The organism is Mycobacterium sp. URHD0025 (genome assembly GCF_000426065.1).
In the GTDB taxonomy this organism is placed as follows: Bacteria; Actinomycetota; Actinomycetes; order Mycobacteriales; family Mycobacteriaceae; genus Mycobacterium.
The window spans coordinates 1-55420 of record NZ_KE384491.1 but is presented as its reverse complement, the minus strand read 5'-3'; the positions used below and the strand labels follow the sequence as shown (position 1 = coordinate 55420).

The window sequence follows — 55420 nt, the reverse complement described above, 5'->3', positions numbered from 1 at the left end:
CTCGGCGAGGATGGGTCCGCCCGCCGCGATCCGTCCGAGCACCGGGACGAAGGTCGGCTCCGGTAGCGCGTCCGAGCCGGCCACATCGGTGGACACCACCGCGGCCGCGTGATCGTCGGCACCCCGCACGTCGACCGCGCGCGGCCGGTTGGGGTCGCGCCGCAGATAGCCCTTGCGTTCCAGGGTGCGCAGCTGATGGGCGACCGATGAAGTGGACGTCAAGCCGACCGCATCGCCGATCTCGCGGATGCTGGGCGGGTAGCCGCGGCTGGTCACCGACGCGCGGATCACGTCGAGAATGGTCCGTTGCCGGTCGGTGAGGCCGCCCTCGGCCCGGCGGGGGCCTGCGCCGTCCGATCCGGCCGGGCTTTCGGTGCTGCCGTCCCTGCTGCGGTCGTCGCTCATGGGGCCGAATGTAGTCGCTGGTCGAACATTAATCAAACATGTGTTCGACGCGTGTTGCGGCGTGTTCCCAGGTGGAGTGCGCGAGCGGGCCGCCGGGCCGCCGAGCGGGCGGCCGACCCTGTGGCCGATGTGCTTCGCCGCCGGAACTTGTCGGTGCCCTGTTCTATCGTTTGGCAACAGTTCGATCACATGTTCTATCCATCGAACACTTGAGCGACTATGTTCGAACACAAGAGCGAATCAGTCTCACCGAAAGGCAGTCAGATGGCGATCATCGATATCCCCGCCGATAGCCGTTCCCGCGCTGTTCGGGCCATGCCGCAGTCGCCCCGCGCCCAATTCGGCACCGGGGCGCCGCGGCCGGTGCGCCGGGTGCGGCGTCCGGCGCCCTCCCGGCCCGCCGGTGGCGCGGTCCGCTACCACGGGACCGGAGTGCTGATGTCGCGGGCATCTCATCGCAGCCGTCCCATCACGCCGATGACGACGGTCTTGCTGGCGCTGGTGGCGGCCGGCATCACCGTGTGGCTGGGTTTGGTGGCACAGCTCGGCGGCGTGATGGGCAACGAGCCGGCGGCGCCGGCGGAACTCGCCGTGGTTCAGGTGAAGTCGGGGGAGACGCTGCAGCAGGTGGCCCGCCGCGTCGCCCCGGATGCGCCGGTCGCGCGTGTCGTCGAGCAGATCCGCGATCTCAACCAGCTCGAGTCCGCGGCCGTCGACCCAGGGCAGACGCTGCTCGCCCCGGTTGGCTGAGCAGTGCGATGTCCGCTGAATCGTCCTGGCTGCCAGCCACACTGGCCGGCGTCCGCCTGAGCGCGTATGCGCGACTGGACCCGGCGGTGAGTCTGCCGCGGGCAGCACGGGTACGCTCAAGGGCGCTCGAGCTAGTTGTCCGGCGGCATGACGAAGGAGCGGTGATGCACTGTCCGTTCTGCCGTCATCCCGATTCGCGTGTCGTCGATTCGCGCGAGACCGATGAAGGGCAGGCCATCCGACGCCGGCGGTCATGCCCTGAGTGCGGGCGGCGATTCACCACCGTGGAGACAGCTGTGCTGGCCGTGGTGAAGCGCAGCGGGGTGACCGAGCCGTTCAGTCGTGAGAAGGTGATCCGCGGCGTGCGCCGGTCCTGTCAGGGCAGGCAGGTCGATGACGATGCCCTCAACGTGTTGGCGCAAAAGGTCGAGGATGCCGTCCGCGGACTCGGCACTCCGGAGATTCCCAGTCACGAAGTCGGCTTGGCGATTCTCGGACCGCTCCGTGAACTGGACGAGGTCGCCTATCTGCGGTTCGCTTCGGTATACCGGTCGTTTTCGTCGGCCGAGGACTTCGAGCGTGAGATCGAGGCGCTCCGGGCCCACCGCGCCGAGGCGTAGACCGGTCCGGACTCAGTCCAGCCGGGTGGGGCCGTCGTTGACCACGCGACCGGCCACGCGAACCCAGCCCTCCGGGCTCCAGCGGGTCTCGATCACCGAACCCTTGCCCTGCACGATCGTGAGATCCTGGCTGAGATAGTCCGTCATCCGCACCGCTGCCGAGCCGGTCGCCTCGTCTTCGGGGATCCCCAGTTGTGGGGCGAAGGACCTGGCGCGCACCGTGCCGTTCGCCTTGTCGATCCAGGCCCACAGGTAGTTCTGGTCGGCGTCGTCGAAATCGTTGGGATCGGCGGCGAGCAACTCCTCAGCCGAAGTCAGGTCATAGATGGCGAACTCCGGTGCCCATTCGGACCGCGCGTTGACGACGGCAAGATCTCCGTCGTACTCGACCTGGAGTATCCCGGCGGGCACCCGCAGGGTACGGACCGGCATCCCGATCTCGCGCAGCCACCACGACGCTCCGACGGTCGGGTGCCCCGCGAACGGCAATTCGGTTGCCGGCGTGAAGATGTGCGCGCCGGCCGAGTTGCCGCCCGGCTGCGGTAGATCGATGAATACCGTTTCGCTATAGCCCAATTCGGCGGCGATCCGTTGCCGGTCGGCAGGCGCGACGGTGCTGTTGTCGACCACTCCGAGCGGATTGCCGTACTTGCCCTCGGAGTCGGTGAACACGCGTAACACGGTGACATCGATGGCCATAGACCGATGCTACGTCGCAGTGGACTCTCGTCGTGGTGACCCGGCTACCCCGCGCGGGTCAGGTGGCGCTGCGCTCGTCGGCGTCCATCGCGTCGAGCACGGCGGTCTGGGTGTCGAACGATCCGCTGATCGCCTCTTCGCTCCGCCCGCTGCGCAGCAGGCTGCGGAGCCGATCCTGGTCGTAGACCGAAGGTTCGGTCGTGTCGATGAAGCGCTCGACCACCTCGACGAAGCGGTCGGGATCGTCGTGGAACGGAAAATGCCCGGACCCGGAGAAAACCTCCAGTCGGGAACCGGGCATCGCAGAGTGCGCCATCCGGGCGTGGCTGACGGGGATCACCGAGTCGGAGTCGCCCCAGATCAGTTGCACGGGAACGGATTCAGTCAAATAACAGCGGTCCAGCATGGTGACGACCTGGCCGCGCCAGTCCACGACGGCGCGCAGGGTCCGGGCAAATGCCGACGATGCCGTCGGCTCCGGCAGATCGGCCAGGATGCGCAGCATGTCCGGGATGTCATGCCCGAGTCCGGCGGAGCCCAACACGGCGCCGGCGGCCCGGCCGGCCAGCTGCAATGCCGGCAGTACCAGTGGTAGCCGCAGCAGCGCCAGCGCCTCGCTGCCCATCGGCAGTGAGGCGACCCGCAGCGCCATGTTGACGTCCTTGGTGACCCCACCGGCGCCGACCAGGATGAGCCGGTCCACCAACTGCGGGAACTGGTAGGCGAATTGCATGGCCACGCCGCCGCCCAGGGAATGGCCGACGACGGTCACCCGGTCGATGTCGAGCACGCTGAGCAGGTCACGCATGCCGTTGGCGTAGGCCGCCACCGAATAGTCCGCACGCGGCTTGTCGGAGCTGCCATGGCCGAGCAGGTCCGGGGCGATCACCGTGAACCGCTGCGCCAGAGCCGATTGCACGGTGTGCCAGGTGGTGGAGTTGTCGCCGATACCGTGAATCAGCAGGATCGTCGGCCCGGATCCGGCCACCCGGAAGGCACGCCGGTATCCGTGGATGGTGCGGTATTCGAGCGTCGGAGTGAGCTCGCGTACGGTCCGCAGGTGGGATTTGCGCTCGGTCATGCTGGTCAACCTCGCTCTCGGCCCGGCATCGGGCTGCTATGAGTGGTTGTCGCCGTTCGGGAATCCGTCGCCGAAGCCATCCCGTCCGTCTCGGTACTTGTCGTCTTTGTACTTGTCACCGGCCTGCTGGGCGAGGAACCGTTCGAACTCGGCGCCCAACTCGTCGCCGCTGGGCAGTTCCTCGTCGCGCGCCAGCAGAGACCGATTTTCCTGTGCGGCAACGAACGCATCGTACTGGCGCTCCAACCCTGTCACCACTTGGGCGACCTCGGTGCTGGCCTCTACCTGCTCGTTGATCTTGCTGTACACCTCGGCGCCGGCCTCGGACAGTTTCTCCAACGGCAGTTTTAGCGAACCGGTGCGGGCCACCTCTGCCAGGAGCGCCTCGGCAGCCGGCGGATAGGCCGTCTGGGCCAGGTAGTGGGGGACGTGCACGGTGTAACCCACCACCTCGTGGCCGTGCTGGGCCATCCGGAACTCGAGCAGGTTGGAGACGCTCGCCGGCACCTGGACCTCGCCGACCCAGGGTGTGTGGTCGGCGATCAGCTCCTTGTCATTGGAGTGTGCGGTGAGCATGACGGGCCGGGTGTGCGGCACGGCCATCGGAATGGTGCCCAGGCCGATCACCCGCCGCACCCCGAGTTGCTCGGAGAGCAGCCGCACCGCGGTGATGAAACGTTCCCACCTCAGGTCCGGCTCAAGTCCGGCCAGCAGCAGAAACGGCGTGCCCACGTCGTCATGCAGCGCGTACAGGTTCAGCTCGGGTTCTTCGTAGCTGGTGAAGTGGTCGGTCTTGAACGTCATCAGCGGCCGCCGCGACCGATAGTCCAGCAGTTCGTCGATGGCGAAGGAAGCCACCAGCTCGGTGTCGAGCGTGTCCTTGAGGTGCTCCGCGGCGAGCCGGATCGCGTGACCGGCGTCGGAGTAGCCCTCCAGGGCGTGGATCAGCACCGGGCCGCGGCCGTCCGAGGACGACAACTGCGGCGCCGGGAACTCAAGCTCGTACATGCCGCTCTGATCGGGCTGGTAGTGCTGATCGGGGGTGTCGCTGCTGTCGGTCATATCGCTTCGTCTCCTCGCTGCGGTAGGACGCTGTGACGGCCTACCACCGTGCCATCCAGTGTCCCGCATACCCGCGCCGCGGGTTCGTTCCGCCCCGCTTGTGGGTGCCAACGCACCGGCCCCGGGCCGGCATTCCGGCGGCGATGCCCGCGATCAGGCAAAATCGTCATGATGCAGGTGACCCGGATGGTGAAGCTCACAATCGCGGCGGCGGTGATGACCGCGCTGGCCGCGGCGTGCAGCGGGCCGGGCACCCGGACCGCGGCGGGCGGGTCTGCCGACCCTGCGACGGCCGCGCCGAGTGAACCACCGGTGGTGGCCAGCCCGTTGTCCCAGGCAGGGGCCGAGTCGGTGATGCCGGACCGGCGGGTGGGAGCGTTGTTCCTCGGCGACACCACGACGCATACGTGTAGTGGATCGGTGCTGTCCAGCACGTCCGGTGATCTCATCCTGACGGCCGCGCACTGCCTTCTCGACGGCGTCGACACGGCCTTCGTCCCCGGCTTCGGCGAAGGCGGCGGCGCCACCTGGCACGTCGGCGCGGTGTATTTGGACCCGCGCTGGATCGCCGAGCAGGATCCGCAGGCCGACTACGCCATCGTGCGGGTCACCGGCGGTTCCGGCGCCGGCCTGCTCGCGGCTGCCGACGGCGGCTTGAGCCTGGGTGCGGCGCCCGCGCCGGGAAGTCCGGTGACGGTGACCGGCTACCCGATGGGCGAAGGCGGCAGCCCGCTGGCCTGCCGGGGCGCGACCGAACGTTCACCAGAGGGGTTTCCGTCGCTGACCTGCGCGGGCCTCACAGACGGTTTCAGCGGCGCCCCGTGGGTTTCGGGGTCCACGGTGACCGGCTTGGTGGGTGGCCTCGACGGCGGCGGATGCGACGACGACGTGTCCTACTCGCCGCACTTCGATGACCGCATCGTCCGGTTGCTGGCCCGAGCCGAGGCAGGCGGCCCGGGCGACGCGGCGCCCGCCGCGCTCGAATCCGACTGCGAGTGATCGCTAATAGCGGAACTGGTTCAGCGCGCGCAGTTTGTTCATCACGTCCAGCGCCGCCACCTTGTACGCCTCGGAGAACGTCGGATAGTTGAACACCGCGTCGACGAGGTATTCGACTGTGCCGCCGCACCCCATCACGGCCTGCCCGATGTGGACCATCTCGGTGGCGTTCGTTCCGAAGATGTGCACGCCGAGCACCCGGAGATCTTCGGTGGACACCAGTAGCTTGAGCATCCCGTAGGAGTCACCGGCGATCTGGCCGCGAGCCAACTCGCGGTACCGGGATACCCCGACCTCATAGGGGATGGAGTCCTTGGTCAGATCGACCTCGGTGGCGCCGACGAAGGAAACCTCCGGGATCGAGTAGATGCCGATCGGCTGCAGGCTCATCATGCCTTTGGTGGGCTCGCCGAACGCGTGGTAGGCGGCCAGCCGGCCCTGCTCCATCGACGTGGCGGCCAGCGCCGGGAATCCGATCACATCGCCCACCGCATAGATGTGGTCCACCTTGGTGGTGAAGTTGTCATCGACGTAGATGCGGCCGCGCGCATCGGATTCCAGGCCTGCGTTGGACAGGTCGAGATGATCGGTCTGGCCCTGGCGCCCAGCCGAATACATCACCGTCTCGGCGGGGATCTGCTTGCCGCTGGCCAGTGTGGTCACGGTGCCGGACGGGCCGACGTCGACGCCGGTCACCTCTTCACCGAACCGGAAGGTCACCGCGAGGTCGCGCAGGTGGAAGCGCAGTGACTCGATGATCTCGGGGTCGCAGAACTCGAGCATGTCGTCGCGCTTCTCCACCACGGTGACCTTGGTGCCGAGCGCGGCGAACATCGAGGCGTACTCGATGCCGATCACGCCCGCTCCGACCACCACCATCGACGTGGGCAGAGCCTTGAGGTCGAGGATGCCGTCGGAATCGAGCACGCGCGCATCGTCGAACGTGACTCCGGCGGGTCGGGCCGGTTTGGTCCCGGTCGCGATCACGATGAAACGGCCACGGACGGTGACCAATTCGGCGCGGTTGGGGTCCTCGACGATGATCGTGTGTTCGTCGGAGAAACGGCCGTGCCCGGTGTAGAGCTCGATGCGGTTGCGCATCAGCTGGGACCGCACGACGTCGATCTCCCTGCCGATGACGTGCTGGGTACGCGACAGCAGATCGGCAGGGGTGATCTTCTCCTTGACGCGGTAGCTCGCGCCGTAGAGTTCGCGCTGACTCATGCCGGTCAGGTAGACGACGGCCTCGCGCAGTGTCTTGGACGGGATGGTCCCGGTGTTGACGCACACGCCGCCGAGCATCATGCCCCGTTCGATCACCGCAACGGACTTGCCGAGCTTCGCTGCGGCGATGGCGGCGCGCTGGCCACCGGGGCCGGAACCGATGACGACGAGGTCATACTCCTGCATCGAACCCATGGAAGAACTGTTTACGCCGGTTGCCGTTGTCTCGCATGTCGGCGAGACCGAATACCGGATGAACAAATGCCTCGGGGGTTATCCCCAACGCGGAGTCCATCCCCAGCCACCCGCTACCGACGGGTTCTGGCGAGGTCCGTGACGGCGCCGGTTGGCACGGTCTGGGCATGACAACACCATCGCCGTCCTCGTCGGAATTCGACTTCCACCTCAACCGTCCCGGTGCGCTGATCGCCGCACTGCCCGCGGTGCTCGGATTCGTCCCACACAGGAGCCTCGTGCTGGTCACGGTCGACCGCGGCGCGTTGGGCTGCGTCATGCGCGCCGATCTGGCCGATGACATGACCGAGCGCATCGATCACCTGGTCGGACTCGCGGCCAGTGCAGGCGCGGACGCGGTGATCGCCGTGGTGGTGGACGACCAGAGCACCGACTGCCGGGCGTGTGACGACCGGTACCGCGACCTGGCGGCGGTTCTGGACCAGGCGCTTGCCGCCGACGGTATCGAGCTCTACGCCGCGCACGTGGTGGACAGAGTCGCCGCGGGCGGACTCTGGCACTGCGCCGACGGTTGCGGCGAAGAGGGGTTCGTGGACGATCCGGGTGCGTCGCCGCTGGCGGCGGCTGCGGTGCTGGACGGTCGGCGGCTCTACGCCAGCCGCGAGGAACTGCTGCAGGTGATCCGGCCGGATCCGGTCGCAGGCGACTCGATGAAAAAGCCGTTGGCGCTCGTGGCCCAACGGCCCGGGTGTCCGGAGGCCCGGCCCGACGCCGAGGTGCGCACCGATGTCGAGGGCGCGATGACGGTGGCCCTGCAGCTGGCCGAGGGGGACGCGCCCGGGGCCGCCGAGCTGGCGCGGCTCGCCGTGGGGTTGGCCGACCCGCGGGTCCGCGACACGCTGTATGCGCTGGCGGTGGGGGAGTGCGCGGAGCAGGCGGAAGCCCTGTGGGCTCTGTTGGCCCGTAATCTGCCCGACCCATGGCGGGTGGAAGCGCTTGTACTGCTGGCTTTTTCGGCGTACGCGCGCGGCGACGGCCCGCTGGCGGGGGTGTCGCTGGATGCCGCGTTGCAGGCGCGGCCGACGCACCGGATGGCCGGCATGCTCGACACCGCGCTGCAATCAGGAATGCACCCGGAACGGGTCAGGGAGCTGGCGGCCACCGGCTATCGGCTGGCCGAACAGCTCGGCGTGCGGTTACCGCGGCGCAGGCAGTGGGGACGCAGAGCCGGGTGACCGGTCAGACCTTCTCGACGCGTACGGCATGTGCCATGTGATGGGGCAGCTCGACCTGCTCGTGCCCGGGGATCACGATCATCACGCCGCCATGGTCGGTGGCCTCGACGGTGACCCTGGCGTTCGGCACCACGCCGGCATCCTTGAGCCGGCCGATGAGCTCGGTGTCGCCCTGAACGTGCTCGGTGAGCTGGCGCACCACCACGGCCACCGGCAATCCGACCGGCAGCTCGGTGAGCCGGACCAGGCTGACGTCGTCGAAGCCGGTCGAGCCGACGCCGAGGTCCGACAGCCCCGGGATCGGATTACCGAACGGGGAGGTGGTGGGGTTGTCGAGCACCTGGACCAGACGGCGCTCCACATCCTCGCTCATCACGTGTTCCCAGCGGCACGCCTCGGCGTGGACGTCCTCCCACGGCAGCCCGATCACGTCGACGAGCAGCCGTTCGGCCAGCCGGTGCTTGCGCATCACGGCCACCGCCAGAGCGCGGCCCTTGTCGGTGAGCTCCAGGTGGCGGTCACCGGCGACATGCAGCAGGCCGTCGCGTTCCATGCGTGACACCGTCTGGCTGACCGTCGGACCGCTCTGGTCGAGGCGTTCGGCGATGCGGGCACGCAGCGGCACCACGCCCTCTTCCTCGAGGTCGTAGATCGTCCGCAGGTACATCTCGGTGGTATCGACCAGATCGTTCATGCGCGCCTTCCCAGCCCAAACGTCACGGCACAGTCTACCGTTTCCGGCGTTTGAACTGCGTCGCAACATCGGGTCGTCGAGCAGGTCACATCGTGGCCGAAAAGCCCAGGACAGGCCGGGTGAAACGCCGTGAAACACCCAGGATGGCCATGTGCCCCGCCGGCGGAACCGGCGGGGCACATGGGCTGGACGGACTAGCTGGCGTAGGAGCGGAGCCGATCGGCACGCTCGCCGTTGCGGAGCTTGGCCATCACCTCGCGCTCGATCTGGCGCACCCGCTCGCGGGACAGACCGAACAGCTTGCCGATCTGGTCCAGGGTGCGCGGCTGGCCGTCGTCGAGGCCGAACCGCAACCGGATCACCTGCTGCTCGCGCTCGTCGAGCGTGGCCAGCACGTGGCGGATGTCGGTGTGCAGGAGCTCGGAGATGACGGCGTTCTCGGCCGACATCGCCTCGGAGTCCTCGATGAAGTCGCCCAGCGGGGCTTCCTCGTCGGTGCCCACCGGCATGTCCAGGCTCACCGGATCCCGGCTGTGCTCCAGCAGATCGTTGATCTTCTCGACCGGGATGCCCGACTCTTCGGCCAGTTCCTCGTCGGTGGCCTCGCGGCCCAGGTTCTGGTGCATCTCGCGCTTGATGCGGGCCAGCTTGTTGACCTGCTCGACCAGGTGGACGGGCAGGCGGATGGTGCGGCTCTGGTCCGCCATGCCGCGGGTGATGGCCTGGCGGATCCACCACGTGGCGTACGTGGAGAACTTGAAGCCCTTGGTGTAGTCGAACTTCTCCATCGCGCGGATCAGACCGAGGTTGCCCTCCTGGATCAGATCCAGCAGCGGCATGCCGCGACCGGTGTAGCGCTTGGCCAGCGACACCACCAGACGCAGGTTGGCCTCCAGCAGATGGCGGCGGGCCGCCTCGCCGTCGCGGACGACGGTCGCCAGGTCGCGCTTCCGGTTCTCGCCCAGACGCTTCTTGGTGTCCAGCACGTGCTGGGCGTACAAGCCTGCCTCGATGCGCTTTGCGAGTTCTACCTCATCGGCGGCGTTGAGCAACGCCGTTTTGCCGATGCCGTTCAGATACACGCGCACGAGGTCGGCGGCAGGGCTCTGGGCGTCCAGATCACTGTCGACGCGGCTTGTGGTGGCATTTGCCATGACGGCCTCCTGATCGGCTCGAACTGTCATGATCTACAACGTCGTAGACGCCATCAGAGTTCCCGCCGATCTCCGGATTCATGCCCGTTGAGCTGCAGTTTTTCCGGACCGACCTGAGAATGTCCTAAGAATGGCTAAAGAAGCCGCTCAGCTGGGGGCATCGTCGCCGGTGCGCGCCGCGTCGGGTTGCGGTGGCATAAAAGGGTCCTTCTGTAACGCCGGCCGCTCCGCGGTGGGGAACAGTGGAATCCGCTCGCTACGGCCGGCGTAACGCCGCGGCTCCTCCGCGCTGCGAGGCGGACGATCGTTGGCGATCAGGACCGCCATCCAGGGCAGTGGAATGGACACCACGATGATCGCGAGGGAGATGAGTCCGTTCTGCCAGATGTTGTAGGCGACGGCAGCCAGGATGAGCGCAGGGATGCGGAAGGCCATCAACATCAGGTACTTCCGGACGCGCTGGCGGTGCTGCACTTCGTAGGCAGGTGCGGCTTTGGTGATGAGAACCGGGCGGGCTTCCTTGCCGAAATCGTCGCCGAAATCGCCGTCGAAACTCAGCTCGTGGCTTTGTTTCATGCCTCTACTGTTCCACATCTGCCGCGGGCCGTGACATACGGATTTCCGTGCGGCCCGCACCCAGGCACAATGGATGCCGCGTGCACGTGAGGAGCAGAATAAGACCATGCAGACCCAGACCATCGAGCGCCCGGACACCGACGAACGCGTCGACGACGGGACCGACGACGACACCCCCAAGTTCTTCCATTACGTCAAGAAGGACAAGATCGCCGAAAGTGCTGTCATGGGCACGCATGTGGTCGCGCTGTGCGGCGAGGTGTTCCCCGTGACCAAATCGGCCAAGCCAGGCTCTCCGGTGTGCCCGGACTGCAAGAAGATCTACGAGTCACTCAAGAAGTAGGCGGCGGGTCGACGGGCTCGGGCATACGGGTTTCGCCCGGTGCCTGGGCCCCACCGTTGAGGGCTCGGTCGCCCAGCCACTCCCGCAGTCTCCTGGCGTGGGTGTCCGATGCCGGCCATTCTTCTTGGACAGCCGCGTTGAGTTCGGCGCCGAGCATGATGGCGAACCCCAGGAAGAACGCGAACAGCAGGAACGCGATCGGAGTGGCCAGCGCGCCATAGGTGTACCCGGTGCTCGTGATCCAGGTGAGGTAGATCCTCAGCCCGAACGTGGCGACCAGGAACACCACTGTGGCCAGGACGGCTCCGAGCACCAGCCGATGCGTCGGGATCGGTGCGGGCAGCGAGACGCGGTACAGCACGGTCACCCCCACCAGCACCGCCAGGAACAACGCGGGGTAGTAGCCGTAGCGCAGCACGTTGTCCCAGCTGTCCGGGATATGTTCGGACACCGCCCGCGGCCCCAGCGCCAGCAGCGGTGCCACCCCGATCGCGGACACCAGCATGATCACGTAGAGGCCCAGCGCGTAGAACCGCTGCCGCACCGGATGACGTAACGGTGTTTGATCGTGGGCTTCCACGATGGAGTCGACGAACGCCGACACCGCCGACGAGCCGGCCCACAGCGAGATCACGAATCCCACCGACACCACCTCGCCGCGGGCGCCCTTCACGATGTCGCGGATCGTCGGTTCGATGATCTCGTTGACCACGTTGGGGGAGAAGAAGCTGTTCGCCGCGTTGATCAATTGATCCTGGATCGTCGGCAGGGTGTCCGGCCCGAACCACGGTGCGATGTAGGCCAGGCTGCCGAGCATCCCCAGCAGGAGGGGAGGCAATGACAACGCACACCAGAACGCCGCCTGGGCCGACTCCGAGAAGATGGAGTTGTCCCAACTCTTCGACAGTGTGCGTCGAGTGATGTGCCAGATGTGGCGGCGTGATGGTGGTACTGGAAGCGGCTGGCCAGTCATGACCAGTCAAGCATTACTGACGAAACGTGCTCCTGCCCAGGCGGGTGGTGTCGGCGGTGCCGTCCTGAGGGGATCAGGCGTCTGCCGTGCTGATCTCCAGCACCGCAGCCAGCTCGACCAGCTTGGCTTCGTGCTCGTTGGCATGGTGCTGGCAGAAGAGGAGCTCAGCTCCTGAAGGCAGCTTCGCGCGCACGCGTGCGGCCGCGCCGCAACGATCGCAACGGTCCGCTCTGGTTAGCTCCGGGCTTGTCAGAGTTGCGTTCATGGCTCCTCCGTCTTCTGCTCTGCGCATCTCGGCAAAGGCGCCGCGATTGCGTATGTCCACTCTGTCAGACGTTTTGGATTCCGGCCTTGTTCCCCAGGGGTTCACCGGTGTGTCGTGTCTCACTTGGCCGTCGTGTTGCTGCCGGGCAAGCTGTCGGTATGCATCCATCGCCGCGTGTCCTGGTTCACCTGTGCAGCGCCGACGAATGGCAGACGGCCCAGCGTAGTGGTGAACATCGTCCCGACTCGCTGAGCGTCCAGGGCTTCGTCCACCTTTCGGCTCCCGAGCAGGTACACCTGCCGGCCAACCGGCTCTACGCCGGACGTGGTGACCTGGTGCTGCTGCACATCGACCCGGCCAAACTGCCGGATCCGGTGCGGTGGGAACCAGGTGTCCCAACGGATCCCGAGGCGATGTTGTTCCCGCACCTGTACGGTCCGCTTCCGGTGAACGCTGTGATGACCACCACGGACTACCCGCCCGACGCCCAGGGCCGGTTCGCGCCGCTCGCCGACACGCCGTCGGGGTAGAGCGCAGCTCAGCAGCCGGCACAGTGCGTGCCATGCTCGTCAGGTGTCCGGCGCAGCCCAGAATCGGCAGGGCGCGGCCACCCGGCTGCGCCTGGTGAAGGCCGCGGAACGCTTGTTCGCCGCCCACGGGGTGGATGCGGTGTCGGTGCGGGCGGTCAACGCGGCCGCGGGCCTCGGCGCGGCCTCGGTGCATTACCACTTCGGATCCAAGGACGACCTGCTGCGCGCGGTGCTCACCGATGTGGGTGCGGCGGTGCGTGACGAGATCGCGGCCAACGTGGCGCTGCTCGAGGCCGATCCGGTGGCGCCGAGCGCCGATGCTCTCGTCCGTGCGGTCACCGAGCCGTATCTGAAACTGTTGCTGCGCCACCGGGTCCGGGGCATGCGGTGGATCAAGATCATCGCCCAGATCTCCCAGGAGAACAATCCGGTGCTGCTCGACACCGAACAGCATCTGCCCGACGAACTGTTCGCCCAGGTGCGGCGGGCGTTTCCGGATTCCGATCCGGCGCGCCTGGAACTGCGTTGGGCCATCTCGATCATGAACTTCATCCAAGCGCTGAGCCGAGCCGACGAGTGGCGCCGCAACGGCAGCCGGCTGGACGAGGAAGAACTGCGGGACTTCTACGACGACCTGGTGTGTTTCGTCGTCGGCGGGGTCGATCGTCTACTCGGCTCCTGACTGATCCGTCACGTCACCGGCCGGCGTTCGACGGCGAATTTTATGGATCACTTGATCCAATCATATGATCCAGATAGCGTGCCGGGCATGTGGAATTCGAGCTCGATCAAGTTCGGGGCGTTCCTGGCGCCCTATCACCCCCTCGACGCCGACCCGGCACTGCAGCTGCGCCGGGACATCGACCTGATGGAACATCTGGACCATCTGGGTTTCGACGAGGCGTGGATGGGTGAGCACCACTCCACGGGATCCGAAATCGTCCCAGCGCCAGACATGTTCATCGCGGCAGCGGCCGAGCGCACGGAGCGGATCCGATTCGGCACCGGCGTGATGTCGCTGCCGTACCACCATCCGCTGATCACCGCGGACCGCATCACCCAGCTCGATCTGCAGACGCGCGGCCGGCTGATCGTCGGCACCGGGCCGGGCAAGATCCCGCTGGACGCGCACATGATGGGCATCAACCCGATCGACCAGCGCCGCATGCAGGGGGAGGCGCTCGACGCGGTGCTGCGGCTGCTGCGCGGCGAGGTCGTCGACATGGAGACCGATTGGTTCACGCTGCGCGATGCGCGGGCCCAGCTGCCCACCTACGATCCCGCAGGCATCGAGGTGGCCACCGCGTCGACCATCTCTCCGAACGGGTCGGTGCTCGCCGGCACGCACGGGTTGTCCCTGCTGTCGCTGGCCGCCAGCTCGCCGAGCGGATTCGACGTTCTCGACCGCAACTGGGGTGTGTACGAAAAGGTTTCAGCCGAGAACGGCCATCACGCGGACCGTTCCACCTGGCGCCTGGTCAATCCGATGTTCATCGCCGAGACCCGCGCCGATGCCGAGCGGGCGGTCGCCCGACGGATCCATGCCATTGCCGAGTACGTCAACCGGCAGCAGGGCATCAACCCCGACTGGGCGCAGTCACCCGAGGGCATCATCAACCAGTGGCGCACCGACAATCTCGGCGAGTTCGGCCAGGCGATCATCGGTACGCCAGAGGATGCGATCGCCCAGATCGAGCGTCTCGTCGAGAAGACCGGCGGATTCGGCACTCTGCTGATCATGCATGTGGACATGGCCGGCTGGGAGGAGACCAAGCGCAGCTACGAGCTCTTCGCTTCCGAGGTCGTCCCGCATTTCAAGAACCGCAACGTGGGCCGGCAGGCCAGCCTTCAGTTCGCCGAGGACAACAGCGAATACCTGCTCGGCGGACTCATCGGCGCAATCACCAAGGCGCACACCGATTATTACGGCCGGCCTGCCGAGCAGCTCGCCGGACAGGGGGCATGATGCGCGCGGCGCAGTACTTCGACGGCCGGTTCACCGTCACCGATGTCACCGACCCGCCCGCCACCGGGCCCGGACAGTTGCGCATCAAGGTCGCCGCTTGTGGCATCTGCGGCAGCGATCTGAGCATGTCCAAGGATCCGTGCCGGTTCGTCGAGGTGGCCGCCGGTGCGGGCTACCCGTTCGCGGTGTTCGACGCCACCCGTCCGGTGGTGCTCGGTCACGAGTGGGCCGGCACCGTCGTCGAAACCGGTCCGGGCGTAGAGGATTTCACCGAGGGCGACCGGGTCACCGGGCTCGGCATCACCGCGGAGGTCGGCAACGGGATGCCGACGATCATCGGCTACTCGAACGAATACCACGGCGCCTTCGGCGAATTCATCGTCGTTGACGCCTTCTGGGCCCGGCACGTGCCGGACAGCCTGTCACTGGAGCACGCCGCCCTGGCCGAGCCGCTGCACGTCGGCGAGATGCACATGCAGCAGTCCGGTCTGACACCGGCGGACACCGCCTTGGTGATCGGTTGCGGATCGATCGGTCTGGGCACGATCCTGGCCGCCAAGGCCGCCGGCGCGCACACCGTCATCGCCTCGGAGCCGTCACCCAAGCGCCGGGAGCTGGCCGCCAAGATGGGCGCCGACTTCGTCGTCGACCCCAATGAGCAGGATCCGATTGCGCTCTACGACGAGTTGAGAAGCAATGGGAAGACCGACCCGGCCGATCCGCAGGGCCTGTTGATCGCCTATGAGTGCAGCGGACGGGCGGGCACCCTCAACTCGCTGACCCACACGCTGCCGTGGGGTTCGCGCATCCAGGTGGTGGCGTCGCCGTTCGCCGAGGAGACCATCATCCCGGTGGTCGCGCAGATGCGGCAGATCGCGATCAACTTCGGGCACGGCCCCTACGACCGGGCCTACGAGTTGGTGCTGGCACGGCTGGCCGACGGCGAGATCGACGCGGAGGCGATCATCACCGGGCGGGTCGGTCTGGACGGTCTGGACGACGCGTTCGAGGCCCTGCGCGACCCCGACGCGCACGTCAAGATCCTGGTGCTGCCGGGGGTGTGACGTCGTGGCGGGCGGCCGGGGTCACGGGGATCCGGCCCGCACTGGCGCCGCCGTCGACGGTCAGATCGGCGCCGGTCATGTACGACGACGCGTCCGAGGCGAGGAACGCCACGACTTCGGCGACCTCGTCGGGAGTGCCGACGCGGGTGAGCGGCGCGCCGGGATGGCCGCCCAGCCCGCGTTCCACCCCGAGGTGGGCGATCATCGGCGTGTCGATCATGCCGGGATAGACCGTGTTGACCCGAATGCCCAACGGGCCCAGCTCGATTGCCGCGACCTTCGACATGCCGCGCAAGCCCCACTTGGACGCTCCGTATGCGGTGTAGCCGGCGAGTCCCTGTACACCGGCCTGCGACGAGATGTTGACGATCGAGCCGCCACCGGCCGCCTTCATCGGTTCGGTGACGGCCTGGATGCCGAGGAAGGCGCCGATGAGATTCACCCGCAGCATCCGCTCGAATCCGTCCGTGTCTTGCTCGGCCAGCGGCACCACCTTGCAGATCGCGGCGTTGTTGACCAACACGTCGACACGTCCGAAGTCGGCCATCGCGATGTCGACCGTCGCGTGCCAGTCGGTTTCGCTGCCGACATCGTGGCGGACGAAACGTGCTGCGGGACCGATGGATTCGGCCACTCTCTCACCCTCTTCGTCGAGGACGTCGGTCATCACCACCTTGGCGCCGAGCGCGGCGAACAGCCGCGCCTCGGCTTCACCCTGGCCGCGGGCGGCGCCGGTGACGATCGCGACCTTGCCGGACAGATCCATGAGCTTCGCGCCGGTCATCGCTACCTCTCGTTCTGGTCGATGCCGGTCAGCAGGATCTCTGACATGCGGCGCGGGAACTCGGTGACCTTGGCCATCGCCACGATCTGGCGCGGCATGACGACGTGTCGCTTGTTGCGTTCGATGGCGTCGGCGATCGCGGTGGCCACCACCTCTGGCTCCAGCGGCGACGAGGGCAACATGCGCAGCCGCTCGAACCGCTCGATGGTCTTGCGGGCGGGCGTGAATTCCCTGATGTGATCGATCATGTCGGTCCGCACCTCACCGAGCTGGACGAGTGTGGTGCCCACGGGCTGACCGCGCAGCTCGGCGCGGATGCCTGCGGTGAAGTGGCTCAGGCCGGCCTTGGAGGTGCCGTACAACGTCACTCCGGGACCCTGCGCGATCGCCCCGTAGGACGACACGTTGACGATGTGACCGCGGCCCCGTCGCACCATCCGCGGCATGGCCTGGCGGCACAGCTCCAAGGGTGCGGCGAGATTGACCTGCAGGAGGTTCTGCACGTCGGCGGCACTGGCATCGGGAAACAAGCCGACCCGGTCGATTCCGGCATTGTTGACCAGGATGTCGACCGGACCGTCGGCCTCGACCTGGTCCAGCAGCGCCTCGACGGCGGCCGGATCGGTGAGATCGGTCGGGTAGGCCTTGCCGTCGATCTCCTTGGCGAGCAGGTTCAGGGACTCCGCGTCGCGCGCCACCACCGCGACGTCGACGCCGCGCGCGGCCAGCACCTCGGCGATGCTCTTGCCCAGCCCGCGGCTCGCGCCGGTGACCAGCGCGCGGGTGTTCCGAAGCTTCATGGGTTGCCTTTCACTGGGTTTGAGGTGTGGTCGTGTGTGTTCAGGGCGCTGTGGACGACAGCGCAGACATCGTCGGTGGCCTCGGCTGCGGCCGGAAGATGGTCGGCGAGGTTGAAGAATCCGTGGAAGCCGCGCTCGTAGCGCCGGACACTGACTTTCGCGCCACCGGCGGCGAGCATGCGGGCGTACTCCTCGCCTTCCTCGCACAGCGGATCAAGGGCACCGGTCAGCACGTGCCCGTCCGGAAGCCCGGTCATGTCACCGAGAATCGGCGACGCCGAGACGTCGGTCTGTGCGCCGCTGTCGCCGAGGTACTGCGCGGTGAACCACTGCATGTGCTCGGCGGTCAGCACCCCGCTGCGGGTGTGCGGGCTCGACAGCGACGATTTGCGGCGCTGGTCGACAACCGGGTAGATCAGCACCTGGAATGCGATGGGTGGCCCCCCGCGGTCGCGCGCCGTCATCGCCACCACCGCCGCCAGATTGCCACCCGCGCTGTCGCCCGCCACCACGAGCCGGTGCGGATCACCGCCGAGTTCGCCGGCATTGGCGGCCGCCCATTCGGTTGCGGCCCAGGCATCTTCGACCGCGGCGGGATACGGGTGTTCCGGCGCCAGGCGGTAGTCGACCGAGACCACTATCGCACCGATGCCGTTGGCGAGCCTGCGGCAGCACGAGTCGTGCGAGTCGAGGTCGCACAGTACGAATCCGCCACCGTGGAAATACACGAGCACGGGCAGCCCGGCGGTGGACTCGGCGGGATCGAGCGGATGGTAGATCCGCACCGGAATGTCACCGGCCGGCCCGGGGATGGTCTGGTTCGCAACGTCGGCCACCGGCACGGGTTTGGCGGGCCTGCGGCTGGCCTTGAGCCGGGCCCGTACCTCGGCCGCGGCGGCGATGGGGTCGAGTTCACCGGAGAGGATCGGCGCGAACGCATCGCCCATCCGGCCGGCGACCTCCCGTTTCATGGTGTCTTCCTGGATGTTCGAGCCACTCATTTGACGCCGCCGGTGAGCTCGCCGCGCAGTACCTTGCCGGTCGCGTTGCGGGGTAGCCGGCTCACGAACTCGACGTCCCGGGGGATCTTGTACCGGGCCAGGTTCGCCCGCACGTAGTCCTTGATGTCTTCGGCGGCCAGGGTGGCGCCGTCGACCGGCACCACATAGGCATTGAGCCGCTGGCCGAAATCGTCGTCGCTGACGCCGATCACCGCGACCTCGTCCACCTCGGGATGGCTGGTGATCAGGTTCTCGACCTCCAGCGGATAGACGTTCTCACCACCGCAGATCACCATGTCGTCGTCACGGCCGTCGATGTAGAGCCTGCCGGTGTCGTCGAAGTGGCCGACATCGCCGCTGCTCTGCAACCCGTCGATCGATTCCTTGGTGCGCCCGTCGGTGTAACCGGCGAAACTCACGTCGCTGCCGGCGAAGACCCGGCCGATCACGCCCGGTTCGGTGATCTCGTTGCCCGCATCGTCATACAGGCGTACGGCGCACCCGACGGGCGGCCTGCCCGCGGTGCGCGGATCGTGCAGCAGGTCCTCGGGCATCGCCACGGTCATCACCGCGAGTTCGGTTGAGCCGTAGAGGTTGTAGAGCACGGGACCGAATTCGGCGAGGGTGCGCTCGACCAGGTCCGGTGGCATGGCCGAGCCCGAGACGAAGATGATCTTGAGCGACGTGATGTCGAATTTCTCCCGAATGTCCTTGGACAGGGCCAGGATCCGCTGCAGCATGGTGGGCACCACGACCAGCACGTCGCACGCGTGGTTCTGGACCGCGCGCAGGGTCTCCTCGGGGTTGAACTTGCGCCGCAGCACCAGCCGGTTGCCCAGCGCCAGCGACAGGACCGCCTGGCCCAGCCCGGTGCCGTGGAACATCGGCGCGGCCAGCATGCAGGTCTGACCGCGGCGGCGCGGCACCCGATCCAACAGCTGCGCCGAGAACAGGGGAGAGGTCTTGCCACGCGGTGCGCCCTTGGGCGTGCCGGTGGTGCCGCTGGTCAGCAGGGTCATGCCGCCGGGTTTGGCGGGCGCGGCAACCGGGGCGGGTGAGGTCGCGGCGATCAGGCCCTCCAGCGAGCCTTCGATGTCGGTGCCCGAGCGCTCATCGGTCCACGCCAGGAAGCGCCGTACGCCGGGATCGATGGCGCTGACCAGGTCGGTGAACTCCTCGTCGTGGATCAGCACGTCGACCTTCTCGCGGGTCGCGACATCGGCCAACTGCGGTTTGGCGAATCCGGTGTTCATCAGCAGCAGCTGGGCCCCCACCTTGCCTGCCGCGGCCAGGATGGTGACCAGCCCCCGATGGTCCCGGCACAGCGCCGCGATGACAGAGCCCGCTCCGATACCCCGGGTGTTCCAGGCCCGGGCGAGTGCGTTGACGCGGTCGTCGAGTTGGGCGAACGTCACGTCGCCCCATTCGTCGGTGATGGCGATGGCGTTGGGATCGCGGGTGGCGGCGCTCTCGATGACGGCGGCGAAACCGCCGAACTGGCGGACCCGCTTCGCCTGCCGGATGCCGTCGGCAGCTCCACCGGACAGCCCGGACTCGCGCAGCACGGCGATGCTGCGGGCGATCACCCGCAACCGGTTGACCCTGGCGGCGAGGCTGGCAGGGCGCGGAATGGCTCGCTTCATGGCGCAAACCGTAGGTGTCGGCGAGCCGGGTGGGGGCGGTCGAGTCTCGCTGGGCGGGACAGCTTGTCTCCTGCGACACACGATTCGATAAGAGTGATGGCAGCCACAGACAGTGCCGTATCGGCGGCGGACAAGCGAGGTTGAAAATGCGGCGTTTGAAGGGCGAGGACAACAGCTTCCTGGCGTGGGAGAGCTCGGTTCAACCGCAGCACACGATGAAGGCCGTCGTACTGGACCCGAATCAGATGTCCGAGCCGCTGACGTTCGATCGGCTCAAGGCCGCGGTGCAGGGCTGGGTCGACACCGTGGAGCCTCTGCAGTGGCAGTTGCTGTCCCCCCGGGTGGGATTCGGTCGGCCCTGGTGGGTTTCGCGGCCGCAGCTCGACATCGACCACCACGTGCAGCGGACCACCGCGCCGGCCCCCGGCGGCGATGAGGAGCTTGCCGCGACGATCGGCGAGATCTTCGAGGTGGCCCTCGACCGCGACCGGCCCGCCTGGCAACTCTGGTTGGTCGAAGGCCTAGCTGACGGCCGCATCGCACTGGTGCTCAAGATCCACCACGCTGTCGCCGATGGCACCGCATCGCTGCGGCTGCTGGAGACCCTCTACAGCACCGATCCGAAAACCCCGTTGCCGAAGCCCCGATCGACGCCGTTGCCGAACGAACGGCGCCCGGCACCGTGGGTGTGGTGGCCGCTGGTCATCCGCCACCAGATCGCGGCGCTCGCGCGTTTTCCCGGCATCATCGCCCGCACCGCGGCCGTGACAGGCGTGATCCGCCGGCGGCAGAAGGCCGGAAAGCCCGGCTACGCAGAGGCATTCGCCGCACCGGCGATGTCGTTCAACGAACCGTTCTCGGCCGCCCGCCGATTCGCCTACCGGCGCGCTGACGTGACAGAGATCAAGCGGGTGTCAAAGGCTTTCGGCGTCACCATCAACGACGTCTTCCTCAGCATCTGCGGCGGGGCCCTGCGCGAGTACCTCGCCGAGAACGGAAAGCTCAGCGACGAAAGCATGACCGCGGTGGTGCCCGTCTCGATGCGCCCGGCCGAAACCGAAGCCGAGTGGGGCAACAAGGTGGCGCGGTGGAACGTCGACCTGGCGACACACATCGCCGATCCGGTGGAACGATTGACGGCGATCGCCGCGGCGACCCGCATCGCCCGCGAGGTGCAGGCCGAGCGTGACGCCTGGCTGCAGCACGACTGGATGGAGTACTGGCCGCTGTTCTGGTTGTACTCACGGGTGCTGCCCATCCTCGGGGCCAAGATGAAGCGGCGCCCGATGTTCAGCTTGATCGCATCCAACGTGCGCGGTCCGCAGAACACGCTGTACTGGGGTGGCGCGCCCATCGAGCAGCTCATCTCGTCGGGGCCGATCGTGTTCCCGATGGGATTGAACTTCACCGGGTGGAGCTATCGCGACGAGATGGCGATCTGCGTACTGACCTGCGGAGATCAGGTGCCGGACCCGTACGGCATCGCCGACCGGGTGCCGCAGGCGCTGGCCGAGCTCGCGGCGCGGGTGGATTCAGTCGACGGTGGGCTGCTGGACGCTTCGGATCGTCAGGCGGTATCCGGCTAGGACGTCGAACCACAGCCGGGCCACCGGATCCGTCGCATCCAGCGCGTGGCGGCTGCCGCTGCTCAGGAGCTGGTCGGCGGCGTTGCGGGCACGAGTGACGGCCTGGCACAGCGCTGTCGTGGCGGCGGGCGTATCGGCGCTCAGCGACGTGACGAGTTGCAGCCGCGCGGCGTCGATGTCCGATTCCGCCTTGGCGACCAGGACCGCCGACGAGGTCAGTTCGGTGGTGTCCTCGCTGCCGTACGAGGTGGCCAGGCGTTGGCGGACCTGACCGACGTGTGCCCGCCACACGCCGGCTGCGGCGCCGACCACGGCAGCGGCCTGCCCGGCACCGGCCAGAACCCGGTACGAGATCGGGGATTCACCGAATTCGCTTTTTTCAGAGGGGCTTTCGTCGGGGTGCGAGAACACGGCATCGACGATCACGTCGGACACCGTGACATCCCCGATTCCCGCCGCGTCCAGTCCGCGCCGGTGGGCGTGCCGGTCGATCTGCACGGCATCGCGGGGGAGAAGGACGTAGCGGACCGAACCCCGGTCATCCTCGTCCAGGGCGCTCAGGAGCATCCAGTCCGCGAACACGGCTCCGGTCACCGACTCCCACCGCCCGGTCAGCCGGCGCTTCCCGCGGCCGGTGGTCAACCGCCCCGCCGGTTCCGCGCACGCGGTGACCAGCGCGGCGGTGTCGGCGCCCCACACCCGTTCGGCGGCAGCGTCGTCCAGGCCGGCGACCGCGTACGCAGCGGCATTCAGCGCTCCGGCCAGCCACCCACCGGAACCGTCGCGCTCGGCGAGACCGGCCACCGCGACGACGAAATCGGCTGCTTCCGAGGCCGATCGGGACGCCGCACGACCGCCGTGACGGACAGGTTGCAGCAACCTGGACGACGTCGAATCGCGCAGGACGGCAATCGATTCAGTATCCGAGACGCCGGGATCGACTCCGGGTGCACCGGGCGGCTCGGCCATATGACCTCCTGGGAGGGGCGACGAATGGTATCCACGATGGTGACATACCCGACGGGCAGGATAGGGCGGCACTGATGACGCAGAACGTGCGCGCCGCGGTGCGCCAGGCATTGCCGGCGATCGCCGATGCCGCCGCCGATGTCGACAGCACCGGTGCCGTCGAGCCCTCGGTGATCGGTGGCCTGCACGATGCGGGGTTCTTTGCGATGCTGCGACCCAAGGCGTTCGGCGGGATGGAGGCCGATCCGGCCGAGTACCTGGCGGCCACCCGCGACCTGTCAGCGGCATGTACCTCCACCGGGTGGCTGGCGGGATGGTTGGGCGTCAACACCTGGCATCTGTCGCTGTTCGACGAGCGCGCCCAGCGCGACGTCTGGGGGCGGGATCAGCGGACGCTGGTCTGTGAGTCGTACGCCCCGACGGGCCGCCTGGAACGGGTCGGTGACGACTTCCGGTTGTCCGGCAGATGGAGCCGGTGCACCGGAATCCTGCACTCGTCGTGGCTCATGGCCGCAGCGGTACTCGTCGGTGAGGACGGTGCCGCCCAGGATTTCCTGGTGGCCCTGGTGCCACGAGCTGACTATGTCGTCGAATCCACCTGGAACAGCGTGGGATTGAGAGGCATCGGCGCTCACGATGTCGTCGTCTCGGGTGCGCTGGTGCCGCGGTACCGCACGTTCGGCTGGGTCAGCGGCGAGCAGCTCGGCACGCTGGCTCCGCTGTATCGACTGCCGCAACCGACCATGTACACCCACACCGGCACGGTCCCTCTGCTGGGCGCCGCCGAGAACATTCTCTCGGCGTTGCAGCCCCGGGCCGGCTCGCCGGTTGATCCGGTGGCCATGGCGGGCAGCGACCTCGAGTTGTCGGTCAGGCAGATCGAACGCAACCTCGGCGATCTCATGGACTGTGTGCGTGCCGGCACCGCCCCGGACACCGATCTGGTGCTGCGGTCGCGCCGGGACCAGGTGCTGGCCTCCGAACGCGCTGTCGCGGCGATCCGGACGTTCATCGCCCACTCAGGTGGCCGCGACAGCGAGGACCCACTGGTGGAACGGGTGTGGCGCGACGTCCAGACCGCGCAGACCCACGTGGCCAGCAATGTGGACCAGGTATTGGCCCTCGTCGGCCGCCACTCGTTCGGCATGGAGGTCGACGAAATCCTCTGGTAGCCGGCGCTGGAAGCCTGCGCTCTCAGACCCAGGCGTCGGAGGTCAGGGTCCGCAATACCCGGGACAGCAGGTTGTCGGTGGCCTGCGCTTGGGAGGGGGCAATCGATGCGGAATCCCGGGCGCCGGTTTCTTGGGAGCCCAGCTGCCGCGATATGTGCCGCGCGGCCCGGATCACGAACGGGGCGGTGCGCTGCAAACGGTGCAACGGCACGGCACCGGTCAGGGACAGGCCTGCCACCTCGCCGTCGGCCGAGCGCAACGGTGCCGCGACGCTGGTCAGTCCGATCGCCAGTTCCTCGTTGTCGTAGGCGAGCCCGTGCCGGGAGCGGATCCTGGCCAGTTCGCGGTGCAGGGTTTCCAGATCGCCGATGGTCGACCGGGTGGACCGGATCAGCCGCGGGCCCAGGACGGCGTCCACCTCCTCGGCGGGAAGCTGGGCCAGCATGGTCTTGCCCAGTGCGCTGGCGTGCGCGGGCGTGTGTCCGGCGACGCGGGTGGGCACTACGGCGCTGTTGCGCCCGGCCACCTTGTCGAGGTAGACCACATCACCGCCGAAGAGCACCCCGAGGTGCACCACCAGTCCGGTGTCGGCATGCAGTCGCGACAGGGTCGGAGAGGCCACACTGCGCAATTGCGAGTGATCGACCATTCTGGTGACCGGCAGCGGCGACGCGGCCAGTGCGTAGCCGTCCGGCCGGTGTTTCAGGAGGCCGGCGCTGTGCAACTGTTTGAGAATCCGGTGCACCGAGGATCTGGGCAGCCCTGTGCGGCTGGCGATCTGGTCCAGCCGCAGATGCTTGCCGGGTTCGTCGAAGGCGTTGAGGATCAGCGCGACGCGATCCACCATCGACACGGCCGTGTCGCGTTGTTCGGCACGTGGCCGTGATGTCGCGTTGCTGGTGGATCCCGGCACCTGCGCCCCCTAGGACGTCGAACAGTGAATCACTCACGATCTCACTGAGCGGGATCATGCCGCAAGCACTGTTTGCCGTGCCCGACCATGGTGGTCAGCCCGCGATGCGTGCGACAAGGGAGTTTTGGATGCGTGGTGTGGAAATGACCAGGGACGTTCTGGACGGCATCAGTGACAATGCCGACCGGATACAGGCGCTCGGGCCCGTCAACGAGTCGCTGGGCCGGCTCGACACTCGCACGGTCGACGCGCTGCGCGAGTCCGGGGTGATGCACATGTTGCAGCCCGTGGAGTTCGGCGGTATCGAGACCCATCCGGGCGACTTCGCCGAGGCTGTCCTCGAGATCGCCCGGCTGGACGGTTCGGCGGGGTGGGTCGCCGGCTCGGTCGGGGTGCCGCCGTGGGCACTGGCCTCGGCCGACCGGCGCCTGCGTGACGAGGTGTGGGAGGCCGACCCCGACGTCTGGATCGCCTCGGCGCACACGCCTGCCGGAGTGCTCCTGCCCGTCGACGGCGGTTATCGCCTCACAGGCGAGTGGCGTTCGGTCGCGGCGATCGATCACTGTGAGTGGGTCGTCGTCGGGGCGCGTGCGGTCGGCGCAGGCGATACCGACGGATTGGGCTATTCGCTTGTGCCGCAAGCCGATCTGCGCGTGGTGGAGGGTTCCTGGGACGCGATCGGGTTGATCGGCACCGGAAGCAAGAGTATCGCGATCGAGGACGTGTTCATTCCCGCGCATCGGTTGCTGAACCACAACCGCATCGTCGACGGCACCGCGGCGGGACACGCCGGCCTGCGCAACCCGATCTACCACATTCCGCTGAGCACCATTGCGCCGCTGGGGATCACGGCCGCGGTGATCGGCATGGCCGAGGGCGTCCTGGCCCACCATGTCGAGACGGCGGGCGCCGACGGCCCGGTCGAGGAACACGCGGCCGCCGAGATCCGGGCTTCGCGGCTGGTGCTGCTCGACACGCTCACGGCGTCGTTCAACCGGGTGCTGGACGGGCCGATCGACCCGGGCATGCGGGCACGCGCGCGCCGGGATCAGATCGCCGCGGCCCGCCGTGCCGTGCGTGCGATCGACGAGATCGTCTGTCATTCAGGCGTTGACGCGCTGCGCCGCACCAGCGCGGTGCAGCGGTTGTGGCGCGATGCTCACGTCGGCCTTGCGACGGTGGTCGGCGAGTCGAAGGCCGTTTCCCCGTAGGTCATTACGAGACACGACGGGCGGCGCCGATGTCAGCGCCGCCCGTCGTCGTCTGGACGCGATTACGCGTGGGTTCCGCCGTCGATACGGATCTCGGTGCCGCTGATGAACGCACCGTCGTCGGAGACCAGCATCGCGATCACGCCGGCCACCGCGGACGGTGCACCCATCCCGGCGCCACCGGAATCCAGGTCGGTCGGCATGATGGGCGACAATTTGGCGAACAATGACCAATCGGTGTCGGCCGGAACGAGTCCCGGTGTGGCGTCGGTGATTCCGGACTTGATGCTGCCCGGCGCCACGCTGACCGCACGGAGCCCCTGCTTGCCGTATTCGAGGGCGAGGGCATGGGTCATCGCCTGGATGCCGCCCTTGCTGGCCGCATAGGCCGCCATGTACGGGTGGGCGAACGCCGCCGAGGTGGAACTGAAGTTCACGATCGCACTCTGCGAATTGTCCAGCAGTGCCGGCAAGGTCTCGCGGATCACCAGGAACGTCCCCGTGAGGTTGACGCCGATGATCTGGTTCCATTCCTGCAGACTCATCTGATGGGTGTGCACCGCGCGCAGCATGCCCGCGGCGTTGACCACGGAGTCGAGGCCGCCGAGCGTCTCGACCGCGGTGCGGACGCCGGCGATCACCGATGCCTCGTCGCCGATGTCCATCGTCAGCGCGGTGAGGCGGTCGGCGGCACCGGCCTGCTGCGCGCTCTGCCGGGCGATCTCCAGGCCGTCGGCGGAGATGTCGGCGCCGACCACCGCGGCACCTTCGTCGAGCAGTCGCAGCGCGGTGGCCTGTCCGATGCCAGATCCTGCGCCGGTCACCAGGATCCGGCGGCCCTCAAGTCGTTTCATGCTGTTCACTGTCCCATCACGTACTTCACGGTCGGACCGGCGGTCCAACCGCCGTCGACGGCGATCTCGGCGCCGGTGACGTAGGTGGAGGCATCGGACAGCAGATAACCGACGGCGCCGGCGATCTCGTCGGCCTCGCCCACGCGGCCCATCGGGGTGTTGGGATAGTTGCCCTCACCCTGTTGGATGCCGATCTGGGCGGTCATCGGTGTGTAGGTCATGCCTGGATGCACGGAGTTCACCCGGATACGGTCCGGCCCCAGTTCCACCGCGGCGATCTTGCTCAGCCCGCGCACGCCCCATTTGGACGCGCCGTAGCCGGCGGTCAGTGCCAGACCCATCAGGCCGGCCGCCGACGAGATGTTGACGATCGAACCGCCACCCGCGGTCCGCATCGGCGCGATGACCGCCTGAAGGCCGTTGAAGACGCCGACCAGGTTGATCTCGAGGACGGTGCGGAAGTGATCGAGCGGCTCATGCTCGATGAACTGTCCGGTCGAGATTCCCGCGTTGTTGACCAGGCCGTTGAGCTTGCCGAATTCGGTCACCGTGAGCTCTACCGCGGATTGCCACTGCGCCGCATCGGTCACGTCGAGGTGGACGTAGCGCGCGGCCTCGCCCAGCTCGGCGGCCAGCGCGGCGCCGTCGTCGTCGAGCACGTCGGAGACCACCACCTTGCCGCCCCGCGCGACGATGTGCCGGGCGAACGACGCGCCAAGGCCGCGTGCGCCGCCGGTGACGATCGCTACGACATCCGACAAGCTATCCGAATCTTTTTGCATCCCAACAACTTCCTTTCAGGGGTGAATCTCGCCCGGTTTCGGTGTCGATCCTGGCCGCAGCGTCGGCGAAGTATGGGAGCAACGATATTCGTCGTCCTGAAGGCGCGGCGGAAAGTCTCGTTCAACGGGAACGGATTGAACAGTGCCGGGGCCTCCATCCCCCGGGCAGCCCAGGTACCGGTGAGTGGGACAACGGCTGTCCGGCGCACCCGGTGGTTCGTAACGTGACGATCCGAACCATGAAGCGAAAGGCAACACAGTGACAGCCCAGCCAGCTCCGTCAGGTACCGCCGAACGAACCGCTCCAGCGGTGGATGTGGTGGTGGTGGGAGCCGGTTTCGCCGGGCTGTACGCGCTGCATCGCCTTCGCTCCCAAGGTCTTTCGGTGCGGGTGTTCGAGGCGGCCGACGGCGTGGGCGGCGTCTGGTACTGGAACCGCTATCCGGGGGCCCGCTGCGACGTCGAGAGTGTCGACTATTCCTACTCGTTCGACCCCGACCTTGAGCAGGAGTGGAACTGGACGGAGAAGTACGCCACCCAGCCGGAGATCTTGGCCTATCTCAACCACGTGGCCGACCGGTTCGACCTGCGGCGCGACATCTCCTTCGGGACCCGGGTGACCGACATGGTGCTCGACGAGAAGACGCTGCGCTGGGAGGTCCGCACCGATCGCGGTGACACGGTATCCGCGCGGTTCTGCATCCTGGCCGTCGGACCGCTGTCGAACGCGAACATCCCGGCGATCGCGGGCCTCGACTCGTTCGCGGGCGAGGTCTACCACACCGCGCACTGGCCGCACGACGGCGTTGATTTCACCGGCAAGCGGGTCGGCGTGATCGGCACGGGATCCTCGGGTATCCAGGCGATCCCGTGCATCGCCAAAGAGGCCGCACAGCTCTACGTCTTCCAGCGGACCCCGAACTACAGCGTGCCGGCCGGCAACATTCCGCTCGATGACCAGACGCGCGCCGCGCAGAAAGCCGGTTATGCCGAGCGGCGCAGGCTCTCGATGCTCAGCGGCGGTGGCTCACCGCACCAGCCCCATCCCAAGTCCGCCCTGGAGGTCTCCGCCGAGGAGCTGCGGCAGACCTACGAGCGGCGCTGGGAGCTGGGTGGAGTGTTGTTCTCCAAGGCATTCCCGGACCAGTTGGTGACCATCGAGGCCAATGACACCGCGCGGTTGTTCTGGGAAGAGAAGGTGCGGTCCGTGATCGACGATCCCGCGGTCGCCGACGTGCTGATTCCCAAGGACCATCCGATCGGGGCCAAGCGAATCTGCACCGACGACAACTACTTCCAGACCTACAACCGGGACAATGTCTCATTGGTGAATCTGCGGGCCACGCCCATCGAGCGCATCGACCCATCCGGTCTCGACACCACCGATGCGCACTACGAACTGGATGCCCTGGTACTGGCCACCGGGTTCGACGCGATGACGGGATCGGTCCAGAAGCTCAACGTGGTGGGCCGCGACGGACGGACTCTCAACGAGGCGTGGGCAGAAGGGCCGGCAACCTACCTCGGCCTCGGTGTCCCGGGCTTTCCGAACCTGTTCAACATCGCGGGCCCCGGCGCCCCTTCGGTGCTGGCCAACATGGTGCTGCATTCGGAGTTGCACGTGAACTGGGTGGCCGATGCGATCGGCTACCTCGACGCCCAGGGCGCCCCGGCGATCGAGGCGCGTGCGGAAGCTGCCGCCGAATGGGTGGCCGAATGCAGCCGACGCGCCGCTGAAACACTTATGCCGCAGGCCAATTCATGGTATCTCGGGGCGAACATCCCGGGTAAGCCGCGTGTGTTCATGCCGTTCGTGGGCGGTTTCGGCGTGTACGGCGAGATCATCGCCGAGGTGGCCGCGGCCGGCTACAAGGGCTTCGACATCCACCAGGATCTGAGCGACTGACACGCCGCGCGGGGCGGTCGGGCTTCGCGTTGCGGGACCGCTCGGACATCGGCGCACCACCGGAACACCCTGGGCGGCAGCGGCTTCGGCGTAGCTGACACCTTCGGCCTGTGTGCGAAACGGGCCGGACCCTTCGTCTCTACCGGATCACACGGACCCTCGCGGGTCCGTGTGTTGCGCGCAGTGAGACCAGCTGAATTCGGCACTCGTGGAGCGCAATTGACGTGTGAACGAGCACGAGCCTCACCCTTCCAACTGCCACACGGCCAGAAGTCTTGTACCGCTGAGCGAGACCACGTCTCCCTGCCCCTCCTCGAGTGCGCACCATCACATGGCCCGGCGTGGTGAGGTGGCCGACACACCGAAACCGTGAAGTCCGAACGTCGCCGGCAGGAACAACTTGATAGAGGAAGAGGAAATGGACCGACACAGCAACTTCGACAACGGCGCCGTACCCGCTGTACGGCGCCGGTCGAGAACGACATGGAGAGCCGTTGGCATCGTGCTCACTGCCATCGGGTTTTTCGTGATGTCCGTGCTGCCGGCATGGGCCGCCGAGAACATGCGGGTCACGTTCGTGCGGCACGCTCAGTCCGCGGGCAACACGTCAGGGAACATCGACACCTCGACACCCGGTCCGTCGCTCACCCCGCTGGGGCGCGAGCAGGCCCAGGCGGTGGTCGACAAGCTGGGCGACAACAACTACGACGCGATCTACGCGTCGCAGATGATCCGAACCCAGCAGACCGCGGAACCCATGTCGGCCTATCTGGGTCTGCCGATCCAGGTGCTGCCCGGGTTGCAGGAGATCGAGGCGGGCGACTACGAGGGCACGCCCGAGAGCGGTGCGCTCGGTGGCTATCTCCAGGCCCCGATCGCCTGGGCGTTCGGTGGCCAACTCGGCGTGCGGATCCCGGGGTCGATCGACGGCAACGAGTTCGACGCGCGCGTCGACGGCGCGTTGAAGACCATGTACGACAAGGGCGACCGCAACGTGATCGTGTTCTCCCACGGCGGCACCATCATGTTCTGGACGATGATGAACGCCAAGAATCTCACCCTGGCGGAGAAGGGCATGCTGCTGAGCCAGCATGCCCTGGGCAACACCGACTACGTGGTCATCGAAGGCAACCCCGAGGACGGCTGGACAGTGACGGACTGGAACGGCCAACGGTTCAGCCCCGAGCCGACTTTCGGGCACGAGGTCGGCCTGCAGGTGCGGACGCTCAACCGCCAGCTCGGAGCGGCCATGAAGCAGGTCACCGACTCGTTCGCCACCGGTGACGTGACCAAGGTTGCGACGACGATCAACCGCAGTGTGGCCGATGCCTCGTTCTCGGTGGCCAAGTTCAACCGGGCGATCAATGCCGAGGTCATCAAGCGGGTCGGCAAGGCGATCGACGGGGTGCGCGATCCGGATTCCGATCCGGTTTCGGAGCGCACCGACACGGTGTCGGACACGGCCAAGACCGTTGTCCCGGGCACGGGTTCGGCCACGGACATGCTGAAGCCGCTGGATGCCCCGGTGGCAGTCCCGAAGCGAGCGTCGAATTCGGCCGGTTCCGATCGCACCGGCGCGTCCCGGAAGGTCGCCTCGGCCGTGCGGGGCAACGGCGGGACCAATCTGACCAGCGGCAACATGGTCAGGCCCGGCAAGGCTTTTGCCGATGCCAAGCGCGCCGGTGACCAGGTTCGTACCGCGGTGTCCGATGCCGCCGACCAGCTGAGGTCGACGGTGAAGTCCTCGGTCGGCAGTCTCACCGAAGCCTCCGAGAAGGTGTCCGAAAGTGTGGGCGCGCCAAGTGCTTCGCGCGAGGACGCGGGTTCCGGCAAGGCTTCCCGCAAGGCTGCCGCAGCTTCGGACAGCCGATGAACGGACGCGGGCCGGCATAGTTTCCGGTCCGCAGTGAGAAATCGGCCCCCTCCGTCTGACGGAGGGGGCCGATCTCGTCGGGTCTGTTCCAGCGGACTAGTCCAGGTAGTCCCGCAGCACCTGTGAGCGGCTCGGGTGGCGCAGCTTGCTCATGGTCTTGGACTCGATCTGGCGGATGCGCTCACGCGTCACCCCGTAGACCTGGCCGATCTCGTCGAGCGTGCGGGGCTGGCCGTCGGTCAGGCCGAACCGCAGCCGGACCACACCGGCCTCACGCTCGGACAGCGTCTCCAGCACCGACTGCAGCTGATCCTGCAGCAGCGTGAAGCTCACCGCGTCCACGGCCACTACCGCTTCACTGTCCTCGATGAAGTCACCGAGCTGGCTGTCGCCCTCGTCGCCGATGGTCTGGTCCAGCGAGATGGGCTCACGCGCGTACTGCTGGATCTCCAGCACCTTCTCCGGCGTGATGTCCATTTCCTTGGCCAGCTCTTCGGGCGTGGGCTCGCGACCCAGGTCCTGCAACAGCTCGCGCTGGATCCGGCCCAGCTTGTTGATCACCTCGACCATGTGCACCGGGATACGGATGGTGCGGGCCTGGTCGGCCATGGCGCGGGTGATGGCCTGGCGGATCCACCAGGTGGCGTACGTGGAGAACTTGTAGCCCTTGGTGTAGTCGAACTTCTCGACCGCGCGGATGAGGCCCAGGTTGCCTTCCTGGATCAGGTCCAGGAACGCCATGCCGCGGCCGGTGTAGCGCTTGGCGAGCGACACCACCAGACGCAGGTTGGCTTCCAGCAGATGGTTTTTCGCGCGGTCGCCGTCGCGGCAGATCCACTGGTAGTCGCGGCGCACCTGAGTGGTGAGCTTTTCGCCCTTCTCGGCGAATTCGGCCATCTTCTGGGTCGCGAACAGCCCGGCTTCGATGCGCTTGGCGAGCTCGACCTCTTCCTCCGCGTTGAGGAGGGCGACCTTGCCGATCTGCTTGAGGTAGGCGCGGACGGAGTCGGCCGAGGCCGTCAGCTCCGCGTCCTTGCGGGCCTGCCGCAGCGCCTCGGACTCTTCCTCATCCCACACGAAGTCGCCGGAAGCCTTGTCCTTCTCGGACGGCTCGGGGTGGTCCTCGTCGGCCTTGGCCGCCTTGACCGCGGCCGGCGCGGCGGCCTTGGCGTCCTTGCCCTCTTCGGCGTCGTCGTCCTCGTCGTCGGCGGCATCCTCGACGTCCTCGTCCGTGTCGAGTTCCTCGTCGAGCACGAGTTCGGTGTCGTCGACCTCGAGATCCTCGGGACCTGCTTCGAGGTCGTCGGTGGTCTCGAGTTCGTCGGCGACGTCGTCGGGCTTGCCCGCCACGGCCTTCGCGGCCTTCTTGGCGGGCGCCTTCTTGGCAGGAGCGCGCTTGGTGGCGGTGCCGCCCTCGGCTTTGGCCGCGGTGCTCTTGACTGCCCGCTTGGCCGGGGCCTTCTTGGCGGGAGTCTTGGTAGCGGTGCGCTTCACCGGCTCGTCGGTCGCCGGGCTTGCTTTTGTCGCTGCCACGTACACCCTTTCGGTCTCACAAAATTTCTCGGCGGGCATGGGCATACTCCACCGAAAGCGTCTGCTATCGAATGTTGGCGTTCTTATCGGCTGGGATATTCACCGCTATTCGGTAGGCGGCCGCCGAGGACCATTGTAACGACAGTGTGGGTGTTCACCGTGCCGAGCGGCAAATTTCGGCACGTCGCCGACCGAAAGCGGCAAAGTTACCCGGCGGTAGCCTGCGTGCCGGTGGTCACCAGACTCTCGCTGGCCATGGCCGCACCGACGATACCGGCGCTGTTGAGCAAAGCGGCCGGGACGATCGGGGTGCGGATTTTCAGCAGTGGCAGCCACTTGTCGGATTTACGGCTGATGCCGCCGCCCGCGATGAACAGGTCCGGCCAGATCGCGTTCTCGATGGTCACCAGAACCTTGTTCACCTCTTCGCTCCACCGCGCGTAACTCCACTCCTTGCGTTCCTTGACCGAGGACGCGGCGCGGTGTTCAGCCTCCTTGCCGTCCACCTCGAGGTGACCAAATTCGGTGTTGGGCAACAACACCCCGTTGTGGATCACGGCGGAGCCGATGCCGGTGCCGAAGGTGAGCAGCACCACGACACCGGAGTTGTCCTTGCCCGCCCCGTAGCGCTCCTCGGCGAGGCCGGCGGCGTCGGCGTCGTTCAGCACCCGCACCGGCTGGCCGCCGAGCGCGGCGCTGATCACCTCGGCGGCGTTCACACCGATCCAGCCCTTGTCGACATTGGCCGCCGTGCGCACCATGCCCTCGGTGACGACACCCGGGTAGGTGACGCCCACGCTGCCGGTCCAGCCGAACTCGGCCACCACCGCAGCCACCGTCTTGGCCACCGATTCGGGCGTCGACGGCTGCGGCGTGTCGAGCTTGAACCGCTCGCCGATGAGCTGCCCGGTATCGAGGTCGACGATGCCGCCCTTGATCCCGCTACCGCCGACGTCGACGCCGAATCCGCGGCGTTGGGCTTCGACGGCGGGAACCGGATCTGCCGCGGGTGCGTCGGCTGCGGTCATGGGTGCTCCTTTGTGGGACAGGCGGTGAGCAGGCTGTCGGACATGGTGAGGGACAAACCAAGGCGCGTCCCCACCCTAGTCGCTCGACCTCACACCCGCGGGTGGTCCGGCGCCCACCGCGAAGCGACTTTTCGGGCGGAAGATGTTGCGATAGGGCCGTGACCGACAACAGTTTCGATGCTCCCGCCCTGCGAGTGGTGGCCGAGCAACTCGCCGCCGAAGCCGCCGAGTTCGTCGCCCGCCGCCGCGCCGAGGTGTTCGGCTCCGGTGGCGCAGCGGTACGTGACGACGTGCGCACCGTCAGATCCAAGAGCACCCCGACCGACCCCGTCACGATCGTCGACACCGAAACCGAACGGCGGTTGCGTGAGCGGCTGGCGGTGTTGCGGCCCGGGGAACCGGTCTTGGGGGAGGAGGAAGGCGGCCAGCAGGACGGCCGCCGGGGACTGAGCTGGGTGCTCGACCCGATCGACGGCACGGTCAACTTCGTCTACGGGATCCCCGCCTACGCGGTGTCGGTGGCCGTGCAGTACGACGGGCGGTCGGTGGCCGGAGCCGTCGCGAACGTGCCTGACGGCGAGGTGTACTCGGCCGCGCTGGGCCACGGCGCCGAGGTGGTGCGGGACGGGGTCAGGACCGCGCTGCGGTGCAGCGGCGTGGAGGACCTGTCCATGGCGCTGGTGGGTACCGGGTTCGCCTACGATGCCGGCCGGCGTGGCCGGCAGGCCGGAGTGCTGGCCCAGATGCTGCCCTCGGTGCGTGACGTGCGCCGTATCGGCTCGTGTGCGCTCGATCTGTGCATGGTCGCCGCGGGCCGCTTGGACGCGTACTACGAAGAGGGCGTCCAGGTCTGGGACTGGGCCGCGGCGGCGCTCGTCGCGGCGGAGGCCGGGGCGACGGTGTGGTTGCCGTCCGCCGCCGGTTGCGAGCAGGTGGCCGCGTCCGCGCCGGGCATCGCCGGCGCCCTGCACGGCGCGCTAGCAGGCGCCGGTATGGATCTTTGACAGCAGCGCGGAATCCGACGGCGCTGTGGCGTCCGGCCGCAGGCTGGCCAGCACTGCCTTGATGTCATCGTTGCTGGCGAGCTCGCTGAACTCGGTTCCGAGCGCCAGATCGACTGTGGCGTCGGGCCTTTCGTCCTGGAACAGCTCGGTGCACGGAGCCACCAGCCACACCGCGGCGGCGGCGGTGCGGCCCGACGGGCCGAACCGGATCTGACCCTGGCACTCCAGCCGGGTGTTGGCGTAGATCGGGTCGTTGGCGGCCTCGGGCTGGGCAAAGCCCAGATCGCGAAGCGCACCGGCCACCTCGCCTGCCTGACCGCCCTGGCCGCTCGCATTGAGCACCCGGATCCTGGTCTCGGCAAGCGGTGCGGGTGTGACCTCGGTCATGGCCGAGCGGGCCACTTGTTCGCCGAGCTTGGGCGCCGCCGGATCGGCGGCGGGCGGCGGGTTGTTGCAGACCGTTGCCTCGTGCACATCGGCGGGCTGGCTGAGCGCGATGATCCACACGATCATCGTCACCACCGCAAGCGCGACGAAGAGCACGATGCCGGGAACGAAACTGCGCCGACGGAACGGTCGACCGTGTCGGTCGAATGCTGTGCCATCGGTGATTTGCGCGACCACACATGCACTCTAAGGGCAACGGTGTTCGCTGGCGCAGCAGTGCTCAGACGGTAGTGTGACGTAAATCACACTGAAACGTGTGGCAATACGGGCACGAATAATTTGGGGAATGCGTTCGACGCTGGTACAAAGCTCTGCTGCAAGGTAAGGGAGGGGACACGGACGATGGCTACCGACTACGACGCTCCACGGCGTTCCGAAGCAGACGAGGTTTCTGAGGATTCGCTGGAGGAGCTCAAGGCACGGCGCAACGAGGCGCAATCCGCTGTTGTGGATGTCGATGAAACAGAAACGGCCGAGTCGTTCGAGCTGCCGGGCGCAGACCTCTCCGGCGAGGAACTGTCGGTGCGGGTGGTCCCGAAGCAGGCCGACGAGTTCACGTGCTCCAGCTGCTTCTTGGTGCATCACAGGAGCCGGCTGGCGAGCGAGAAGAACGGCGTGATGATCTGCACGGACTGCGCCGCCTGAGGCGGCTCAGCCGCCCGGGCTGGATTCGCGGCTCAGCCTCCCCAGCTGGATTCGCGGCTCAGCCGCCCCAGCTGGATTCGCGGCTCAGCCGCGGAGCACAGCGAGGACGCGATCCGGATGGCGCGAACTGACCAGCCAATACGGGGTGGGGTCATCCGGATCATCGAGTACCACCAGGACCATCGGGCCAACCCAGGCCCGGTGCACGACGAAGGCGGCAGGATCGAGCTGACGGCCCAGTGCGGCCGACTTGGCGGACCGCGGCACCTCTGCGGTCCGCGAGATGACACTCGTCGGCAGGTGTGCGTCACCGATCCACAACTCGGTGTCGCCGGCGCCGTCGCGCACCACCTTCAATTCGGTCTTGCTGAACCACATCAGCACGGCCCCCGCCACGCCGAACAGCAACAGGTAGGGCAACCACGCCGGAATGGCCGGCGCGGCCAGGCCGATCTCGAACGCGATCACCCCTGCCAGCAGCGCAGCCGGCAGCGACCACCACCACGGCACCCACAAACGTTCGCGGTACTGAACGCTTTGGGTGGTTGCGCGCGTGTCTGACACGCGGCTCAGAGTAATCTGTGACGTCGTGTCCACCTCTCTGGCGGTCGTCCGATTGGACCGCGAACTACCGATGCCCAGCCGGGCGCACGATGGGGACGCGGGCGTAGACCTCTACAGCGCGCGCGATGTCGAGCTGGCCCCCGGGCAACGCGAGCTCGTTCCCACCGGGATTGCCGTGGCCATTCCGCACGGAATGGTGGGACTGATCCATCCGCGTTCGGGTTTGGCTGCCCGCGTGGGTCTTTCGATCGTCAACAGTCCGGGCACGGTAGATGCCGGTTATCGGGGCGAGATCAAGGTTTCGCTGATCAACCTGGATCCCGACACGCCGATCGTGGTCAACCGCGGTGACCGGATTGCCCAGCTGCTGGTGCAGCGGGTAGAACTGCCCGAGTTGGTCGAGGTGACCTCGTTCGACGAGGCCGGCCTGGCCGACACCTCCCGTGGCGACGGCGGTCACGGTTCCTCCGGCGGACATGCGAGTTTGTGATGGCATTCGGAAAACGCAAGAACGACGATTCGGCTGACGACTCCGCTCGTCAGGACGGCGACGAGCAGGTTGTCGAGCAGGCGGTCCCGGCCGACCCGGCCGACGATCTCGACGAGGGTCAGGTGGATGACGGCCCCTTCGACATCGAGGACTTCGACGATCCAGAGGTCGCGGTGCAGGGCAGGCTCGACCTCGGCTCGGTGCTGATCCCCATGCCCGACGGTGGGCAGGTCCAGGTCGAGCTCAACGAGGCCGGGGCGCCCAGCGCGGTGTGGGTGGTCACGCCGAACGGGCGGTTCACCATCGCCGCCTACGCCGCACCCAAGAGCGCGGGTCTGTGGCGTGAGGTGGCAGGCGAACTCGCCGAGTCGTTGCGCAAGGACGCCAGCTCGGTCAACATCCAGGACGGCCCTTGGGGTCGCGAGGTGGTCGGCGCCGGCAATGGCGGCGTGGTGCGCTTCATCGGCGTCGACGGCTACCGGTGGATGGTGCGCTGCGTGGTCAACGGTGCTCCGGAGACCATCGACGCGCTCGTCGACGAGGCGCGAGCGTCATTGGCGGACAGTGTGGTTCGTCGCGGCGATACGCCGATGCCGGTCCGCACGCCGCTGCAGGTGCAGCTGCCGGAGCCGATGGCTGAGCAGCTGAGGTCCGCGGCGCAGCAGGCCGCGATGCAGCAGGCCGCCCAGCAGCTCGCCGCCGCACAGGGTGCGCCGCAGGATCAGCCGCCGGCCGAGCCGGTGGCGCGCCGCAGTGTGCAGGGCTCGGCGATGCAGCAGCTGCGCACCATCACCGGCGGGTAAGTCCCCCCGGTCTCAACCTGCCACGGTGTCGCTGGCGGCCTCCCGCAGCGCCGCCAGACACGCGACGCCAAGTACGCCGGTGTCGAACCCCATCTGTTCGAGGGTGACGGAACGCAGCGCCGCCCGCGGCGCGGCGGCCACCCACTCATAGCCCACCTCGGCCGGATGCACGGGATCGTCGGTGGCCACCGCGACACCCATCGGTACCCGGAGTTGTTCGAGTTCGGCACTGCCGGGCGCACGGTAACCGGCGGCTTCCTCCATCGCCTCGGGCAGAGTCGGCCACTGGCCCACCCAGGAGCGCGCCAGTTCGTCGGCGAGCCACGGCGGGCTGGAGGCACGCATCTGCGCGACCGTGGCGGCCAGTCCGTCCCGGCGCAACAGTTCCGCGGACTGCCGGGCCAGCAGAGCGGCGGGGGCGTGCTGGGATGAACCCGTCCAGGGCGGCAGGGCGGCCAGCACCGCCACGGTGTGGCCCGGGTGGTCCAACGCCCACCGCGCCGCCACGACCGCGCCGATGGACACTCCGCCCACCGCGATGGGACCCGAGCGGGCCGCGTCGTCCAAGGCGTGCAGGTAGCCCTCGACAAGCCGGTCCGGAATCGGTGGCGGCGTCACCACCAGTGCCCCTTCGGCGTGCAGCGCGGCAGAAAAAGCCCGGTAGACGTAGTTGTCGTCGGACCCGGTACCGGGCAGCAGAACCGTTGGGACACCGTGGAGGATGACGCTCATCACACGATCGTGCCTGCCCCGTCAAATCGTCGGCGTGCCGACCCGCACCCCACGTGGCATTCCCTCAACAAGAGGTCTACCGTGGCCTTGGTTGGGCGGATTCACAGAGGATCCGCAGAAGGTCAGGAGAGGCCATGGCTACGGCCGAAGGGTATCTGCGCCGGCTTACGCGACGCCTGACGGAAGACCCCGAACAGCTTGATGTCGAAGAGCTCAGCGACGAAGCCGCCAACACCGGCGCGCTCAAGGCGATCGACGCCCAGCGCGGCCAGGAAGTGACGATGGTCGGCACTCTGCGCAGCGTCGAATGTAATGGCAAGGGGTGTTCCGGCGGCATCAAAGCCGAGCTGTTCGACGGTACCGACACTGTGTTGTTGGTCTGGCTCGGGCAGCGCCGCATCCCCGGTATCGAGTCCGGCTGCACCCTGCGGGTGCACGGCCGGGTCGGCAAGCTGGAGAACGGCACCAAGGCGATTTACAACCCCCGCTACGAAATCCAGAAGTGAGCCAGGCCGAAAAGAACACAGGCAACGCATCTCAACCCCCCGAGAGTGAGCCGGGGCCGGATCCTGCCCATGGCGGCGGACGGGCCGTGCTCGACCAGATGGGTGGCATCAGCGGCCTGATCTATTCGTCGCTGCCGGTGGTGGTGTTCGTACCGGTTTCCACAGCATTCGGGCTGATGCCCGCGATCGCCGCGGCGCTCGGCGTGGCGACCCTGATCCTGATCTGGCGGTTGATCCGCCGCGAATCCGTACAGCCCGCGGTGTCGGGCTTCTTCGCCGTCGGCGTCAGCGCACTCATCGCCTACCTGGTGGGGGAGTCGAAAGGCTATTTCCTGCTTGGCATCTGGAGCTCGCTGCTGTATGCCGTCGCATTCGGGGTGTCGGTGGTGATCAGGCGCCCGGTGGTCGGTTACATCTGGGGCTGGGTGAATTCGCACGACCGGGCCTGGCGGGACGTCCGCCGGGCGGTGGTGGCCTTCGATATCGCCACGCTCACCTGGGTCGCGGTGTTCGCGTCACGGTTCCTGGTGCAGCAGTACCTCTACGACTCCGACCAGACCGGTTGGCTGGGCTTCGCGCGTATCGCGATGGGCTGGCCGCTGACGGCCATCGCCGCGTTGGTGACCTATCTGGCCATCCGGGCCGCACAGCGCGCTGTGCATGCGCAGGACACCGCTCAAAACACCGACTGAGCGCGATCCGCCGGTTAGCGCGGCGCGGGACGCAGCAGCAGTTCGCGCAGTTGGTCCTCGGACTCGGTGACGGCCACGAACAGCAGCTCGTCGCCACCCTCCAGTGGCTCATCGGATTCGGGCACGATCACCCTGGACCCGCGCAGGATGGTCACCAGTGCGGTGTCGCGGGGCAGGTCGAGGCGCTTGACGGGACGGCCGCCCCACGGGGTGTCGTCGGGCAGCGTGATCTCGACCAGGTTGGCCTGGCCTTTACGGAACTCCATCAGCCGCACCAGGTCACCGACGGCGACGGCCTCCTCGACGAGCGAGGCGAGCATGCGTGGGGTGGACACCGCCACGTCCACGCCCCAGTTCTCGTCGAACAGCCACTCGTTGCGGGGATCGTTGACGCGGGCCACCACCCGCGGCACCGCGAACTCGGTCTTGGCGAGCAGGCTGACCACGACGTTCACCTTGTCGTCGCCCGTCGCCGCGATCACCACGTCGAATTCTTCGAGCTTGACCGACTCCATCACGGTGAGCTCGCAGGCATCACCGAGCCGCCAGTGGGCGGCCGGGATGGCATCGACGTCAATATGTTCGGGATTGCGCTCCAGCAGCGTCACGTCGTGGTTGCTGTCGAGCAGTTCGCGGGCGATGGAGCGGCCGACGGCTCCGGCCCCGGCGATGGCAACTTTCATCGGCGCCACTCCTCGCGCTCGTCGTTGACAGGCTTCACGGCAGCGATCATGCGGATCCGAGGTCCTCGCTCGGCGGCAGCGCCGCGATGGCCAGCGCCTCGGCGATGTGCCCGGACACCGCGGCCACGTACACCTGATCGCCGGCCTGGATCACGGTCTTCGGTTCGGGCAGGTAGCCGTTGCCGAACCGGATCATGAAGGCCACGCGGCCGCCCGTGGCCGATTCCAGCTCGGTGACCAGGTGCCCGGCCCAATCCTGGTGCAGCGGAAGTTCGGCCACCCCCACATTGCCCGACGGATCCCGCCACTTGGTGGTCTCGGTTTCCCGGGTCAGCACGTTGAGCAGACGGTCGGTGGTCCACGGCACCGTGGCCACTGTCGGGATGCCCAGCCGCTCGTAGACCGCCGCACGCTTGGCGTCGTAGATACGCGCCACCACGCGCTCGACACCGAACGTTTCCCGGGCCACTCGCGCCGAGATGATGTTCGAGTTGTCGCCCGAGGACACCGCGGCGAACGCGCCGGCCTCCTCGATACCGGCACGCAGCAGCACGTCGCGGTCGAAGCCCATGCCGAGCACCCGTTCGCCGGCGAAATCCGGCGACAGCCGGTGGAACGCGGTGCTGTCGCGGTCGATGACCGCGACCTCGTGGCCGATGCGGGCCAGGCTGTCTGAGAGGGAGGCGCCCACCCGGCCGCACCCCATGACCACTACACGCACCCGATGGTCCTTTCCGGTGGCAGAAACACGCTGTTGCGCTATCCGTGCACCCGGAACGCTACAGCTTTGTCCCGTCTTTTCGTGTTCGGGCTTAGTCTTGGCTCTCGTGTCCAAGCTTTCGACGGCAACGCGCCGATTGGTTCTGGGGCGGCCGTTTCGCAGCGACAAGCTCTCTCACACCCTCCTGCCCAAACGGATAGCCCTGCCGGTGTTCGCTTCCGACGCCTTGTCGTCGGTGGCCTACGCACCCGAAGAAGTGTTTCTGGTGCTCTCCGTGGCCGGGCTCACGGCGTATTCGCTGACGCCGTGGATCGGCCTCGCGGTGGCGGGCGTGATGCTGATCGTGATCGCGAGCTATCGGCAGAACGTGCACGCCTATCCGTCCGGTGGTGGCGACTACGAGGTGGTCACCACCAACCTCGGGCCGACCGCGGGGCTCACGGTGGCCAGCGCCTTGATGGTGGATTACGTGCTGACCGTTGCGGTGTCGATGTCGTCGGCGATGTCCAACATCGGCTCGGCGGTGCCGTTCGTCGGTCAGCACAAGGTGATCTTCGCGGTGGTGGCGATCCTGCTGCTGGCCTCGATGAACCTGCGCGGGCTGCGAGAATCGGGTACCGCGTTCGCGATTCCCACCTACGCGTTCATGATCGGCATGTACATCATGCTGGGCTGGGGACTGTTCCAGATCTACGTTCTGGATCACCCGCTGCGCGCGGAATCCGCCGGTTTCGAGATGCATCCCGAACACGGTGAGGTACTCGGCTTCGCACTCGTGTTCCTCGTGGCCCGCGCGTTCTCGTCGGGTTCGGCGGCACTGACCGGTGTCGAGGCGATCAGCAACGGTGTGCCGGCGTTCCGGAAACCCAAGTCGCGTAACGCGGCAACCACTCTGCTGTTGCTCGGTGTGATCTCGGTGACACTGCTGATGGGCATCATCCTGCTGGCCAAGGCCACCGGCGTGAAGATGGCCGAACGCCCGCACGAGCAGTTGATCGGTGCTCCGCCGGGCTATGACCAGAAGACACTGATCGCCCAGCTCGCGGATGCGGTGTTCCACAACTTCCCGGTGGGCCTGTACCTGATCGCCGGTGTCACGGCCCTGATCCTGATGCTGGCGGCCAACACCGCTTTCAACGGATTCCCGGTGCTCGGGTCGATCCTGGCCCAGGACCGGTTCCTGCCGCGCCAGCTGCACACCCGCGGTGACCGGCTGGCGTTCTCCAACGGCATCCTGTTCCTGGCCTTCGCCGCGATGGCGTTCGTGGTGGCGTTCCGGGCCGAGGTGACCGCGCTGATCCAGCTCTACATCGTCGGCGTGTTCGTATCGTTCACGCTCAGCCAGATCGGCATGGTCCGGCACTGGACTCGGTTGCTGCGCACCGAAACCGATCCTGCCGTGCGGCGGCACATGATGCGCTCGCGCGTCATCAACGCGATCGGCCTGACGGCCACCGGCACGGTGCTGGTAGTCGTCGTGGTGACCAAGTTCCTCGCCGGGGCCTGGATCGCGATCCTCGCGATGAGCGCACTGTTCGTGATCATGAAGCTCATCCACAAGCATTACGACACGGTGGCCCATGAGCTCGAGGGCCAGGACGAAAGCGAAGGCGGCGACATCGTGCTGCCCAGCCGCAACCACGCGGTGGTGCTGGTGTCGAAACTGCACCTGCCGACCAAGCGGGCGCTGGCCTATGCGCGTGCCACCCGGCCGGATGTGCTGGAGGCCATCACGGTCAGCGTCGACGACGCCGAGACGCGTGCACTGGTACATCAGTGGGAAGACAGCGATATCAGTGTGCCGCTGAAGGTGATCGCTTCCCCCTATCGTGAAATCACCCGTCCGGTATTGGATTACGTCAAGCGGGTGACCAAGGAATCGCCGCGGACCGTGGTGACGGTTTTCATCCCGGAATACGTCGTGGGTCACTGGTGGGAACAGGTGCTGCACAACCAGAGCGCGTTGCGCCTGAAGGGCCGGCTGCTGTTCATTCCGAACGTCATGGTGACATCGGTTCCGTGGCAACTGAATTCGTCGGAGCGCTTGAGGGCCTTGCAGCCGCGTGTCACTCCGGGTGACGCGCGCCGGGGATTCCTGGAATGACAGAACTGACGCTGACGACGGGACCCGCGGCCAACGGCGGCAGTTGCGTGGCCCGTCACGACGGGCGAGTGGTCTTCGTCCGGTACGCCCTGCCCGGCGAGACCGTACGGGTCAACGTGTTCGACGAACGCGGTTCCTATTGGCATGCAGAGGTTGTGGAGGTCCTGGAGGCTTCGCCGGACCGGGTGCCCTCGTTGTGCCCGATCGCCGGGGTGGACGGTGCCGGGTGCTGCGATCTGGCGTTCGCCGAACCCGGTGCGGCACGGCGGCTCAAGGGCGCGGTGGTGGCCAACCAGCTGTCGCGGCTGGGCGGATTCAGCTGGCACGACGAGCTGCGCGACGAGCCGCCCGCCGCCGAACCGGTCGATGCCGGTGAGGTCCGCGGCTGGCGGACCCGCGTACGGCTGGACACCACAGCCGACGGCCGGGCGGGATTCCATCGCTATCACAGCGCCGAACTGGTCACCGATCTCGACTGCGGACAACTGCCCGCCGAGCTGACCGACGGCCTGAGCGAGATGCGTTGGACACCGGGCGCGCACGTGCATGTGGTGCTGGACTCCGACGGTCGCAGGCACATCGTGCAATCCGGGCCCAAGGCCACCGGGAGTAAAGGAGCCCGCACCGCCGGCTCCAAGAACGCCACCCGCGTCATCGAGGGTGACTACGAGGCGGTGCAGCGCGTCGGCGGACGGCAGTGGATGTTGCCGGTGACGGCGTTCTGGCAGGCCCATCGTGGTGCGGCCGCGCTCTACAGCGGGCTGGTGGCCGGCTGGTCCGGGCTGCAGCCGGGCATGACGGCGTGGGACCTGTACGGCGGCGCCGGGGTTTTCGCCGCAGCACTGGCCGAGCAGGTCGGGCCGGACGGCCGCGTGCTGACTGTCGACACCTCCCGTGGGGCGTCGCGGGCGGCCCGCAGCGCGCTGGCCGACCTGCCGTGGGTCTCGGTCGTCACCGACTCGGTGCGGCGCGCGCTGTCGGCAGAGAAGGGCCGCCCCGATGTCGCGGTGCTCGATCCGCCGCGCACCGGCGCCGGCCGCGAGGTGATCGACGCTCTGGCCGCCACCGAGGTGCCGAGGATCATCCACATCGGCTGTGAGGCGGCATCGTTCGCCCGCGATGTCGGGCTGTATCTGCGGCAGGGTTATGCGGTGGAGGAACTGCGGGTGTTCGATTCTTTCCCGCTCACCCATCATGTGGAGTGCGTCGCGGTACTGACCCGCTGACCCGGACGAACGGTCCCGTTCACTCCTGGGTGTCGGGGCCCATCGTCGGAGTGGGGAAGTGCGCATAGGTGGCCCGGTTGCCGCCCTCGGCCTTCGATTGGTTCATCGCGGTATCGGCGAGTGCCACGAGGGCGTCGACGACCTGCTCGGTGGGCAGTTCGGTCAGCGGGCGCAACTGGCTGCAGGCCGTGCCGATGCTGGCCGTCAGACGCATGGGCGTGGTGGTGATTGCCATGCGGATCCGGTTGACCAGCGGTGAGGGATCGTTGGTCTTGAACACATCGGCGATCAGGAATTCGCTGTCGGAGACATGGGCCAGCGGCACCTTGTGGCGCACGGTCTCGCGGATGGCCTGAGCCACGGCGACCCGGGCGTGAAGTGTGCTGTGGCTGCCGTCCATGTCGCTGAGCAGTGCCATGTCATCGATGCCGACCGCCACGATCACCAGGTACTGATCGTCGTGGCGGCTGTGGGAGCCCAGCATCGTGGCGGTGTGCATGTCGAAGGCGTCGCGGTTGAGCAGCCCGGTCAGCGGGTCGATCTCGCCCGGGTGCTGGACGCGGTCGGGTTCGATCAACTCGACGGCCATCCGGCAGAGTGACGATGTCCCGAGGATCACCAGAACCGCGACCAACGCGCCGGCGACGCCCAGCCAGGCGTCGGCCAGCGCCACCCGGACCCCGAGAAAGCCCACCACCACACCGGAGGCCAGCCAGGTCAGGTGCAGCACCCGGCGACTGTGCAGGAACGCCGTATAGGCGGTGATCAGGCTCAAGGAACTGGAACCCATGAGGCCGACGACCGGGTCCACCAGCAGGATGCAGGTGGCCGCGATACACGCGGTGCCGATCGACACGACGATCCAGGATTGAGTGCGGCTGGGCCACTGCCGCCGCCACCACCACTGCGCCAGGATCAAGCCGCCGACGCTGACGCCCACCGCCACATACTGAAGGCCGCCGTGCGGACCTTTCGGGCTGGTCAACACCAACAGCGGGATGAGGCTCAACCCGACGATCGTGGCACCGATCGTGCGTTGCATCCGGGTGCGCTTGCCCTGCGCAGCAAGCAGGGCGGTACGCGCGTAATAGTGATCGAATGGACTCAACCCGCACCCCGGACTAATCGACTTCGTCTACACCTTACGTAATCATGGGGGGCGCAGTTTTGTCGCCGGTTTGAGGCGCTGCCACGTACTTCGTCGATATTTGCTCGCGCGCCTCACCTGTTAGCGTGAACCGCAGGTGTGCCGGGAAGTCTGGTCGGCGTTCGATGCATGCTGACCCCAGGAGCCCGATGAGCAATCGCCGCGAAAACAGTCGACGTCTGCTGGCACGTGGGTCATGGCCCGAGTGGCAGCGGGTCTCGGAGCTGCTGCGCACCGAGACGGTCGGCGGGGCATTGCTGTTGGCGGCTGCCGCGGCGGCCCTGGTATGGGCCAATTCACCGTGGTCAGCCGGTTATCACCGGCTCTCGGAGTTCGCCGTCGGCCCGCAGTCCCTGCATCTTGATCTGAGTCTGTCGGCCTGGGCGGCCGACGGCCTGCTCGCGGTGTTCTTCTTCGTCGTCGGCGTGGAGCTCAAGCGTGAGTTCGTCGCCGGTGACCTCCGTGATCCGGCCCGTGCCGCACTGCCCATTGCGGCGGCCGTGGGCGGCATGGTGGTGCCTGCGGCCATCTTCGTCGGGATCAATCTGCTGTCCGGGCACCCGGAGAACATCGACGGATGGGCGGTGCCGATCGCCACCGACATCGCGTTCGCGTTGGCGGTGCTGGCTGTGGTGTCCACGCACCTGCCCGCAGCGCTGCGGATCTTCCTGCTCACGTTGGCCGTCGTCGACGATCTGCTGGCCATCACGGTCATCGCCGTCTTCTTCACCGACCACGTCGCACTCGGGCCGTTGATCGCGGCGCTGATCCCCATCGGAATCTATGCGTTCGCGGTGCAGCGCGGTATGCGGCAGTGGTGGATCCTGATGCCTCTGGCCATCCTGGCCTGGGCACTCGTCCATGCCAGTGGCGTGCACGCCACGGTGGCCGGCGTGGTGCTCGGTTTCACTGTCCCGGTGCTGGGCCGCCATGCCTCGGCCGAACACTTCGAACACCTGGTGCGGCCGCTCTCGGCGGGCTTCGCCGTGCCGGTGTTCGCGTTCTTCGCCGCGGGCGTGACGGTCGGTGGCTGGTCGGGCTTCGCCGATGCGCTCTCGCATCCGGTGACCATCGGGGTGATCGCAGGTTTGGTGCTCGGCAAGCCGATCGGCGTGCTGACAACCACGTATCTGTTGGCCCGGTTCACCCATGCCACCCTGGACGAAGATCTGGCCTGGCGCGATGTGCTCGGTGTCGCGATGCTGGCCGGGATCGGGTTCACCGTGTCGCTGCTGATCGGTGAACTCGCGTTCGGTCACGCCACCGTTGCCGACGACGATGTGAAGATCGCGGTGGTCACCGGATCGGTGGTGGCGGGCCTGCTGGCGGCGGTGGTCCTGGTGTCGCGCAACGCCGCATATCGCCGTATCCACCAGTTGGAAACCCTCGACGCAGACCACGATGGAGTGCCCGATGTCTATCAGCCTCGACAGGACTGAGCCGGGGATGCGTGCGTACACTGGCGGAATGCTTGAACAGGTCCGCGGTCCCGCTGATCTGCAGCACCTGACACAGTCTCAGCTGACTGATCTGGCGCGGGAAATCCGCCAGTTCCTGATCCACAAGGTCGCTGCAACCGGTGGACATCTCGGCCCCAACCTGGGGGTCGTCGAACTCACCTTGGCGCTGCACCGCGTGTTCGATTCGCCGCACGATCCGATCGTCTTCGACACGGGCCATCAGGCTTACGTGCACAAGATGCTGACCGGACGCGCGCAGGATTTCGACACCCTGCGGTGCAAAGACGGTCTGTCCGGATATCCGTCGCGCAGCGAGAGCGAGCACGACTGGGTGGAGTCCAGCCACGCCAGCACGGCACTGTCCTACGCCGACGGCCTGTCGAAGGCCTTCGAGCTGACCGGGCACCGCAATCGCCATGTCGTGGCCGTCGTCGGTGACGGCGCCCTGACCGGTGGCATGTGCTGGGAGGCGCTGAACAACATCGCCACGGGTGGCCGCCCGGTGGTGATCGTGGTCAACGACAACGGTCGCAGCTACGCGCCCACCATCGGCGGGTTCGCGGACCACCTCGCGGGCCTGCGCCTACAACCGGCCTATGAACGCATCCTGGAGGAGGGCCGCAAGGCCGTGCGCGGGCTGCCTGTCGTGGGCGAGTTCTGCTATCAGTGCATGCACAGCATCAAGGCCGGCATCAAGGATGCGGTGGCCCCGCAGGTGATGTTCACCGATCTGGGGATCAAGTACGTCGGTCCGATCGACGGCCATGACGAGCACGCGGTGGAAAACGCGCTGCGCCACGCCCGTGGCTTCAACGCCCCGGTCATCGTGCACGTCGTGACCCGTAAGGGCATGGGCTATGCACATGCGGAGAACGACGAAGCCGAGCTGATGCACCAATGCGGCGTCATCGATCCGGAGACCGGGCTGCCGACGAAGGCCTCGGCACCTGGTTGGACGTCGGTGTTCTCCGATGAGCTGGTCGAGATCGGTGCCAAACGCCGGGACGTGGTGGCGATCACCGCGGCCATGCCGGGCTCTACGGGACTGAGCTCGTTCGGGAAGCGGTTTCCGGATCGTTTCTTCGACGTCGGTATCGCCGAGCAGCATGCGATGACCTCGGCGGCCGGTCTGGCCATGGGTGGCCTGCATCCGGTGGTGGCGATCTATTCGACTTTCCTCAATCGGGCATTCGATCAGCTGATGATGGACGTCGCGCTGCACAAGCTGCCGGTAACCCTGGTGCTGGACCGGGCCGGTGTCACGGGCCCGGACGGCGCCAGCCACAACGGGGTCTGGGACCTTTCGATCCTGGGTGTCGTCCCGGGCATCCGGGTCGCCGCCCCCCGCGACGGTGCGCGGCTGCGCGAGGAACTGGGCGAGGCGTTGGCGGTCAACGATGGTCCGACCGCCCTTCGGTTTCCGAGGGGCGGTGTGGGCGAAGATATTCCGGCGATCCGGCGGCGCGGCGACATCGATGTGCTCGCGGTCCCGGCAGCCGGCCTGACCGACGACGTACTCCTGGTGGCGGTGGGCTCGTTCGCGTCGATGGGCCTTGCGGTCGCCGAGCGGCTGCGCAATCAGGGCATCGGTGTCACGGTGGTGGATCCGCGCTGGGTGCTGCCGGTCCCCGCAGTCCTCGGCGAGCTGGCCCGTGGACACAAACTCGTCGTCACCGTCGAGGACAACGGCGTTCACGGCGGCATCGGCTCGTCGGTGTCCGCAGCGCTGCGGCGCGCCGAGATCGACGTGCCGTGCCGGGATCTCGGTGTCCCGCAGGTCTTCCAGGAACATGCCTCGCGTGGCGAGGTGCTCGCCGAGGTGGGACTGACCGACCGGCACATCGCCCGTCAGATCACGGGGTGGATCGCCGCGATCGGTGCGCCGATGGGCGAGGAAGTCTCGCACCAGGTCGACTAGGGCCTGTCCGGGCGGTGTTCGGCTAGGTTGCAGGCATGGACGCCGAATTGCAGAGTTGGAAGGACGCCGGGCAGTTCTTCGACTACCTGGGCTTCGACATCTTCTACCGGGTCGCAGGAAGCGGACCGAATCTCCTTCTGATCCACGGCTATCCGTTCAATTCGTGGGACTGGTCGCTGATCTGGCCCACGTTGACCGAGCGGTTCACCGTCATCGCGCCCGACATGATCGGCATGGGATTCTCCGACAAACCGGTCGCCTACGGGTATTCGGTGCCCGACCACGCCGATATGCACGAGGCGCTGCTGGATCACCTCGGGGTCGGCAGCGCCCACATCCTGGCCCATGATCTGGGTGTGTCGGTCGGGCAGGAGTTGCTGGCCCGCCACGAGTTCGGCGGACGCGCCTACGGCGCACTGGACATCGAATCGATCACCTGGCTCAACGGCGGACTCTTCAACGAGGCCTACACGCCGCGGCTGATGCAGAAGGTGATGTCACGAACCCCGATGGGCGACATCATGAGTCCGCTGCAGGGCAGCCGATTCTCGCGCCGGCTCGTCGAGCCCACCATCAACGAAATGTTCGGGGTGAACACCAAACCGTCACCGCAACTGATGGACAAGTTCCACCAGATCCTCGAACACAACGACGGAAAGCGGGTCCTGCACAAGGTCGGACGGTTCGTCAACGACCGCTACACCCACCGCAATCGCTGGGTGCGGGCCATGCGGGAGACCGCGGTGTCGATGCGGCTCATCGACGGGCCGTCGGACCCGAATTCGGGACGGCACATGGCGCAGCGCTACCTCGAGGTGATTCCCGAACCCGACGTGATCATGCTCGCGGACGACATCGCGCACTGGCCGCAGATCGAGGATCCGCAGGCGGTGCTCACGCATTTCCTGGCCCACATCGACCGGGTGGGCGGGTGAGTGTCAGTCGTCGGAGCTGAGTGCCTCGGTCAGCACCGGCACCGTCAGCTCCCGCTGCCACGGCCGCACGTTGGACTCGACCAGGAACTCCGACACCGCGGTGGCCACGTCGCCGACGGGATGCCAGTCCCAGCACAGTCGGCGTACCACCTCGGGCGTGATGAGATTCTCCGCGGGTACCGAAACGCGTTCGGACAGTTCGGCCAGCCCGGCGCGCGCAGCTTCGAGCCGGGCCGCTGCCTCGGGCTTGCGCCTGGCCCAGCGGGCCGCCGGGGGCGGGCCGCTCTGGGCGTCGTTGGCGTCGGGCGGGTCGGTGTTCTCCCTGGCCCGGTTCAGTGCGTCCAGCCAGACCTTGGCGCTCTTGCGCTGTTTGGAGCCGCCGAAGACCGGTAGTGCGATGAGTTCGTCGACCGTCTTGGGATCGGCCGTGGCGGCGTTGATGATCGCGGCGTCGGGCAGGATCCGTCCGGGTGCGATGTCGCGGCCGCGGGCGATGGTGTCGCGCGTCGTCCACAGCTCGCGCACGGCCGCCAGCGCCTGCGGGTTGCGTACCTTGTGGATGCCGGAGGTACGCCGCCAGCGGTCGCGCCGGGTGGGTTGTGCCACATAGGTGCGCAGGTACTCGAATTCCTGTGCCGCCCAATCGGATTTGCCCTGCTCCTCCAGAACCGAGGCGATCGCGTCGCGCAGTTCGAGAAGCACCTCGACGTCCAGGGCGGCGTAGTTGAGCCATTCGGCCGGCAGTGGCCGTTTGGACCAGTCCGCCGCGCCGTGTCCCTTCATCAATTGCAGACCGAGCAGCCGCTGCACCATGGCGGCCAGGTTGACTCGCTCGAAACCGGCCAGCCGGCCGGCCAATTCGGTGTCGTAGAGCTTGCCCGGGCGCAGGCCGATCTCGGCCAGGCACGGCAGATCCTGGTCGGCGGCGTGCAGCACCCATTCGTCTCCTGCCAGGGCCTCGGCCACCGGAGCCATCGCGTCGATGGGGGAGCCGCCGTGGTTGACCGGGTCGATCAGCGCGGTACCGGAGCCGGCGCGCCGGATCTGCACCAGGTAGGCGCGATTGGAGTAGCGGAAACCGGAGGCACGCTCGGCATCGATCGCGAACGGGCCGGTGCCTTTCGCGAGAGATTCTGCGGCGGAAGAGATCTCACCTGCGGTGACGCAGAGCTCGGGCACCCCTTCGGCGGGTGTGAGCAGTGGGACGGATTCGTCCTCGGTCTCGGTCTCGACGGTGTCGTCCTCGACAGCGTCGGCGTCGTCAGGGTCCTCTGCACTCATTGTTATGCGCGGGTACGGGAACTGAGGTCGGTGACACCGGTCGGGGGCAAGCCGGCCGCGTGCTCGAGAACTTCGCAGAACGCCTCCACGTGCGGGCCGAGTTCCAGATTGGTGGCGGTCCAGGAAGCCCGCAGCTCGAGCTGGTGGGCCCGCGGCGGGCCGGAGATGTCGCCGTAGCGCACCGAGGTGGTGGCGGTGACCGTCCCGCCCAGCGCGGTGACGTGCTCGGCGCGTGCTTCCAGGGCGTCCACCAGCCAGCTCCAGGCCACCTCGGGCAGCAGCGGGTCGACGGCTTCGGTGGAATCCAGGTCGGCCTGGATATAGGCGACCAGGCGCATGGTGCCGTCCCAGGCCTCGGCCCCGTCGGGGTCGTGCAAGAGGATCAGCCTTCCGAAGGCGTCGCCCTCCGAGCGCTCCGGGATGATCGCCGTTTCGGGATGCCTGACCTCGGCGCCCAGCGCGTAGCTGAAAGGCGCCAGCCGCTGTGGCGGACGTATCGGACCCAGTTCGATTTCGGGCCGTACGGTGGTGGCGTTCATCGCCGCCACCGCCGTCCGGAACTGGGCCGGTTCGGCAGAGGTCACGGCGTTTGACGCTAGCGGATACCGCCAGGACAGGACGCAGGCGCGCCGAAGTCGGGCCGTCACGAACCGGCAACGGTCTGCGCCCGGCGGCACGTGGCACCATAGGAGCCGATGAATACCCGCCGGGAGCTGCCCGATTCCCCTTATCTTGCCGCTGCGAGCGGCCGCACCCCGCACCGTCTGCCGGTGTGGTTCATGCGGCAGGCCGGCCGCTCGTTGCCGGAGTACCGCGCGCTGCGTGCCCAGCACCGCATGCTGGAGGCCTGCTTCGATCCTGATCTGGTCTGCGAGATCACCCTGCAGCCGGTGCGCAGGCACGGCGTGGACGCCGCGATCTTGTTCTCCGACATCGTGGTGCCGCTGAAAGCCGCCGGGATCGGTCTGGACATCGTCCCCGATGTGGGTCCGGTGATCGAGCAGCCGATCCGGTCGGTGGCCGACGTGGAAGGCATGAAACCGCTTGATCCGGCCCAGGTTTCACCGGTCACCGAGGCCGTGTCGATGCTGGTGCGGGAGCTGGGCGAGGTTCCGCTGATCGGTTTCGCGGGCGCGCCGTTCACGCTGGCCTCCTATCTGGTGGAGGGCGGCCCGAGCCGTCACCATGAGCGCACCAAGGCCATGATGCTGGGGGAGCCGGCCACCTGGCATGCGCTGATGAGCGCGCTGACCGATCTGACCATCGCCTTCCTGCAGGCCCAGGTCGACGCCGGTGTCGATGCCCTGCAGGTGTTCGACTCCTGGGCCGGGACGCTGTCGCTGGCCGACTACCGCACCTACGTGCTTCCGCACACCACCCGCGTCTTCGCCACCATGGCCGCCGCAGGCGTGCCGATGACACATTTCGGCGTCGGCACCGCAGAGCTGCTGGGCGCGATGTCAGAGGCGTTGGGGCCTGCGCCGGCCACCGTGGTCGGGGTGGACTGGCGCACGTCGCTGGTCGACGCCGCGGCCCGGGTCAAACCGGGCAGTGCCCTGCAGGGCAACCTCGATCCGGTGGTGTTGCTGGCGGGCTGGCCGGTGGTCGAGTCGGCGGTGCGCCGCGTGGTCGACGACGGGCGTGCCGCGGTGGCGGCCGGAGCGGCCGGTCACGTCTTCAATCTGGGCCACGGTGTGCTGCCGGCGACCGATCCCCGCATCATCACCGAGGCGGTGACGCTGGTGCACTCGCTGTGAGTGCGTCCTATTGCGTTGTCGGCGGCGGTATTTCAGGGCTCGTCGCCGCATACCGGTTGCGCCTGGCGGCCGGGCCGCGGGCGGCGATCACGCTGCTGGATCCGGCCGACCGGCTCGGCGGGGTGCTGCGCACCGAACGGGTCGGCGGGCAGCCGTTCGATGTCGGGGCAGAGGCGTTCGTGGTGCGCCGGCCCGAGATGCTGGACCTGCTCGGTGAGCTCGGCCTTGCGGGCCGTCGGCTCAGCCCCACCGGTGCCCGACCGCTGATCTACAGCGGGGCGCGGCTGCATCAGCTTCCGCAGGGGACCCTGCAGGGCATTCCGGCGCAGGCGTCGTCGCTGCTCGGCCTCGTCGACGACGAGACCGTGGCACGCATCCTCGACGAGCGCTCCCGGCCCCTGCGCTGGACACGGGGTGCCGATCCGTCCGTCGCGGAGCTGGTGGGCGACCGGTTCGGCCAGCAGGTGGTCACGCGGTCCGTCGACCCGTTACTGACCGGCGTGTACGCGGGGTCCTCGGCCACGATCGGGCTGCGTTCGGCAGTGCCGTCCCTGGCGGCCGCACTGGACCGCGGTGCCCGCAGCCTCACCGAGGCCGTGCGTGAGGCGCTGCCGCCACCGTCCGACGCGCCGGTGTTCGGTGCGGTCGACGGCGGCTACACCGTGCTGTTGGAGGAGCTGCGTCGCCGCGCCGACGTGCGGTGGGCCCAGGTGGCCGCGGTGCGAGTGGACCGTCGCAGTCGCGGCTGGTCTGTGCTCGACGACGAGGGCACGAGTTGGTACGCCGACGCGGTGATGCTGGCGGTGCCGGCGCCGCACCTGCCCTCGCTGGTCGAACACATCGCTCCGCGCGCGGCGGCCGCGGCAGGCCGCATCCGGGTGGCCTCGGCGGCGGTGGTGGCCCTGGCGCTGCCGGGCGGGACACCGTTGCCGCAGCAGTCGGGTGTGCTGGTGGCAGCGGGTGAACGCCTCAACGCCAAGGCGGTCACCATGTCGTCGCGCAAATGGGGCAGGCGCGGCAATGTCGAGTTGGTGCGCTTGTCGTTCGGCCGCTACGGCGATGACATCGCTCGGAGCACCGGTGACGAGGACCTACTGGCGTGGTCGGCCCGCGATCTGAACACGCTGTTCGGGGTCACCGTGGATCCGGTGGACAGCCACGTGCACCGCTGGATCGACGCGATGCCGCAGTACGGTCCCGGCCACGCCGAGCTGGTGGCCGAACTACGTGCGGGTCTGCCCCCGACGCTGGCGGTGGCCGGCGGATATCTCGACGGGATCGGGGTGCCGGCATGTGTGGGGACCGCCACCCGGGCGGCCGCGGAATTGGTGTACAGCGGCGTGGCACGATAAGCGCATGGCCAAGCTGGACTACGACGAACTGAACTCCACCATCCGCTACCTGATGTTCTCGGTTTTCGCGGTGCAGCCCGGGGAACTGGGTGAGGAGCGCACCCAGATCACCGAGGAGGCCGCGGCCTTCTTCAAGACCCAGGAAGAGCGCGGCGTGGTTGTGCGTGGCCTGTATGACGTGGCCGGGCTGCGGGCCGACGCCGACTTCATGGTGTGGACCCACGCCGACAACATCGAGGCGCTGCAGGCGACTTACTCGGACTTCCGCCGCGCCACTGCGCTGGGCCGCATCAGCGACCCGGTGTGGAGCAGTGTCGCGCTGCACCGGCCCGCCGAGTTCAACAAGAGCCACGTGCCGGCCTTCATCGCCGGTGAGGAAGCGGGCAACTACATCTGCGTGTATCCGTTCGTGCGCTCCTACGAGTGGTACCTGCTGCCCGACGAGGAGCGCCGCCGCATGCTCTCCGAGCACGGCATGGCCGCCCGCGGCTACAAGGATGTGCGGGCCAACACGGTGCCGGCGTTCGCCCTCGGCGATTACGAGTGGATCCTGGCCTTCGAAGCGCCCGAGCTGCACCGCATCGTCGACCTCATGCGCGACCTGCGGGCCACCGACGCCCGCCGGCACACCCGTGAGGAGACACCGTTCTTCACCGGCCCGCGGATCAGCGTCGAGGATTTGGTCGCCAAGCTTCCGTAGCTTTTTCCTTGCGCGAGCAGACGTAAAACTGCCCATTTCTTGAAGTGCTCCCCGGAAGTTGGACTGAGAAATTCAGTTTCTTCTTCTGGGGAGTACTTTTTTGCATCCTTCTAGTTCGTTGAGTGAGGCTCAACGTGGTGCGGCGGTAGCGTTGTTCGAGCAGGGTCGGGGCTATGGCGCCACGGCGAGGTATCTGGGAGTGAGCCGGGGGCCGGTTCGCGAAATATATCGCCGTTGGGTCCTGCATGGCAGGAAGGTACTGGTGGCAAAACCGACCAAAACGCAGTACTCGTTCGAGTTCAAGCTCGAAGTGGTGGGCAAGGTGATCGACGAGGGTGCGTGTGCGCAGCAGGTAGCTCAGGA

57 protein-coding genes (1 of these 57 cut by a window edge) are annotated in these 55420 nt (G+C 67.5%); 29 read left to right on the top strand and 28 right to left on the bottom strand.

The features are described 5' to 3' along the window. Positions 1-405, bottom strand: partial view of a transcriptional repressor LexA gene (lexA, locus tag H977_RS0128645; protein WP_029111064.1) — the 5' portion only. Its footprint begins 315 nt before the window's first position; the window shows 405 of its 720 coding nt (coding positions 1-405); the start codon lies at positions 403-405; its stop codon lies beyond the left edge, outside the window. A 264-nt stretch (positions 406-669) separates the two neighbouring features. Here lexA and H977_RS0128640 point away from each other — a divergent pair, with 264 nt between their 5' ends. Then, a complete protein-coding gene (locus H977_RS0128640; RefSeq protein ID WP_036477875.1) occupies positions 670-1155 on the top strand; it encodes a LysM peptidoglycan-binding domain-containing protein in 486 nt (161 codons plus the stop codon). 164 nt (positions 1156-1319) lie between these two features. After that, complete coding sequence (gene nrdR / locus H977_RS0128635; RefSeq protein ID WP_019348288.1) at positions 1320-1775, top strand: transcriptional regulator NrdR; 456 nt, start codon at positions 1320-1322, stop codon at positions 1773-1775. Between the two features lie 12 nt (positions 1776-1787). Here nrdR and H977_RS0128630 read toward each other — a convergent pair whose 3' ends face one another. Genes H977_RS0128630 through H977_RS0128620 form a run of 3 tightly spaced genes read right to left on the bottom strand, consistent with a single transcriptional unit; the run spans position 1788 to position 4617 of the window. Then, the gene (locus H977_RS0128630; RefSeq protein ID WP_029111062.1) at positions 1788-2474 is read right to left on the bottom strand and encodes a PhzF family phenazine biosynthesis protein; all 687 of its coding nucleotides are present in this window, start codon (positions 2472-2474) and stop codon (positions 1788-1790) included. A gap of 58 nt (positions 2475-2532) precedes the next feature. Continuing rightward, positions 2533-3555 carry an alpha/beta fold hydrolase gene (locus H977_RS0128625; RefSeq protein WP_029111061.1) on the bottom strand — a complete coding sequence of 341 codons (1023 nt, stop codon included), beginning with the start codon at positions 3553-3555 and terminating at the stop codon, positions 2533-2535. Positions 3556-3591: 36 nt separating this feature from the next. Further along, a complete protein-coding gene (locus tag H977_RS0128620; RefSeq protein WP_029111060.1) occupies positions 3592-4617 on the bottom strand; it encodes a proteasome assembly chaperone family protein in 1026 nt (341 codons plus the stop codon). Positions 4618-4803: 186 nt separating this feature from the next. Between H977_RS0128620 and H977_RS0128615 the strand changes: the two genes are divergently transcribed. Continuing rightward, entirely contained in the window at positions 4804-5616 is an 813-nt protein-coding gene (locus H977_RS0128615; RefSeq protein ID WP_231396087.1) for a trypsin-like serine peptidase, read from the top strand. A 3-nt stretch (positions 5617-5619) separates the two neighbouring features. Here H977_RS0128615 and sthA read toward each other — a convergent pair whose 3' ends face one another. Continuing rightward, a complete protein-coding gene (sthA, locus tag H977_RS0128610; RefSeq protein ID WP_196808362.1) occupies positions 5620-7026 on the bottom strand; it encodes a Si-specific NAD(P)(+) transhydrogenase in 1407 nt (468 codons plus the stop codon). 176 nt (positions 7027-7202) lie between these two features. Here sthA and H977_RS0128605 point away from each other — a divergent pair, with 176 nt between their 5' ends. Beyond that, the gene (locus tag H977_RS0128605; RefSeq protein WP_029111057.1) at positions 7203-8270 is read left to right on the top strand and encodes a DUF4192 domain-containing protein; all 1068 of its coding nucleotides are present in this window, start codon (positions 7203-7205) and stop codon (positions 8268-8270) included. Positions 8271-8274: 4 nt separating this feature from the next. Here the strand turns inward: H977_RS0128605 and H977_RS0128600 are convergent, their stop codons facing one another. The 3 genes from H977_RS0128600 to H977_RS0128590 all read right to left on the bottom strand — a co-directional run bounded on the left by H977_RS0128600 (position 8275) and on the right by H977_RS0128590 (position 10712). Continuing rightward, entirely contained in the window at positions 8275-8964 is a 690-nt protein-coding gene (locus H977_RS0128600) for an iron-dependent transcriptional repressor DtxR (RefSeq protein ID WP_029111056.1), read from the bottom strand. Between the two features lie 194 nt (positions 8965-9158). Beyond that, complete coding sequence (locus tag H977_RS0128595; RefSeq protein ID WP_255376491.1) at positions 9159-10148, bottom strand: sigma-70 family RNA polymerase sigma factor; 990 nt, start codon at positions 10146-10148, stop codon at positions 9159-9161. Between the two features lie 117 nt (positions 10149-10265). Next, entirely contained in the window at positions 10266-10712 is a 447-nt protein-coding gene (locus H977_RS0128590; RefSeq protein WP_029111054.1) for a DUF3099 domain-containing protein, read from the bottom strand. 88 nt (positions 10713-10800) lie between these two features. Between H977_RS0128590 and H977_RS0128585 the strand changes: the two genes are divergently transcribed. Continuing rightward, positions 10801-11037, top strand: coding sequence for a DUF3039 domain-containing protein (locus tag H977_RS0128585; protein ID WP_029111053.1), 237 nt, complete (start codon positions 10801-10803; stop codon positions 11035-11037). On the opposite strand, the gene H977_RS0128580 is transcribed toward H977_RS0128585, so the two are convergent. Both H977_RS0128580 and H977_RS0128575 read right to left on the bottom strand, forming a co-directional pair. Then, a complete protein-coding gene (locus tag H977_RS0128580; RefSeq protein ID WP_029111052.1) occupies positions 11027-12010 on the bottom strand; it encodes a YihY/virulence factor BrkB family protein in 984 nt (327 codons plus the stop codon). The two genes, H977_RS0128585 and H977_RS0128580, sit on opposite strands and share 11 nt — an antisense overlap. A 73-nt stretch (positions 12011-12083) precedes the next feature. After that, positions 12084-12275, bottom strand: a complete 192-nt coding sequence (locus H977_RS0128575) for a DUF7455 domain-containing protein (RefSeq protein WP_029111051.1) — start codon at positions 12273-12275, stop codon at positions 12084-12086. 158 nt (positions 12276-12433) lie between these two features. Here H977_RS0128575 and H977_RS34170 point away from each other — a divergent pair, with 158 nt between their 5' ends. The 4 genes from H977_RS34170 to H977_RS0128550 all read left to right on the top strand — a co-directional run bounded on the left by H977_RS34170 (position 12434) and on the right by H977_RS0128550 (position 15835). Further along, positions 12434-12805, top strand: a complete 372-nt coding sequence (locus H977_RS34170) for a DUF952 domain-containing protein (protein WP_036477636.1) — start codon at positions 12434-12436, stop codon at positions 12803-12805. Positions 12806-12848: 43 nt separating this feature from the next. Further along, positions 12849-13487, top strand: coding sequence for a TetR/AcrR family transcriptional regulator (locus H977_RS0128560; RefSeq protein WP_029111049.1), 639 nt, complete (start codon positions 12849-12851; stop codon positions 13485-13487). Between the two features lie 87 nt (positions 13488-13574). Continuing rightward, the gene (locus H977_RS0128555) at positions 13575-14771 is read left to right on the top strand and encodes an LLM class flavin-dependent oxidoreductase (RefSeq protein WP_029111048.1); all 1197 of its coding nucleotides are present in this window, start codon (positions 13575-13577) and stop codon (positions 14769-14771) included. Further along, the gene (locus H977_RS0128550; protein ID WP_029111047.1) at positions 14771-15835 is read left to right on the top strand and encodes an alcohol dehydrogenase catalytic domain-containing protein; all 1065 of its coding nucleotides are present in this window, start codon (positions 14771-14773) and stop codon (positions 15833-15835) included. The genes H977_RS0128555 and H977_RS0128550 overlap by 1 nt, the downstream gene beginning before the upstream one ends. Here the strand turns inward: H977_RS0128550 and H977_RS34165 are convergent. The 4 genes from H977_RS34165 to H977_RS0128530 are packed head-to-tail and all read right to left on the bottom strand — an operon-like array spanning position 15807 to position 20063. Beyond that, a complete protein-coding gene (locus H977_RS34165; RefSeq protein WP_081681900.1) occupies positions 15807-16619 on the bottom strand; it encodes a glucose 1-dehydrogenase in 813 nt (270 codons plus the stop codon). The two genes, H977_RS0128550 and H977_RS34165, sit on opposite strands and share 29 nt — an antisense overlap. 2 nt (positions 16620-16621) lie before the next feature. After that, on the bottom strand, positions 16622-17419 hold the full coding sequence (locus H977_RS0128540) for an SDR family NAD(P)-dependent oxidoreductase (protein ID WP_029111046.1): 798 nt from the start codon (positions 17417-17419) through the stop codon (positions 16622-16624). After that, on the bottom strand, positions 17416-18390 hold the full coding sequence (locus tag H977_RS0128535; RefSeq protein WP_051289274.1) for an alpha/beta hydrolase: 975 nt from the start codon (positions 18388-18390) through the stop codon (positions 17416-17418). The genes H977_RS0128540 and H977_RS0128535 overlap by 4 nt, the downstream gene beginning before the upstream one ends. Before the next feature lie 26 nt (positions 18391-18416). Further along, positions 18417-20063 (bottom strand): AMP-binding protein, encoded by a 1647-nt coding sequence (locus tag H977_RS0128530; RefSeq protein ID WP_029111044.1) that lies wholly within the window; start codon positions 20061-20063, stop codon positions 18417-18419. Between the two features lie 146 nt (positions 20064-20209). Here H977_RS0128530 and H977_RS0128525 point away from each other — a divergent pair, with 146 nt between their 5' ends. After that, on the top strand, positions 20210-21649 hold the full coding sequence (locus H977_RS0128525) for a wax ester/triacylglycerol synthase family O-acyltransferase (RefSeq protein WP_029111043.1): 1440 nt from the start codon (positions 20210-20212) through the stop codon (positions 21647-21649). Here the strand turns inward: H977_RS0128525 and H977_RS0128520 are convergent. After that, the gene (locus H977_RS0128520; protein WP_029111042.1) at positions 21596-22618 is read right to left on the bottom strand and encodes an acyl-CoA dehydrogenase family protein; all 1023 of its coding nucleotides are present in this window, start codon (positions 22616-22618) and stop codon (positions 21596-21598) included. The genes H977_RS0128525 and H977_RS0128520 overlap by 54 nt on opposite strands. A gap of 74 nt (positions 22619-22692) precedes the next feature. Here H977_RS0128520 and H977_RS0128515 point away from each other — a divergent pair, with 74 nt between their 5' ends. Then, positions 22693-23790, top strand: a complete 1098-nt coding sequence (locus H977_RS0128515; protein WP_029111041.1) for an acyl-CoA dehydrogenase family protein — start codon at positions 22693-22695, stop codon at positions 23788-23790. 22 nt (positions 23791-23812) lie between these two features. Here the strand turns inward: H977_RS0128515 and H977_RS34160 are convergent, their stop codons facing one another. Next, the gene (locus tag H977_RS34160) at positions 23813-24703 is read right to left on the bottom strand and encodes an IclR family transcriptional regulator (RefSeq protein ID WP_036477633.1); all 891 of its coding nucleotides are present in this window, start codon (positions 24701-24703) and stop codon (positions 23813-23815) included. Positions 24704-24846: 143 nt separating this feature from the next. On the opposite strand from H977_RS34160, the gene H977_RS34155 reads away from it, so the two are divergent. Continuing rightward, entirely contained in the window at positions 24847-25914 is a 1068-nt protein-coding gene (locus H977_RS34155; RefSeq protein WP_051289191.1) for an acyl-CoA dehydrogenase family protein, read from the top strand. 62 nt (positions 25915-25976) lie between these two features. Here the strand turns inward: H977_RS34155 and H977_RS0128500 are convergent, their stop codons facing one another. Together H977_RS0128500 and H977_RS0128495 are read right to left on the bottom strand one after the other, a co-directional pair. Continuing rightward, a complete protein-coding gene (locus H977_RS0128500; protein WP_029111040.1) occupies positions 25977-26768 on the bottom strand; it encodes an SDR family NAD(P)-dependent oxidoreductase in 792 nt (263 codons plus the stop codon). A gap of 5 nt (positions 26769-26773) precedes the next feature. Further along, positions 26774-27550: a glucose 1-dehydrogenase gene (locus H977_RS0128495; protein WP_029111039.1), complete on the bottom strand. Its 777-nt coding sequence runs from the start codon at positions 27548-27550 to the stop codon at positions 26774-26776. Positions 27551-27809: 259 nt separating this feature from the next. Between H977_RS0128495 and H977_RS0128490 the strand changes: the two genes are divergently transcribed. Continuing rightward, positions 27810-29456, top strand: coding sequence for a flavin-containing monooxygenase (locus H977_RS0128490; protein WP_036477630.1), 1647 nt, complete (start codon positions 27810-27812; stop codon positions 29454-29456). Positions 29457-29958: 502 nt separating this feature from the next. Next, positions 29959-31329 carry a histidine phosphatase family protein gene (locus H977_RS34585; RefSeq protein WP_231396086.1) on the top strand — a complete coding sequence of 457 codons (1371 nt, stop codon included), beginning with the start codon at positions 29959-29961 and terminating at the stop codon, positions 31327-31329. A gap of 96 nt (positions 31330-31425) precedes the next feature. Here the strand turns inward: H977_RS34585 and H977_RS0128480 are convergent, their stop codons facing one another. Both H977_RS0128480 and ppgK read right to left on the bottom strand, forming a co-directional pair. Next, a complete protein-coding gene (locus tag H977_RS0128480; protein ID WP_029111037.1) occupies positions 31426-32862 on the bottom strand; it encodes an RNA polymerase sigma factor in 1437 nt (478 codons plus the stop codon). 206 nt (positions 32863-33068) lie between these two features. Next, positions 33069-33890, bottom strand: a complete 822-nt coding sequence (gene ppgK, locus H977_RS0128475; protein WP_029111036.1) for a polyphosphate--glucose phosphotransferase — start codon at positions 33888-33890, stop codon at positions 33069-33071. A 158-nt stretch (positions 33891-34048) separates the two neighbouring features. Between ppgK and H977_RS0128470 the strand changes: the two genes are divergently transcribed. Then, the gene (locus H977_RS0128470; RefSeq protein ID WP_029111035.1) at positions 34049-34894 is read left to right on the top strand and encodes an inositol monophosphatase family protein; all 846 of its coding nucleotides are present in this window, start codon (positions 34049-34051) and stop codon (positions 34892-34894) included. Here the strand turns inward: H977_RS0128470 and cei are convergent. Beyond that, positions 34868-35518, bottom strand: coding sequence for an envelope integrity protein Cei (gene cei / locus H977_RS0128465; RefSeq protein WP_029111034.1), 651 nt, complete (start codon positions 35516-35518; stop codon positions 34868-34870). The genes H977_RS0128470 and cei overlap by 27 nt on opposite strands. Positions 35519-35683: 165 nt before the next feature. On the opposite strand from cei, the gene H977_RS0128460 reads away from it, so the two are divergent. After that, entirely contained in the window at positions 35684-35986 is a 303-nt protein-coding gene (locus H977_RS0128460; RefSeq protein ID WP_029111033.1) for a DUF4193 domain-containing protein, read from the top strand. A gap of 84 nt (positions 35987-36070) precedes the next feature. Here H977_RS0128460 and H977_RS0128455 read toward each other — a convergent pair whose 3' ends face one another. After that, complete coding sequence (locus H977_RS0128455; RefSeq protein WP_029111032.1) at positions 36071-36550, bottom strand: DUF3093 domain-containing protein; 480 nt, start codon at positions 36548-36550, stop codon at positions 36071-36073. A 25-nt stretch (positions 36551-36575) separates the two neighbouring features. On the opposite strand from H977_RS0128455, the gene dut reads away from it, so the two are divergent. Both dut and H977_RS0128445 read left to right on the top strand, forming a co-directional pair. Then, positions 36576-37040: a dUTP diphosphatase gene (gene dut, locus H977_RS0128450; protein WP_029111031.1), complete on the top strand. Its 465-nt coding sequence runs from the start codon at positions 36576-36578 to the stop codon at positions 37038-37040. Beyond that, positions 37040-37843 (top strand): DUF3710 domain-containing protein, encoded by an 804-nt coding sequence (locus H977_RS0128445; RefSeq protein ID WP_029111030.1) that lies wholly within the window; start codon positions 37040-37042, stop codon positions 37841-37843. Before dut ends, H977_RS0128445 begins: the two co-directional genes overlap by 1 nt. Before the next feature lie 12 nt (positions 37844-37855). Here H977_RS0128445 and H977_RS0128440 read toward each other — a convergent pair whose 3' ends face one another. Beyond that, entirely contained in the window at positions 37856-38575 is a 720-nt protein-coding gene (locus tag H977_RS0128440) for an alpha/beta fold hydrolase (protein ID WP_029111029.1), read from the bottom strand. A 134-nt stretch (positions 38576-38709) separates the two neighbouring features. On the opposite strand from H977_RS0128440, the gene H977_RS0128435 reads away from it, so the two are divergent. Next, positions 38710-39081, top strand: coding sequence for an OB-fold nucleic acid binding domain-containing protein (locus H977_RS0128435; RefSeq protein WP_029111028.1), 372 nt, complete (start codon positions 38710-38712; stop codon positions 39079-39081). 98 nt (positions 39082-39179) lie between these two features. Beyond that, positions 39180-39773: a DUF3159 domain-containing protein gene (locus tag H977_RS0128430; RefSeq protein WP_029111027.1), complete on the top strand. Its 594-nt coding sequence runs from the start codon at positions 39180-39182 to the stop codon at positions 39771-39773. A gap of 14 nt (positions 39774-39787) precedes the next feature. On the opposite strand, the gene H977_RS0128425 is transcribed toward H977_RS0128430, so the two are convergent. Further along, entirely contained in the window at positions 39788-40456 is a 669-nt protein-coding gene (locus tag H977_RS0128425; RefSeq protein ID WP_029111026.1) for a potassium channel family protein, read from the bottom strand. Between the two features lie 46 nt (positions 40457-40502). After that, on the bottom strand, positions 40503-41177 hold the full coding sequence (locus tag H977_RS0128420; protein WP_029111025.1) for a potassium channel family protein: 675 nt from the start codon (positions 41175-41177) through the stop codon (positions 40503-40505). Between the two features lie 106 nt (positions 41178-41283). Here H977_RS0128420 and H977_RS0128415 point away from each other — a divergent pair, with 106 nt between their 5' ends. Then, entirely contained in the window at positions 41284-43281 is a 1998-nt protein-coding gene (locus H977_RS0128415; RefSeq protein ID WP_029111024.1) for an APC family permease, read from the top strand. Continuing rightward, on the top strand, positions 43278-44507 hold the full coding sequence (locus H977_RS0128410; protein WP_029111023.1) for a class I SAM-dependent RNA methyltransferase: 1230 nt from the start codon (positions 43278-43280) through the stop codon (positions 44505-44507). Before H977_RS0128415 ends, H977_RS0128410 begins: the two co-directional genes overlap by 4 nt. 19 nt (positions 44508-44526) lie before the next feature. Here the strand turns inward: H977_RS0128410 and H977_RS0128405 are convergent, their stop codons facing one another. Continuing rightward, positions 44527-45615, bottom strand: a complete 1089-nt coding sequence (locus H977_RS0128405; protein WP_036477626.1) for a GGDEF domain-containing protein — start codon at positions 45613-45615, stop codon at positions 44527-44529. A gap of 188 nt (positions 45616-45803) precedes the next feature. Between H977_RS0128405 and nhaA the strand changes: the two genes are divergently transcribed. Genes nhaA through H977_RS0128390 form a run of 3 tightly spaced genes read left to right on the top strand, consistent with a single transcriptional unit; the run spans position 45804 to position 49967 of the window. Then, the gene (gene nhaA, locus H977_RS0128400; protein ID WP_029111021.1) at positions 45804-47093 is read left to right on the top strand and encodes a Na+/H+ antiporter NhaA; all 1290 of its coding nucleotides are present in this window, start codon (positions 45804-45806) and stop codon (positions 47091-47093) included. Positions 47094-47121: 28 nt separating this feature from the next. Then, positions 47122-49032 (top strand): 1-deoxy-D-xylulose-5-phosphate synthase, encoded by a 1911-nt coding sequence (gene dxs / locus H977_RS0128395; RefSeq protein ID WP_029111020.1) that lies wholly within the window; start codon positions 47122-47124, stop codon positions 49030-49032. A gap of 35 nt (positions 49033-49067) precedes the next feature. Beyond that, positions 49068-49967: an alpha/beta fold hydrolase gene (locus H977_RS0128390; RefSeq protein WP_029111019.1), complete on the top strand. Its 900-nt coding sequence runs from the start codon at positions 49068-49070 to the stop codon at positions 49965-49967. Between the two features lie 3 nt (positions 49968-49970). Here H977_RS0128390 and H977_RS0128385 read toward each other — a convergent pair whose 3' ends face one another. Continuing rightward, the gene (locus H977_RS0128385) at positions 49971-51248 is read right to left on the bottom strand and encodes an HRDC domain-containing protein (RefSeq protein ID WP_036477622.1); all 1278 of its coding nucleotides are present in this window, start codon (positions 51246-51248) and stop codon (positions 49971-49973) included. Positions 51249-51250: 2 nt separating this feature from the next. Beyond that, complete coding sequence (locus tag H977_RS0128380; protein ID WP_029111725.1) at positions 51251-51832, bottom strand: DUF3000 domain-containing protein; 582 nt, start codon at positions 51830-51832, stop codon at positions 51251-51253. Positions 51833-51943: 111 nt separating this feature from the next. Between H977_RS0128380 and hemE the strand changes: the two genes are divergently transcribed. From hemE to H977_RS36290, 4 genes are all read left to right on the top strand, one after another. Continuing rightward, positions 51944-53005, top strand: a complete 1062-nt coding sequence (gene hemE / locus H977_RS0128375) for a uroporphyrinogen decarboxylase (protein ID WP_029111017.1) — start codon at positions 51944-51946, stop codon at positions 53003-53005. Continuing rightward, positions 53002-54357, top strand: coding sequence for a protoporphyrinogen oxidase (locus H977_RS0128370; RefSeq protein WP_029111016.1), 1356 nt, complete (start codon positions 53002-53004; stop codon positions 54355-54357). Before hemE ends, H977_RS0128370 begins: the two co-directional genes overlap by 4 nt. 4 nt (positions 54358-54361) lie before the next feature. Further along, a complete protein-coding gene (gene hemQ / locus H977_RS0128365; RefSeq protein WP_029111015.1) occupies positions 54362-55057 on the top strand; it encodes a hydrogen peroxide-dependent heme synthase in 696 nt (231 codons plus the stop codon). A 100-nt stretch (positions 55058-55157) separates the two neighbouring features. Beyond that, positions 55158-55420 (top strand): helix-turn-helix domain-containing protein (locus H977_RS36290; protein ID WP_502691226.1); only part of this gene is annotated, 263 nt, incomplete at its 3' end.

Excerpts from the sequence above, each read along its gene's own strand:
- H977_RS0128640 (WP_036477875.1), top strand. The coding sequence starts at position 670 with ATGGCGATCATCGATATCCCCGCCGATAGCCGTTCCCGCGCTGTTCGG.
- nrdR (WP_019348288.1), top strand. The coding sequence starts at position 1,320 with ATGCACTGTCCGTTCTGCCGTCATCCCGATTCGCGTGTCGTCGATTCG.
- H977_RS0128630 (WP_029111062.1), bottom strand. The coding sequence starts at position 2,474 with ATGGCCATCGATGTCACCGTGTTACGCGTGTTCACCGACTCCGAGGGC.
- H977_RS0128625 (WP_029111061.1), bottom strand. The coding sequence starts at position 3,555 with ATGACCGAGCGCAAATCCCACCTGCGGACCGTACGCGAGCTCACTCCG.
- H977_RS0128620 (WP_029111060.1), bottom strand. The coding sequence starts at position 4,617 with ATGACCGACAGCAGCGACACCCCCGATCAGCACTACCAGCCCGATCAG.
- H977_RS0128615 (WP_231396087.1), top strand. The coding sequence starts at position 4,804 with ATGGTGAAGCTCACAATCGCGGCGGCGGTGATGACCGCGCTGGCCGCG.
- sthA (WP_196808362.1), bottom strand. The coding sequence starts at position 7,026 with ATGCAGGAGTATGACCTCGTCGTCATCGGTTCCGGCCCCGGTGGCCAG.
- H977_RS0128605 (WP_029111057.1), top strand. The coding sequence starts at position 7,203 with ATGACAACACCATCGCCGTCCTCGTCGGAATTCGACTTCCACCTCAAC.
- H977_RS0128600 (WP_029111056.1), bottom strand. The coding sequence starts at position 8,964 with ATGAACGATCTGGTCGATACCACCGAGATGTACCTGCGGACGATCTAC.
- H977_RS0128595 (WP_255376491.1), bottom strand. The coding sequence starts at position 10,148 with ATGACAGTTCGAGCCGATCAGGAGGCCGTCATGGCAAATGCCACCACA.
- H977_RS0128590 (WP_029111054.1), bottom strand. The coding sequence starts at position 10,712 with ATGTGGAACAGTAGAGGCATGAAACAAAGCCACGAGCTGAGTTTCGAC.
- H977_RS0128585 (WP_029111053.1), top strand. The coding sequence starts at position 10,801 with ATGCAGACCCAGACCATCGAGCGCCCGGACACCGACGAACGCGTCGAC.
- H977_RS0128580 (WP_029111052.1), bottom strand. The coding sequence starts at position 12,010 with ATGACTGGCCAGCCGCTTCCAGTACCACCATCACGCCGCCACATCTGG.
- H977_RS0128575 (WP_029111051.1), bottom strand. The coding sequence starts at position 12,275 with ATGAACGCAACTCTGACAAGCCCGGAGCTAACCAGAGCGGACCGTTGC.
- H977_RS34170 (WP_036477636.1), top strand. The coding sequence starts at position 12,434 with ATGCATCCATCGCCGCGTGTCCTGGTTCACCTGTGCAGCGCCGACGAA.
- H977_RS0128555 (WP_029111048.1), top strand. The coding sequence starts at position 13,575 with ATGTGGAATTCGAGCTCGATCAAGTTCGGGGCGTTCCTGGCGCCCTAT.
- H977_RS0128550 (WP_029111047.1), top strand. The coding sequence starts at position 14,771 with ATGCGCGCGGCGCAGTACTTCGACGGCCGGTTCACCGTCACCGATGTC.
- H977_RS34165 (WP_081681900.1), bottom strand. The coding sequence starts at position 16,619 with ATGACCGGCGCGAAGCTCATGGATCTGTCCGGCAAGGTCGCGATCGTC.
- H977_RS0128540 (WP_029111046.1), bottom strand. The coding sequence starts at position 17,419 with ATGAAGCTTCGGAACACCCGCGCGCTGGTCACCGGCGCGAGCCGCGGG.
- H977_RS0128535 (WP_051289274.1), bottom strand. The coding sequence starts at position 18,390 with ATGAAACGGGAGGTCGCCGGCCGGATGGGCGATGCGTTCGCGCCGATC.
- H977_RS0128530 (WP_029111044.1), bottom strand. The coding sequence starts at position 20,063 with ATGAAGCGAGCCATTCCGCGCCCTGCCAGCCTCGCCGCCAGGGTCAAC.
- H977_RS0128525 (WP_029111043.1), top strand. The coding sequence starts at position 20,210 with ATGCGGCGTTTGAAGGGCGAGGACAACAGCTTCCTGGCGTGGGAGAGC.
- H977_RS0128520 (WP_029111042.1), bottom strand. The coding sequence starts at position 22,618 with ATGGCCGAGCCGCCCGGTGCACCCGGAGTCGATCCCGGCGTCTCGGAT.
- H977_RS0128515 (WP_029111041.1), top strand. The coding sequence starts at position 22,693 with ATGACGCAGAACGTGCGCGCCGCGGTGCGCCAGGCATTGCCGGCGATC.
- H977_RS34155 (WP_051289191.1), top strand. The coding sequence starts at position 24,847 with ATGACCAGGGACGTTCTGGACGGCATCAGTGACAATGCCGACCGGATA.
- H977_RS0128500 (WP_029111040.1), bottom strand. The coding sequence starts at position 26,768 with ATGAAACGACTTGAGGGCCGCCGGATCCTGGTGACCGGCGCAGGATCT.
- H977_RS0128495 (WP_029111039.1), bottom strand. The coding sequence starts at position 27,550 with ATGCAAAAAGATTCGGATAGCTTGTCGGATGTCGTAGCGATCGTCACC.
- ppgK (WP_029111036.1), bottom strand. The coding sequence starts at position 33,890 with ATGACCGCAGCCGACGCACCCGCGGCAGATCCGGTTCCCGCCGTCGAA.
- H977_RS0128460 (WP_029111033.1), top strand. The coding sequence starts at position 35,684 with ATGGCTACCGACTACGACGCTCCACGGCGTTCCGAAGCAGACGAGGTT.
- H977_RS0128445 (WP_029111030.1), top strand. The coding sequence starts at position 37,040 with ATGGCATTCGGAAAACGCAAGAACGACGATTCGGCTGACGACTCCGCT.
- H977_RS0128440 (WP_029111029.1), bottom strand. The coding sequence starts at position 38,575 with ATGAGCGTCATCCTCCACGGTGTCCCAACGGTTCTGCTGCCCGGTACC.
- H977_RS0128435 (WP_029111028.1), top strand. The coding sequence starts at position 38,710 with ATGGCTACGGCCGAAGGGTATCTGCGCCGGCTTACGCGACGCCTGACG.
- H977_RS0128430 (WP_029111027.1), top strand. The coding sequence starts at position 39,180 with ATGGGTGGCATCAGCGGCCTGATCTATTCGTCGCTGCCGGTGGTGGTG.
- H977_RS0128425 (WP_029111026.1), bottom strand. The coding sequence starts at position 40,456 with ATGAAAGTTGCCATCGCCGGGGCCGGAGCCGTCGGCCGCTCCATCGCC.
- H977_RS0128410 (WP_029111023.1), top strand. The coding sequence starts at position 43,278 with ATGACAGAACTGACGCTGACGACGGGACCCGCGGCCAACGGCGGCAGT.
- nhaA (WP_029111021.1), top strand. The coding sequence starts at position 45,804 with ATGAGCAATCGCCGCGAAAACAGTCGACGTCTGCTGGCACGTGGGTCA.
- dxs (WP_029111020.1), top strand. The coding sequence starts at position 47,122 with ATGCTTGAACAGGTCCGCGGTCCCGCTGATCTGCAGCACCTGACACAG.
- H977_RS0128390 (WP_029111019.1), top strand. The coding sequence starts at position 49,068 with ATGGACGCCGAATTGCAGAGTTGGAAGGACGCCGGGCAGTTCTTCGAC.
- H977_RS0128385 (WP_036477622.1), bottom strand. The coding sequence starts at position 51,248 with ATGAGTGCAGAGGACCCTGACGACGCCGACGCTGTCGAGGACGACACC.
- hemE (WP_029111017.1), top strand. The coding sequence starts at position 51,944 with ATGAATACCCGCCGGGAGCTGCCCGATTCCCCTTATCTTGCCGCTGCG.
- hemQ (WP_029111015.1), top strand. The coding sequence starts at position 54,362 with ATGGCCAAGCTGGACTACGACGAACTGAACTCCACCATCCGCTACCTG.